We start from the raw sequence: 57,671 nt of genomic DNA on the forward strand, positions 1-57,671 counted from the left end.
GTGACGGATACCGCGTCGAAAGACGTGCAAGAGCTCGACCATGTGGTCATCCGGTTCGCCGGCGACTCCGGTGACGGGATGCAGCTCACCGGCGACCGGTTCACCAGCGCCTCGGCGCTGTTCGGCAACGACCTGTCGACCTTGCCCGACTTCCCAGCAGAGATCAGAGCGCCCGCCGGAACCCTGGCGGGCGTTTCTGCGTTCCAGGTCAACATTTCGGACCACGACATCCTCACCCCGGGCGACTTCCCGTCGGTGCTGATCGCCATGAACCCCGCGGCGCTCAAGGCCAACATCGCCGACGTGCCCCGCGGCGGCACGCTCATCGTCAACAGCGACGCCTTCGAAGAGCGCAACCTGAAAAAAGCGGGCTATCCCGCCAACCCGCTGACCGACGGCACTCTCGACGCCTTCACCGTGTTCGAAGTCCCGATGACGTCGCTCACGATTGAATCGGTCAAGGAACTCGGCGTGAAGCCGCGCGACGCCGAGCGATCGAAGAACTTCTTCGCCCTCGGCGTCGTCAGCTGGCTCTACACGCGGCCCATCGAGAGCACGACGAAGTGGATCGAGGAGCGCTTCGCCAAGAACGAGATGGTGAAGCAGTCGAACCTGGCCGCGTTCAAGGCGGGGTACAACTTCGGCGAGACCGCCGAGCTCTTCGCGTCGAGCTATGAGATCAAGCCAACGACGTTCGACCCCGGCGAGTACACCAACGTCAGCGGCAACACCGCGCTGGCGTGGGGCCTCGTCGCCGCGTCGCAGCTGGCCAAGTTGCCCTTGTTTCTCGGTTCGTATCCGATCACGCCCGCGTCCGACATCCTCCACGAGCTGTCGAAGCACAAGAACTTCGGCGTGCGCACCATGCAGGCCGAAGACGAGATCGCCGGCATCTCGGCCGCCATCGGTGCGGCGTTCGGCGGCCACCTCGGCATCACCACCACGTCGGGCCCCGGCGTCGACCTCAAATCCGAGGCGATGGGTCTGGCGGTGTCGCTCGAGTTGCCGCTGATCATCGTCGACATCCAGCGCGGCGGCCCGTCGACGGGTCTGCCGACCAAGACCGAACAGTCTGACCTCATGCTCGCCATGTACGGCCGCCACGGCGAGTCGCCGATGCCGATCATCGCCGCCAAGACGCCGTCGCACTGTTTCGAGACCGCCATCGAAGCGGCGCGCATCGCCCTCAAGTACCGCACGCCGGTGTTGCTGCTCTCCGACGGCTACATCGCCAACGGCGCCGAGCCGTGGAAGCTGCCCGACGTCTCGACCCTGCCCGACATCTCGGTCGCGTTCGCCACGGAGCCGAACCACGAGGACGCCGAGGGCAACCCCGAGTTCTGGCCCTACCTGCGCGACGACAACCTGGCGCGGCCGTGGGCCGTCCCCGGTACGCCCGGCCTCGAGCACCGCATCGGCGGTCTCGAGAAACAGGACGGCACGGGCAACGTCAACTACGACGGCGTCAACCACGAGCGCATGACGCGCTTGCGCGCCGCCAAGGTCGCCGGCATCGCCGAGGACATCCCCGACGTCGAAGTGGACGACGACGGCGGCAGCGACATCCTCGTCGTCGGGTGGGGGTCGACCTTCGGTGCCATCGGCGCGGCGGTACGCCGCGTGCGCGCGCGCGGGCTGAAGGCGAGCCACGCGCACCTCGTCCACCTCTTCCCGTTCCCGAAAAATCTGGGCGACGTGCTGCACCGCTACAAGAAGGTTCTCGTGCCCGAGATGAACATGGGCCAGCTGTCGCGGCTGCTGCGCGCCGAGTTCCTCGTTGACGCCCAGTCGCTCAACAAGATCCAGGGTCTGCCGTTCAAGGCCTCCGAAATCGAAGCCGCCATGCTCACGCTGTTGGAGGGTGCGAAGTGACCACCGTGGATGTCCCGATCACGTCACGCAAGGACTGGATGTCGGACCAGGAGGTCCGCTGGTGTCCGGGGTGCGGCGACTACTCGATCCTTGCTGCCGTCCAGCTGCTCATGCCCGACCTCGGCGTGCGCCGGGAGAACACAGTGTTCATCTCGGGCATCGGTTGTGCGGCGCGCTTCCCGTACTACATGAACACCTACGGCATGCACGGCATCCACGGCCGGGCGCCGGCGCTGGCGACGGGCCTCGCGGTGGCCCGCCCCGACCTCGACGTGTGGGTGATCTGTGGCGACGGCGACGCGCTGTCGATTGGGGGCAACCACCTCATCCACGCGCTGCGCCGCAACGTCAACGTGACGATCCTCATGTTCAACAACCAGATCTACGGCTTGACGAAGGGGCAGTACTCACCGACCTCGGAGGTCGGCAAGGTCACGAAGTCGACGCCGTTCGGCTCGGTCGACCAGCCGTTCAACCCGATCTCGCTGGCGCTCGGTGCCGAGGCCACCTTCGTGGCCCGCACCCACGACATGGACCGCGCCCACATGGTCGAGACGTTCAAGCGGGCCCACGACCACAAGGGGGCGTCGTTCGTCGAGGTGTACCAGAACTGCAACGTCTTCAACGACGGCGCCTTCGAAGGGATCACGTCGAAGGAGAACCGCAGCGACAATCTCATCCCGCTGGTGCACGGCGAGAAGATCATCTTCGGTTCCAACATGGACAAGTGCGTTGCGCCCGACGCTCAGGGCCACTTCCAGGTCGTGAACGTCGCCGACGTCGACGAGAGCCGCATCGTCGTGCACGACGAGACGCTCGAGCGTCCGGGTCACGCGTTCTCCCTCGGCCGGCTGGCACGGGGCCCGCACGAGCCGACGCCGATCGGCGTGTTCCGCGCCGTCGAGCGCCCGAACTACGGCCAGCTCGTCGGCGACCAGCTCGTGGCGGCCCAGGAACAGCGCGGCGCCGGTGATCTCGCGGCGTTGCTGCGCTCGGGCTCGACCTGGACGGTCGACTAACGCGCCGCCCGGAACCGGCGCACGCCCACTGACGCCGCGACGGCGACAGCAAGGAGTGCGAAGCCGATCATCACCGGCAACGCCATCGAACCTCGGCCGGCCGGTCGTCGGCTGACGACGATCGCGAACGACTCCACCTTGGGCTTGCCGGTGGCGTCGGTGCCGGTGAGCACGACGTGGTGCGTTCCGACTTCGGCGTCGACGGGCACCCAGGCTGCGGTCTTAACGCGGCCTCTCGCGTCGGCGGTCACGCTGCCGATCCGATGCGGCGTCGAGTGGAACTCGATGACCACCTCGGTGCCGGGAAGGAAACCGGAGGCGTCGATCGTGATCTCGCCGCCCGGCGACGCTGACGATTCACCGATGCCATCGCCAGGCGTGACTTCGGGCTCGGTCGTCGTTGTCGCAGGCGGCGGCGCGACCGTCGTCGGCTCGGGTTCCACGGTGGTCGACGTCGAGGTCGACGTCGTCGGGGCGGGCGTGCCGCAGTCGGGCGCAGTCGCGCACAGATCGAACACCGAGCCGGTGATCTCGCCGTAGGCGTGCCATGGCCCGTTGGTCACGGTTCCGGCGTCAACCCCGGCGATGTGCGTGGCGTAGCCGCAGGCGAACGACACCCGGTAGGCGCCCGGGTCCAACGCCCCCCAGCCACCGGTGGCGCCCACCGTGAGGTAGCCCTGCCATGGTTCCGTGCCGCTGACATCGAGGAATGAGCCGTCCTGCTCCTGGATGAACGGGAGCCAGCCGTCGCTGTCCAATGTCGGGGCGGGTTCGTCGGCCGAGGCCACTTGGTAGACGATGTTGGGTCCGACGTTGACCAGTGTCGGGTCCGCGTTCTCCGGGACGGCGGGACACGTGTCAGGACTCGAGGCTTGCAGTTCGGTCCCGTTCGCACCCGAGGTAGGGGAGATGGCGACGGACAGTGGCGTCGCCTGCGCTCCGACGACGAAGATCAAGCTCGCGACGAGAGCGCCGCTAAGTACGACGCTGAAGCGTTTGAACATTCCGTTGTTCCTTGACTCACGCCCCTAAGCCGCCTGGGCACGACACCCATCGTCAGGTCTGCACGAGAGTTGAGCAAATGTTGGGAAATACTTGGTCGCCCGTTGACACTCTGTGGCCACCAGTCCCGGTGCGCCGAACTCTGGCGACGGCGTTTACGCTGGCAGCATGGCTGATGACGCGCGGCGGACGGACTCCGGCATAGAGATCAAGCCCTTCTACGGGCCTGACGACCTGGCGAACTGGGACGCGGCGAGCAAGGTCGGTTCGCCGGGCAAATACCCCTACACCCGCGGCATCCGCGAGTCGTTGTACCGGGCGCGTACGTGGACGATCCGTCCGTACTCGGGCTTCGGCACGGCCGAGGCGACCAACGAGCGCTGGAAGCTGCTGCTGGCCAACGGCTCGATGGGCCTGTCGTGCGCCTTCGACCTGCCGACGCAGATGGGCTACGACTCCGACAACCCGCGCGCCGAAGGCGAAGTCGGCAAGGTCGGCGTCGCCATCGACTCGATCGACGACATGCGGGTGCTGCTCGACGGGATGCCGCTCGACAAGATCTCGACGTCGATGACCATCAACTCGACGGCGTCGATCCTCCTGCTGCTCTACCAACTCGTCGCCGAGGAGCAGGGCGTGCCGGGCGACAAGCTCAACGGCACCATCCAGAACGACATCTTGAAGGAGTACGTGGCCCGCGGCACCTACGTGTTCCCGCCGCGCCCGTCCATGCGGGTCATCACCGACATCTTCAGCTACTGCAAGGAGAACATCCCGCAGTGGAACACGATCTCGATCTCGGGCTACCACATCCGTGAAGCCGGCTCGACGGCCGTGCAGGAGATCGCGTTCACCATCGCCAACGGCATCGCGTATGTCGAAGCGGCGATCGCGTCGGGGATGGACGTCGACGACTTTGCCCCGAACCTGTCGTTCTTCTGGAACGCCCACAACAACTTCTTCGAAGAGGTCGCCAAGTTCCGCGCCGCGCGCCGCATGTGGGCGCGCATCATGACGGAGCGCTTCGGCGCCAAGAACGAGAAGTCCAAGCTGCTGCGGTTCCACACCCAGACCGGCGGCTCGACGCTGACCGCCCAGCAGCCGGAGAACAACATCATGCGCGTCACGCTCCAGGCGCTCGCGGCGGTGATGGGCGGCACGCAGTCGCTGCACACCAACGGCTTCGACGAAGCGCTCGGTCTGCCCACGGCGCGCGCCGCCACCCTGGCGCTGCGCACCCAGCAGATCATCGCCAACGAGGTCGGCGTGGTCGACGCCACCGACCCGCTCGGCGGTTCGTGGCTCGTCGAGAGCCTGACCGACGAGGTCGAAGCGGCGGCGATGGCCTACATCGACAAGATCGACGGCATGGGCGGCGCCGTCGCCGCCATCGAGGCCGGCTTCATGCAGGACGAGATCGAGCAGGCGGCCTACGCCTACACCAAGGCGATCGACGCCGGCGACAAGGTGATCGTGGGCGTCAACAAGTTCCAGACCGAAGAGGTCGAGCCACCCGAAGTGTTCCCGATCGACCCGGCGATGCAGCAGGCGCAGATCGATCGCGTCCGCAACACGCGCGCCACGCGCAATCAGGCCGAGGTCGACGCCGCGCTGGCCGACGTCGAGGCGGCGGCGCGGGGCACCCAGAACCTGCTGGTGCCGATGAAGGTGGCGCTCAAGGCGCGGGCGACGCTCGGCGAGGTCAGCGACACGCTGCGGGGTGTCTTCGGGGTACACCAACCGCGTTGACGACCAAGTTCGTCATCATCGGCGGCGGGCCGGCGGGGGTGCAGGCGGCCACGTGGGCGGCGCGCCTCGGCGCCGAGGTCACGCTCATCGAGCGCGACGTCGTCGGCGGCGCGGCGAACCTGTGGGACTGCATCCCGTCCAAGGCGATGATCGCCACCGGCGGCTTCATGACCGAAGCCGGGCGCGCCGACGGCATGGGACTCCAGCCGCTCGACGCCAAGCCCGACCTCGCCGCGCTCGAGGAGCGTGTGGGTCGCATCACTGCACACCTCAACCGCACGAACACCGTGCTGCTCGAGAGCCAGGGCATCCGCCTCATCAACGGCACGGCCAAGCTGACGGGCGCGCACTGCGTCGCCGTCGACAGCGACGCCGGCCACGAAGAACTCGAGGCCGATGCCATCCTGATCTCGACCGGGAGCCGGCCGCGCCTGCCCGAGTGGGCGCCGATCGACGGCGAGCGCGTGCTGACGACGCGCCAGGCATACCCGCCCAAGGAGTTGCCGTCGCACCTCATCGTCGTCGGCTCGGGCGTGACCGGCGTGGAGTTCGTGCACATGTTCCGGTCCTTCGGCTCCAAGGTGACGCTGCTGGTGTCGCGCCAGCAGGTGCTGCCGGGCAAGGACGCCGAAGTGGCGGCCGCCCTCGAAGACGACTTCCTCAAGACCGGCGTCGTGCTGCTCAAGGGCGCGCGCGCCAGCGCCATCAGCCGCGAGAGCGACGAGGTCACCGTCACGTGCGAGGACGGCCGCATCGTGAAGGGTTCACACGTCGTGCTCGCTATCGGCTCGCTCCCGAACTCCGAAGGCCTCGGCCTCGAGGAGGCCGGCGTGCACGTCGACGCCAACGGCTACGTCCCGGTCAACCAGCACTGCGTCACCAACCTCGGCCACGTCTACGCCGCCGGCGACGTGTCGGGCCGGCTGCCGCTGGCGTCGGTGGCGTCGATGCAGGGCCGCAAGGTGGCCGAGCACGTGATGGGCCTGCACACGCGCGAGCACCGCCACCTCGACTACGACAAGGCGGCGTCGGCCATCTTCACCGAACCCGAGATCGCCGACGTCGGCCTCGCCGAAGCCGAGGCGTTCGCCATCGGTCGCAAGCTGCGCGTCACCAAGGTGCCCTTCGCCGCCAACGCCCGGGCGTTGATCGACGGCGACCCGCGGGGCTTCGTCAAGATCCTGAGCGACCCGGCGACGGGCGTCGTACTCGGCGGCTCGATCGTCGGGCGGGGCGCAGCGGAGTTGATCTCGGTCATCGCGCTGGCGGTGACGGCCAACCTGAAGGTCACCGACATCGTTGAGTCGTTGCTCGTCCACCCCGCGCTCGCCGAAGCGCTCGCCGACGCTGCTGAGTAGGCGACTCCTCGTCGTCGTCGCCGTGGCGCTGACGGCGACGAGCGCGTGCAGCAAGTCCACGACCCGCCACACCACGACGCGGGTGGCGCCCACCACGTCGACGACCGTGCCCGTTTCGGCCGACGCGCCGCTGGTCGTGGCCGCCGGCGACATTGCGTGTCCGCCGAACCTCAAACCGAGCCTCGGCCAGTGCCAGCAGGAGGCGACGGCCGAGACGGTCGAGTCGCTGCATCCCGCCGCCGTGCTCGCCCTCGGCGACCTCCAGTACGAGTCGGGCGAAGCGCGCAACTTCATGGCGTCGTACGACGCGTCGTGGGGCCGGTTCAAGAGCATCACGCATCCGGCGCCGGGCAATCACGACTGGTCGACGCCCAACCTCGCCGGCTACCGCCAGTACTGGGGCCTGAAGGCGGCGTCGCCCTGGTATTCGTTCGACGTCGGCGCGTGGCACCTCATCGCTCTCGACTCCGACTGCCGCAGCGTCGGCGGGTGCCAGGCGGGGTCGGTGGAGGAGCAGTGGCTCAAGGCGGACCTCGCGGCCCATCCGGCGCGCTGCATCCTCGCCTACTGGCATCACCCGCGCTGGTCGTCGGGCATCCACGGCAGCGACGACGGTTACGACGACTTCTGGAAGGACCTGTCAGCGGCGGGTGCCGACGTCGTGCTCGTCGGCCACGACCACCACTACGAGCGCTTCGGGCCCGACCGCGGCGTGCGCGAGTTCGTCGTCGGGACCGGCGGGCGCAGCCTCTATCCCACGATCTCCGTCGAGCAGCGCAGCGAGGCGCGCAGTTCGAACACTTTCGGCGTGCTCGCCCTGCACCTGGGAGACGGGTCCTACTCGTGGCAGTTCGTGCCGTCGGCGGGCGGCGGCTTCACGGACTCGGGCTCGGCTCGCTGCTGAGTTACATGCGGGCGGCCACGGCGTCACGCACTGCCGGTAACGACGCGTAGAACACGCCGCCCGGACAGTCGGTGTCGCCGACGTCGCGGTGGCCGGCGATGTTGGGGAACGTGCGCTGGTGGCCGTCGATGGGGCTCGTGTAGACGGCGGCGCCGTGCGGGTCGATGCCGTGGGCGTCGGCTTCCCAGGCGAGCAGGTCCTCGAGCGCGTTCTTCTGCGCCGGCGTCGCGTCCTGGGTGTCGAGCGTGCCCAACAGCGACACGCCGACCGAGCCGGCGTTGTAGCCCTTGGCGTGGGCGCCGATGACGCCGTAACCGCGCGTGTCCTCACCGGTGATGGTGTCGTTGCCGTCGGCGCCGTGGGAGTTGCGGCCCTTGTAGATCCGGCCGCTGGCGTCGATGAGGAAGTTGTAACCGATGTCGCCCCAACCGCGGGTTATCGCGTGGAAGTAGTAGATCGCCCGCACGGTCGACGCCGGGTTCGGATCGTTGTTGGCGGTGTCGGTGTGATGGAGGATCAGCTTGTGCACCGGTTCGAACACCGGCGGCCACGACTCCTTGCCGTTGCTGTAGCGCAGCGACTCGTCGGCGCCCCACTGCGCGCGCGACAGGATTGGCGGCCGCGCGGCGTGACCAACCGTCGGCGCCGGCGCCGGTGCCTTGTGCAGCACGTGCTTGATTTTCACCTTCAGCGGATCGGCGATGGCGAGCACGTGGAGCTTGGCGATCGGCTGGTTGCTGACGATGCGCAGCCGCGTCGCGCGCGGTGCGACGATGATGGCGCCGAACGTGCGGCCGTGGTCATTGGCGCCGGGCTCGTCGCGGCCGGCGTCCACCAGACGGCCGTCGGCGAACGCAACGAGCACCCGCGCGTCGCGGTGCCCGACCCAGTACAGCGCCACGTGGTCAGCGGCGAAGGGAAGGCGCACGGTACGGGCCCGGGCGACGCGCATGACGCGGTCGACGACGCGCAGTCCGGTGTCAGCGCCGGCCGCGGCCGGAAGGAACGAAAGCGCCGTCGCCAGCGCGACGAACAGCGCGGCCCGCTTCACTTGAGCAGGCGGTCGCGCACCGAGTCGGTCGTCGCGAGGTCGACGACGGTCCACGCCATGCCGGTGGCGCCGTCCAGCAAAGCCTTGTCGGCCGTCGGCGTGGCGCAGAAGGCGGCGAACTCCGGCTGGTGGTTGCTGATCGGGAAGCAGCCGAGACCGAGCATCGGGTGGATCGTCGGGATGGCGAGGCTCACGTTGGCCATGTCGGTCGAGCCGACGATCTTGTCACCCAGCTCGCCGAGCTCGGGGAACTGGCGGCCGAGCTGCTGCGCGTTGGCCTTGTAGATGGCGCGCAGCTCGGCGTCGTCGCGCATCTCGGAGTACTTGGGGCTCATCTCCTGGACGTCGACGGTGCAACCCGTGGCCAGGGCGCCGGCTTCGAAGCAGCGGTGCACCTTCGGCTCGAGCTCGGCGAGCTCGCCGAGCGTGGCCGAACGGATGTACCACTTGCCCGTGGTCTCGGCGGGCACGACGTTGGGCGCTTCGCCGCCGTAGGTGACGATGCCGTGGATGCGATCGGTCTGGCGAATGTGCTGGCGCAGCAGCCCGATCGCCGTTTGGGCGACGGTCAGGGCGTCGGCGGCGTTGATGCCAAGCTCGGGGAACGCCGACGCGTGCGCCGCCTTGCCGTGGTAGTGCACGTCGACGTGCGACACCGCCAGGCACGGCATGCGGTCCATTTCCGTCGGCGCCGGGTGCACCATCATCGCCGCGTGCACGCCGGCGAACACGCCTTTGTCGAGCATGATGATCTTGCCGCCGCCGCCCTCTTCGGCGGGCGTGCCGAAGACCTTGATCGTGATCCCGAGGTCGTCGGCGAGGGGTGCGAGCGCGAGGCCGGCGCCCACCGCCGCTGACGCGATGACGTTGTGCCCGCAGGCGTGACCGATGCCGGGCAGGGCGTCGTACTCGGCGCAGATCCCGACGGTGAGCGGACCGCTTCCGGCCGTGGCCACGTAGGCCGTCGGCAGGTCGGCGACGCCCGTTTCGATCGAGAAGCCAGCGTCGTTGAGCTGCGCAGCGGTCCACTCGGCCGCGCTGAATTCTTCGAAACACGTCTCGGGATGGGCGTGGATGCGATGGCTCAGTTCGACGAGCCGTTCGCTCTGATCGCTGATGGTTCCCTGCGCGGCCTGCTTCGCATCCATGCGGTTGACCCTACGCTCCGCGCATGGACCAGCGCGTCAGCATTGTCACCCTCGGCGTCGTCGACCTGGCGCGCGCCCGGGCGTTCTACGAAGCCCTCGGGTGGAGCGGTCAGGAGGTCGAAGAAACGGTGTTCTTCCAAGCCGGCGGGATGGCCGTCGTGCTGTGGGGGCGCGAGAAATTAGCGGCCGACGCGCGCGTCGACGACGACGTATCGAGCCGCTACGGCGGAATCGTGCTGGCGCAGAACGTCGGCTCGCGCGCCGAAGTCGACGCCGTCTTGCGTGCCGCCGCGGGCGCGGGCGCCGTCGTGACCAAGCCGGCCGAGGAGACGTTCTACGGGGGCTACGCCGGCCACTTCCGCGACCTCGACGGCCACGTCTGGGAGATCGCGCACAACCCGGGCTTCACTCTGAACGCCGACGGGACGCTCACCCTGCCCGACTTCGGCGCTCTGGGCGGCTAAGCCGAGGCGGGTTCGACGACGACGACGACGTCGCCGGCGCCGACCGTTTGGCCGGCTTCGACCTTGACGGCCTTCACCTCGCCGGCGACCTCGCTCATGATGTTGTTCTCCATCTTCATGGCTTCGAGGACGCACACGGCCTGACCGGCGGTGACGGTATCGCCCACCGCGACCATCACCTTCACGATCGTGCCTTGCATCGGCACGGCGATGTCGCCGGCGTGCGCACCGCCGACGGCTCCCGCCCCCGCAGTGGGCGCCTGCGGGCGTCCGGGTGCGGCGCCGCCGGCGCGGGCCGGCCCGGCGGCGGCGACGGCCACGGGCGCGATGTCGGGCACCCACAGCTTCACGCTGTACTTGCGGCCGTCGACTTCGGCGTCGACCTCGCGCAGCACCTTCTTCTCGCCGTCCTCGCCCACGACGGGCGCGGCCGGCGCCGACGACACGCCGGTGAAGTCGAGGCGTTCCTCGACCCACTTCGTCGAGTGCTCGCCGGCGATGAAGTCGGGGTGGCTGAGGATGGCGATGTGCGCCGGGATCGTGGTGGCGATGCCCTGGATGTCGGTCTCGGCGAGGGCGCGCAGCATGCGGCGCCGGGCGCTGTCGCGGTCGGGACCCCACGTGATGAGCTTGGCGACGAGGTTGTCGTAGTACTGGCTCACGGTGTCGCCGGCGTCATAACCGGCGTCGACGCGCACGCCGAAGCCATCGGGCCGGTCGAACTTGGTGAGCGTGCCGGGCGCGGGCAGGAACTTGCCGCCCGCCGGGTCCTCGGCGTTGATGCGCACCTCGATGGCGTGGCCGCGCTTGCGCTGCGCGATCTGCTTCTGGTTGATCGGCAGCTTCTCGCCCGCGGCGATGCGCAGCTGCAACTCCACGAGGTCCATGCCGCACACCAACTCGGTGACCGGATGCTCGACCTGGAGGCGGGTGTTCATCTCGAGGAAGAAGAAGTCGCCCTCCTGGTAGAGGAACTCGACGGTGCCGGCGTTGACGTAGCCACAGGCCTTCGCGACGGCGACGGCCGCCGCGCCCATGCGCTCGCGGATCTCGTCGGGGAAGTTGACTGCCGGTGACTCCTCGACGAGCTTCTGGTGACGGCGCTGGCACGAGCAGTCACGCTCGCCGAGCCACACGCCGTTGCCCTTGGTGTCGCAGAACACCTGCATCTCGATGTGACGCGGCCACGTGAGGTACTTCTCCACGTAGCACTCGTCACGCCCGAAGCCCTTGAGCGCCTCGGACTGGGCGCTGGCCAGCGCGGCGTCGGCGTCATCCGCGGTGTGCACGACGCGCATGCCGCGGCCGCCGCCGCCGTAGGCCGCCTTGATGGCGACCGGCCAGCCGTGCTTGTCGCCGAAGGCCACGACCTGGGCACCGCTGGTCAGGATCGTGTTGTCGCCGGGCACGCCCGAGACGCCGGCCTTCTCCGCCGCGATACGCGACGAGATCTTGTCGCCCATGACCTCGATGGCCTCGGGCGGCGGGCCGATGAACGTGACGCCCTTGGCTGCAATAGCGCGGGCGAAGTCGGTGTTCTCGGAGAAGAAGCCGTAACCCGGGTGGACCGCGTCGGCGCCGCTGCGCTCGATGACGTCGAGGATGGCCTCGGTGTTGAGATAGCTCTCGGCCGCGGTGGTGCCGCCGAGCGCGTAGGCCTCGTCGGCCAGGCGCACGTGCATGGCGTCGCGATCGAGGTCCGAGTAGATGGCGACAGTGGCGATGCCGAGTTCACGGCAGGTGCGGATGACGCGGACAGCAATCTCTCCGCGATTGGCGATCAGAACCTTGGAGAACATAAGAGCCGTAGCCTTGCAGAATGACGTCGCGCTTTGAGATTCATCGCTTCGCGACCATCGATTCGACCAATACCTGGGCGATGGAGCAGGCCCGCCGCGGTGCCCCCGAAGGCCTCGTGGCCGTCGCCGAGGAGCAGACCGCCGGGCGTGGCCGGCTCGGGCGGACGTGGGTGGCGCCGCGTGGGGCGTCGCTGCTGATGAGCGTGCTGCTGCGCCCCACCGAACTGCCCGCCGACCGGCTGCACCTGGCGACCGCGGCGGTCGCCATGGCCGGCGCCGACGCCGTCACCCTGGTGGCCGGCGTCGCCCCGGCGCTCAAGTGGCCCAACGACTTGCTCATCGGCGACCGCAAGCTGGCCGGCGTCCTGACCGAAGTCGAGGGCGTCCCACCGGCGGCGGCCGTCGTCGTCGGCATCGGGATCAACTGCACCTGGCCCGACGAGTTGCCCCCCGAGGTCGCCGGCATTGCGATCGCGGCGTCGCACGCGGCCGGCCGGCCCGTCCACACCGAGGACGTGCTCGACGTCCTGCTCGACAACCTGGCGACGCGGCTCGACGACGGCTGGGACGCCGTCGCGGGGGAGTACCGGACCCGCTGCTCGACCATCGGCCTCGACGTCCGCGTCGAACTAGCCGACGGCACCGTCACCGGTACGGCCACCGGCGTCGACGACGACGGCGCCCTCGTCGTCTCGACCGATGCCGGCCCCCGCCGCGTCATCGCCGGCGACGTGATGCATCTTCGCCCCGCAACCTGAGGTTGCGGGGCGATCTGTTCGCCTACGTCTCGGAGCCTCCGGGCCGAGCAAGTCGGCCCTGCGGCCTCACGTCTCGCCGCGGCGCCGCTTTGTGTAGGCCGCTTGTGCGGCTTCGGTGACGGGGCCGGGGGCGGTGGCGCGGAGGTCGACGATGCCGATGACCTGGCAGACCGCTTGGACCTCGCGGGTGGTGGAGGTGACGAAGACTTCGGTGGCGCGGCGCAGGTCGTCGAGGGAGAACAGCTTCTCGGTGGCGCCGTAGGCGTCGATGACCACGTGGCGGGTGACGCCCGAGAGGCAGCCCGTCGTCAGCGGCGGGGTCACCAACTCGCCGTCGATGACGGCGAACACGTTGGTCCCGGTGCCTTCGCACACGTTGCCCCGCGTGTCGCAGAACAGCGCCTCGTCGGCGCCGGCTTCGTGGGCGGCGTGCAGGGCCACGACGTTCTCGGCGTAACTGGTCGTCTTGAGCCCGGCCAGCGCGCCCCGCTCGTTCCGCGGCCAGGGGACGGGCGCCAGCGTCGCCGTCGGCGGCCACGGCTTCTGGGCCGTGGCGGCGACGATCACCGTCGGGGACGCGCCGCCGCGGTCGGACCCGAGTGGGCCGGCGCCGCCGGTGACGGTCAGGCGAATGCGCACGCAGGCGTCGCCCCGCGGCTCGGACGCCACCACCTCGTCGATGGCGGCGAGCAAGGCGGCGTCGTCGAAAGGCACCTCGAGGTAGATGCCGGCGGCCGAGGACCGCAGCCGGCGCAGGTGCTCGGCCGCCCAGGCCACGCCGGTGTCGGGGTAGCACAGCATCGTCTCGAACACGCCGTCGCCGACGGTCGTGCCGTGGTCGAACACCGACAGCGTGGCCGCCGACTCGTCGAGCAGCGCGCCGTTCAACCAGACGTGACTCACGTCGACGAAGCTACCGACAGGAGGCGCCGAGCCTTCAACTCTGTCTCTGCCCACTCGCCCTCGGGCGTCGAGTCCCACGTGATGCCGCCGCCCGTGCCGAAGTGGATGCGGCCGTCGGCCAACCAGAACGTGCGGATACCGACGTTGAGGTCGCCCACGTTGCGCCCGGCGTCGACCCAGCCGATGGCGCCGCAGTACGGGCCGCGGGCGACGGGTTCGAGGGCGCGGATCATGTCGAGGGCCGCCAGCTTGGGTGCGCCGGTGACGGAGCCGGGCGGGAACGTGGCGGCGAGCACATCGGACCAGCCATACCCGGCGCGCAACCGCCCCCGCACCGTCGACACGAGATGGAAAAGACCCGGATGCGGTTCGACGGCGCACAACGCCGGCACCTCGACCGACCCGAACGCGCAGCACCGGCCGAGGTCGTTGCGCACGAGGTCGACGATCATGACGTTCTCGGCGTAGTCCTTGGCCAGGAAGCCGTCGATGGTGGCCGCCGTTCCCTTGATCGGTTGCGAGACGACGACGTCACCGTCGCGGCGCACGAACCGTTCGGGCGACGCGCTGGCCACGTGCACGTTCTGCTCCGGCAGGCGCACCACGGCGGCGAACGGCGCCGGGTTGCCCTCCGCGAGCGCGGCGCCGAGCGCGGCCACATCCGCGTCGGCAGCGACGCGCGCCGAGAGCACCCGACACAGGTTGACCTGGTACACGTCGCCGCAGCCGATGGCGTCGCGAATCGTCTGCACGCCCTTCTTGAACGCCGCCTCGTCCAGCGAGCTCGTCCACGCATCGCGCGCCGGGCCGCGCCAGGCGGCGCCGGGCCACGGGGTCGCCGGCCGGACGTCGTCGAAGCGGGCGCACACGACGTCGCCCTCGAAGTCGGCGACGACGGCCCAAACGCCCGCACCACCGTCGAGCGCCGCGGGGTCGCGCGTCACGTCGCGCAGACCGGTGAGGAGCATCCCTCCGACGACGGCGAGCGGGGTGGTGGTCAGACGCGCCAGCCTACGATTCGGTCCCTGATGGATCATTCGTTTACCGACGAGCAGGAACAGTTCCGCAAGGTGGTGCGCGACTTCGCCGCCGCCGAGATCGCACCGCACGCGGAGGTGTGGGACCGCGATCACTCCTTCCCCGTCGAGACGGTCCAGGCGATGGGCGAGCTCGGGCTCTTCGGTCTGCCCTTCCCCGAGGAGTACGGCGGGTCCAACGCAGATTTCACGACGCTGTGCCTCGCCATCGAGGAGCTCGGCCGCGTCGACCAGTCCCTCGCCATCACGCTCGAGGCCGGCGTCGGTCTCGGTGCCAACCCGATCTTCCAGTTCGGGACCGAGGAGCAGCGCCAGCAGTGGCTGCCCGATCTCGTCGCGGGACGGCGGCTCGCCGGCTTCGGCCTCACCGAGCCCGACGCCGGCAGCGACGCCGGAGGTACCCGCACGACGGCCACCCTCGAGGGCGACGAATGGGTGATCAACGGCGAGAAGGCGTTCATCACCAATTCGGGGTCGTCCATCACGTCGCTCGTGACGGTGACGGCGCGCACCGGTCCGGGCGAGATCTCCGCCCTGATCGTCCCCGCGGGGACGCCCGGCTTCACCGCGCAGCCGCCGTACCGCAAGATGGGCTGGCACGCGTCCGACACCCACGGCCTTACCTTCAGCGACGCGCGGGTCCCGGCGGCCAACCTGCTCGGCGCCCGCGGCCAGGGCTTCCGCCAGTTCCTGTCGATTCTCGACGAGGGCCGCATCGCCATCGCGGCGCTGGCGGTCGGCGTCATCCAGTGCTGCCTCGACGAGAGCGTCGAGTACGCCAAGAACCGCAACGCCTTCGGCAAGGCCATCGGGACCAACCAAGCCGTCGCGTTCGCTTGCTCCGACCTGGCGGTGATGGCCGACGCCGCGCGCGCCCTTGTGTACAAGGCGGCGTGGCTGAAGGACACCGGCCGGCCGTTCAAGCTCGAAGCGGCGGCAGCGAAGCTGTATTCGACCGAAGCGGCGGTCACCGCCACGCGTATGGCGACGCAGGTGTTCGGCGGCTACGGCTTCATGGACGAGACCCTCGTGGCCCGCCAGTACCGCGACGCCAAGATCCTCGAGATCGGCGAGGGCACCAGCGAGATCCAGCGCCTAGTGATTGCTCGCGGCTTGGGCTTGCCCGTCGAGTAAACCGAGCGCGGTGGCCGATAGGCCGCGGCGCGGTTGGATGATCTCGTCGATGATCCCGTAGTCCTTCGCCTCCTGCGCCGTCATGAAGTAGTCGCGGTCGATGTCGCGCTCGACTTCCTCGACGGTCCTGCCCGAGTGGTAGGCGATGATCTCGGCCATCCGCCTTGTCGTGGAGAGCACCTCGCGCAGCTGGATCTCCATGTCGCGCGGCGACACGCGGCCGGTGCCGGCCGAGCCCTGGTGGATCATGATCTTGGCGCTGGGTAGGGCGAAGCGCTTACCTGGGGCACCTGCCGTCAGCAACATCGCCGCGGCCGACATGCCCATGCCGACGCAGATCGTCGACACCTCACACTGCGTGTGCTGCATCACGTCGTAGATCGCCATGCCGCCGTAGGCGAGGCCCCCGGGGGAGTTGATGTACAGGTGGATGTCGCGCTCGGGGTCCTGCGCGTCGAGGTAGAGGATCTGGGCGATCAGCAGGTTGGCGATCTGGTCGTCGACTTCCTGGCCGAGGAACACGATGCGTTCCTTCAGCAACAACGAGAAGATGTCGTACGCGCGTTCACCGCGTGACGACTGATCGAGCACGGTGGGGATCAGGGTCATATCAAATACGATATCTCGCCCAAGAGATGACACGGGCGCGATCACGTTTTCGTGCTGGTCGCCAACTTCCACTCGGGGTGACCGCGTCGCGCCGTTATCGCGGCGGCGAATTTCACCGCCGCCAGGGTGGCGACGAAGGGCCACTCCTTGGGTGGGTACGCCACCAGCGTCTTGTAGATCGAAGCGGTTTCGGCCGCGGGCTCGGCCAACGGCAGGCCGAGGGCGCGTAGCTGCTGCTTGCCGGCCTCGGCCCGCACCCGCTGGCGCCACAGGTCGCGCCAGCGCGTCGGCAGCTGCACGGTGGCGGTGGCGAGGGGCACGGGCTCGATGCGGCCGTGGGCGCCGAGCTGCGCGAACAGCCAGGCGTCGTCGAGCAGCACGTTGGTCGGCATCTCGTCGGGCAAGGCGGCGCTGCGCACGGCGTAGAGCGTGCCCAGCAGGCCGCCCCATTCGAGGCGGTGGGGAACGAGGGCGACATGGGCCACGACCCCGTCGCCGAGGTGGTCCTGCTTGGCCGCGGCCGCCACGACGCCCTTGGCGGCGACGGCGTCGACCAGCGCCGGGATGGCCCAGGCGTTGACGACGACGTCGGCGTCGGCGAACACGTGCACGTCGGCGGGTTCGTGACGCAGGACGTTCCACGCCGCCGGCTTCGAGCCGACGTCGAGTAGGCGAAGCGTGACGCGACTCGACGCCGGGGCGGTGCGCACGGCGTCGGCGGCCGCGCTGCGCGCCGAGTCGGTGCCGTTGACGCACACCACGATGCGCCAGTCGTGCTCGAGGCGCGCCGCTGAGGCCGCCAGCGACTCGATCGTGCGCCCGATGCTCGGCTCGTCGCGATGGCAGCACACCCCGATGACCACCCGGCTCATCGCGTCAGCGCTTTCCACGCGGCGCGGGCCTGGCTGCGATGGCGCCCGAGTCCGTAGACGAGCGTGCCCACGGCACCGAAGGCGCGGCGAGCCAGCGCGCCGTCGTACTTGTCGAGGTAGGTGGCCAGCGCCCGCGTCCGCATACCGGCGAGGGCGTCGGCGTCGTGCGACGCGTCCATCGACGCGCCGCCCACGTGGGTGACGGTGACGTCGGGCGTGATCACGACGCGGCGGCCCAGGGCGCGCACGCGGCGGCAGAGGTCGGCGTCCTCGGCGAAGAGGAAGAACCGCTCGTCGAAACCGCCGAGGGCCCGCACGACGCCGATCGGCACGAGCGCCGCGGCAGTGTGGAGCCATTCGACGTCGCCCGCTCCGGTCTGAGGTCGCACCGGCGGCCCCAGCCGCGTCATGCCCCGCACGGCGGCGCCGAGCGAGAGGTCGCGCTCGACGATCGGCTGCGGCGCGCCGTCCTCACCGACGAGCGTAGGGCTGAGCAAGCCAATCGAGTCGTCGAGGCGGCGCACCAACTCGTCGATCGAACCCGACGGCCACACGGTGTCGGGGTTGGCGAACAGCACGTAGTTGGTGTGCTCGTCGAGGGCGGCCACGCCCGCGTTGTTGGCGGCGCCGTATCCCGTGTTGGTCGCCTGACTGATGACCACGGCGTCGGGCGCGGCGGCGCGTGCCGCGGCGACGGAATCGTCGGGCGACGCGTTGTCGACCACCACGATCTCGATCGGCGCCGCCGACGCACGGTGTAAGGAGGACAAACACTCCCGAATCGTCCCCGCCGAGCGGTACGTGACGACGACGACGCCCACGTTCGCCATGGGCAGGATCGTAGGGGGTGATCCTCCGAAAACGGGGATGTGGCACTACCGTGGACGCCGCACATGGGCATTCCTCCCGTTCCGGGCAAGAAACTGTCGCGCCAGCACAGCGCGTCGAAACGCGCTCCCGCACACAGTGCCGCCAAGCGACCGGTGGCCAAGAAGGTTGCGGTCCAGGAACCCACGCCGCAGCCGCAACCGGCGCAGGTGCGCGCCCCCAAAGAACATCACCCGCACCGCGGCCTGCACCGGCTGCTGATCGGGCTCAACATCTTCGTCGGCCTGTGCGTGCTGTCGGCCGGCATCGGCTATGGCTACCTGAAGTTTCGCCTCGGTCAGCTCGACAAGATTTCCTTCGGTTGCAACGTGCTGCGCAACTGCGGCTCAGACGACCCGGGCAAGCCGATGAACGTGTTGCTCGTGGGCTCCGACACGCGCTCGTTCGTCAAGGACAAGTCCGATCAGGCGCAGTTCGGCAACGAGAACACCGTCGGCGGCGAACGCACCGACACCATGATGGTGCTCCACGTCGACCCGACGGCGCAGAAGGCGTCCATCTTGTCGATCCCCCGCGACCTGTGGGTGCCGATCGCCGGCATGGGCTACCGCGAACGCATCAACACCGCGTTCGGCATCAAGACCACCGGAGCGCACGCCGCGACTACGGCGCGCCAGTCGACGGTCACCACGACGAACGCGCTCGGCGCCACCGTCACGACATCGTCCGCCGTGATTCACGACGGGCCGGAGCGGCTCATCGCCACGATCCGCCAGAGCCTCGACATCGAGATCGACCACTACATGGAGGTCAACTTCGCCGGGTTCCGTTCGATCGTGAACGCCATCGGGGGCGTCACGGTCCCGTTCCCGGCGCCGGCGCGCGACAAGTTCTCGGGCCTCGACGTGAAGACCGCGGGCTGCGTCAACCTCACGGGCGACCAGGCGCTCGGCTACGTGCGCAGCCGCCACTTCCAGTACTTCGAATCCGGCCGTTGGCGCTCCGACCCGACGGGTGACATCGGGCGGATTCAGCGCCAGCAGGACTTCATCCGCCGCGTGCTCCGCAAGGCCATCAGCAAGGGCGTGCGCAACCCGGTCAAGCTCAACGCCCTCATCGGCGCCGGCATCAAGAACCTCAAGCTCGACTCGGCGCTGTCGACCAAGGACCTGCTGCGGCTCGGCAAGCAGTTCCACTCGCTCGAGCCCGAAGCCGTCGACATGCTGACGCTGCCCACCGACGGTTTCCGCACCCCTGCGGGCGCGTCGGTGCTCAAGCTGCGCGAGGACGAAGCGCGCACGATCATCAACCGGTTCAACGGCGTCGGCCAGGCGCCGACCACGAGCAACGGCCCGGTGCCCAAGATCCCGCCCGCGACCGTGCGCGTCCTCGTCCTCAACGGCACCGGGGTCAACGGCCAGGCCGGTCAGGTGCAGCGGCAGCTGACCACGGCCGGCTTCGGCGTCGGCGGCGTGGGCGACGCCAAGTCGTATAACAACCCGGTCACCACTATCCGCTACGGCGCCGGACAGATTCAGAAGGCGCAACTGCTCCAGGCCTACATCGTCGGTGGCGCCAAGATCGTGCTCGACAACACGCTGACCGGCGGCGACATCCAGCTCATCGTCGGCGCTGGTTTCGGCGGGGTGCGCACGTCGCTCACCGGCACGTCGTCGTCGACGACGACGCCGTCGACCACCGTCACCACGGCGGCGGGCACGTCGTCGCGGGGTGCCGCGACGCTGGCCTGCTAATAGGTTTGCGGCGATGAAGGGCATCGTTCTCGCCGGCGGCAGCGGTACGCGGCTGCACCCGGTCACGCTCGGCGTGTCGAAGCAGCTGCTGCCGGTCTACGACAAGCCGATGATCTACTACCCGCTGTCGGTGCTGCTGCTGGCGGGCATTCGCGAGATCCTCGTGATTTCGACGCCCCACGACCTGCCTCGCTTCGAGAGCCTGCTCGGTGACGGCCGCGACATCGGTGTGTCGTTCTCGTACCGTGAGCAACCGACGCCGGGCGGCTTGGCCGAGGCGTTCACCATCGGCGCCGAGTTCATCGGCAACGACAACGTGTGCCTCGTGCTCGGCGACAACATCTTCCACGCCGAAGGCCTCGGCGGCATGCTGCGCACTGCGGTCGACACGCTGCAGGGCGCGACCGTCTTCGGCTACAAGGTCGACGACCCGGAGCGTTACGGCGTGGCCGAAGTCGACGCCAACGGCCGCGTGTTGTCGATCGAAGAGAAGCCGGCGGTGCCGAAGTCGAACGTGGCGGTTACCGGGCTGTACTTCTACGACAACCAGGTCGTCGACATCGCGGCGAACCTGCCGCGCTCGGCGCGGGGTGAACTCGAGATCACCGACGTCAACCGCGTGTACCTCGACCGCGGCCAGCTCAACATGGTCAAGCTCGGCCGCGGCACGGCGTGGCTCGACACGGGCACCCACGACTCGCTGCTCGAGGCGGGAACGTTCGTGCAGGCGCTCATCCACCGCCAGGGCCTCCAGATCGCGTGCCTCGAAGAGATCGCGTTCCGCGAGGGCTACATCGACCTCGACCAGCTCACCGTGCTGGGCGACAAGCTCGGAAAGTCCAGGTACGGGGACTATTTGCGGGCGGTGGCGGCCGACCCCGACCGCTTCGCTTGACCCCGGTAGCCTTTCTCGCCTTATGAAGCTCTTTGTGACCGGCGGGGCCGGGTTCATCGGCTCGAACTACGTGCGCTGGGTGTTCGCCAATACCGACGACGAAGTCACCGTGTACGACGCGCTGACCTACGCCGGGAACCTGTCGACGTTGAAGGACGTCGACGACAGCCCTCGCTACAACTTCGTCAAGGGCAACATCTGCGATCCGGGCACGCTCGAAGACGCCATGCGCGGCCATGACGCCGTCGTGCACTTCGCCGCCGAGAGCCACGTCGACCGCTCGATCGTCGGCTCCGACGACTTCGTGAACACCAACTGCTTCGGCACCAACGTCGTGATGGACACCGCGCGTCGCCTCGAGATCGGCCGCGTTATCCACATCGGCACCGACGAGGTGTACGGGTCGGTCGAGGTCGGCTCGTCCAAGGAGACCGACCCGCTCGAGCCCCGCTCGCCGTACTCGGCGTCGAAGGCCGGCTCCGACCTGATCGCGCTGTCGTACCACTCGACCCACGGGCTGCCGGTCACGGTCACCCGCTGCACGAACAACTTCGGGCCGTGGCAGTACCCGGAGAAGGTCATCCCGCTGTTCACCACCAACCTGCTCGACGGCAAGAAGCTGCCGCTGTACGGCGACGGGATGAACGAGCGCGACTGGCTCTTCGTCGACGACCACTGCTCGGGCGTGCACCTTGTGCTGCAGCAGGGCAACCCCGGCGAGATCTACAACATCGGCGCCGGCAACGAGACGCCCAACCGCGTGCTCGTCGACAAGCTGCTGGCGCTGCACGGCAAGGGCGAGGAGATGGTGGAGTACGTGGAGGACCGCAAGGGCCACGACCGCCGCTACTCCGTCGACATCGCCAAGATCACTGCGCTCGGCTGGCGCAAGCAGCGCACCCTCGACGAGGCGCTCGAGGAAACCGTCAAGTGGTACGCCGACAACCGTTGGTGGTGGGAACCGCTGAAGAACGCCAAGTGACGCAGCGCATCCTCGTCACCGGAGCCGGCGGGCAGCTGGGCCACGACCTCGTCGCCGCGTTCGACGACTCGGCGCGCTACGAGGTGCTCGGCACGACTCACGCGTCGATGAACCTGGCCGACCGCGATCGCGTCCTGGCGGTCGTCTGCGACTTCGAGCCCGACGTCGTCATCCACGCCGGGGCGTGGACGGCCGTCGACAAGGCCGAGTCCGAAGCCGACGCCGCGTACGCCGCCAACGCGTTCGGCACCCGCAACGTGGCCGAGGGGGCACGTCGGGTTGGCGCCCACGTCGTGTACGTGTCGACCGACTTCGTGTTCGACGGCACCAAGGAGGGGCCCTACCGCGAGTGGGACGCCACCGGCCCGACGTCGGTGTACGGCGCGTCGAAGTTGGCGGGCGAGCACGAGATCGATCCGGGCTCGGCCATCGTGCGGATCTCGTGGGTGTGCGGTGCCCACGGGAACAACTTCGTCAAGACGATGCTGCGCCTGGCGAACGAGCGCGACACGTGGGGCGTCGTCGACGACCAGCGCGGCTGCCCGACGTTCACCGCCGAGGTGGCGCCGGCGATCAAGGAATTGGCGATCGGCCGCGTCCCCGGCACGTTCCATCTCTCCAACAGCGGCCCGACCACGTGGTACGGCTTCGCTTGCGCCATCCTCGAAGCCGCCGGCCACGATCCGGCGCGCATCACGCCGATCACCACGGCCGACTACCCGACGCCCGCCACCCGTCCCGCGAACTCCGTGCTCGACAACGGCGCCTGGCGCCTGGCCGGCTTCGCCCCCCTCGACGACTGGCACGCGCCACTCGCCCGCATGATCAAGGAGATCAGCTAAGGCTCCCGTAACCTTGGCGGATGGCTGACATTGCAGTAATCGGCACCGGCTACGTCGGGCTGACGACGGGTGCGTATCTCGCGCACCTCGGGCACAACGTCGTGTGTGCCGACGTCGTGCCAGAGAAGGTCGAGGCGCTCAACCGCGGCGAAGTGCCGATTCACGAAGCCGGACTCGACGAGATGGTCGAGCAGGGGATTGAAGCCGGCCGCCTGAAGTTCGTGCTCGGTGCCGTCACCGCCGCGGCCGAGGCCGAGTTCATCTTCCTGTGCCTGCCCACCCCGCAGGGCGAAGACGGCTCCGCCGACCTGTCCTACGTGGAAGCCGTCGCGCGTGACATCGGCCCCCACATCCGACCGGAGAGCATCGTGGTCAACAAGTCGACGGTGCCGGTCGGGTCGAACCTGCGCGTGGCCGCGCTGCTCAACCGCGACGACGTGTTCGTCGTGTCGAATCCCGAGTTCCTGCGCGAGGGCCAGGCGCTGCAGGACTCGCTGAACCCCGACCGCATCGTCATCGGCGCCAATGACCAGGAAGCCGCACTGCGTCTCGCCGAGTTGTACGAGTCGCTGCACGCGCCGGTGCTCGTGACCGATCCGGCGTCGGCCGAGACGATCAAGTACGCCGCCAACGCGTTTCTCGCCACCAAGGTGTCCTTCATCAACGCCGTCGCCCACTTCTGCGAGCTCGTCGGCGCCGACATCAAAGACGTGGCGCTCGGCATGGGCCAGGACAAGCGCATCGGCTTCGAGTTCCTCCGCCCGGGCCCCGGATGGGGCGGTAGTTGTTTTCCGAAGGATTCGCGGGCGCTGATTCACATGGCGGAGGACCGTGGGTACGGGTTCGACCTGCTGCGCAGCGTCGTGGCGGTGAACGACGAGCAGTACGAGCGCGTGGCCGACAAGATCGCGTTCGCCGCCGGTGGTTCGCTCGAAGGCAAGACGATCGCCGTGTGGGGGCTGACGTTCAAGGCGCGCACCGACGACACGCGTGAGTCGCCGGCGCTGTTCATCATCGAGCGGCTGCTGGCGCGCGGCGCCAAGGTGCAGGCGTTCGACCCGATGGCGAGTCGGCAGTTCGACGAGTTCGCCGTGTGCGACGACGCCTACGCCGCAGTCGAAGGTGCGGCGGCGCTGGCCGTGCTGACGGAGTGGGAGGAGTTCCGCTTCGTCGACCTGACGAAGGTGCGCAGCCTGATGGTGGGCACCAACATCGTCGACGCCCGCAACCTGCTCGACCCGGCCGCGGTGCGCCGCCACGGGTTCACCTACGACGGCATCGGGCGGCTGTAGCGAACGATGCGGGTAGTCGTCACCGGCGGCGCCGGTTTCATCGGGTCGCACCTGTGTCGCGCGCTGCTGGCGCGCGGCGACGAGGTCGTGGCCATCGACAACCTGCTCACCGGCAACATCGCCAACATCGAGGAGTTGTTCGGCACGCCCGGCTTCACGTTCATGCGCCACGACGTGAGCAACTTCGTGCACGTGCCCGGCCGGGTGGACGCCGTACTGCACTTCGCCAGCCCGGCGAGCCCCGCCGACTTCGAGCGCATCCCGATCCAGATCCTCAAGGTCGGCAGCCTCGGGACCCACCACATGCTGGGTCTGGCCAAAGACAAGGGGGCGAAGTTCTTCCTGGCGTCGACGAGCGAGGTGTACGGCGACCCGCAGGTGCATCCGCAGCCCGAGACGTACTGGGGCCACGTCAACCCGATCGGTCCACGCGGCGTGTACGACGAGGCGAAGCGCTTCGCCGAGGCGATGACATTCGCCTACCACCGCGCCCACGGCGTCGATGTGCGCGTGGCGCGCATATTCAATACGTACGGTGACCTAATGCGACCCGACGACGGGCGTCTCGTCACCAACCTGCTCGTGCAGGGCCTGCGGGGGGAGTCGCTCACCGTCTACGGCGAGGGTAAGCAGACGCGCAGCTTCTGCTTCATCGACGACGAAGTGCGCGGCCTGCTGGCGCTGCTCGACAGTGACTATGTGGGTCCGGTCAACATCGGCAACCCCGCGGAGTACACGGTGGCCGAGTTCGCCGAGATCGCCCGTGAGGTGACGGGCAACCGTTCCGAGATCGTGCACCAGCCGCTGCCGATGGACGACCCGATGCAACGCCGCCCCGACATCACCCTGGCGCGCCAGATCCTCGGATGGGAGCCGACGATCGGTCTGCGCGAAGGCCTCGAGCGCACGGCGGAGTACTTCCGCCGGATTCTCGGGTGATGCGCGTCGCGGCGGTCGTCGTCAACTACAACGCCGGCGCGTACCTCCTCGACTGCGTGCGCTCGCTGCACGGTGCCGGCCTCGACACCGTCGTGGTCGCCGACAACGCCAGCACCGACTCGTCGCTGGCGGACCTAAAGCGCGCCGAGCCGTGGGTGACGATCGTGGAGACGGGCGCGAACTACGGCTACGGCGGTGGCGTGAACCGGGGCGCGGCCGCGCTCGCGCCTGACGCCGCCGACGTGTTGCTGGTGTGCAACGCCGACATCGTCGTGGAGCCCAGCGCAGTGAAGGCGCTCGTCGCGGCCCTCGAAGCGGACGTACAGCTCGGCATCGTGGGACCGCGCATCGACAACACCGACGGCACTCTCTACCCTTCAGCGCGCATCGTGCCGCGTCCCCTTGACGCCGCCGGGCACGCCTTTCTCGGTCTCGTGATGCCGAACAACCGCTTCACCCGCCGCTACCGCCTGCTCGACTGGGACCACGCCTCGCCGCGCCGTGTCGACTGGGTGTCGGGGGCGTGCTTCGCCATTCGGCGCGATCTGTTCGACCGGCTCGGCGGCTTCAACGAGGACTACTACATGTACCTCGAAGACATCGACCTGTGTCATCGCGCCGGCGTGCTCGGCGCCGGGGTCGGCTACGACCCGGCGGCCCGCGTGATCCACGAGGGTGGCGTGTCGACGCGGCAGTTGCCCTACCGCATGCTCGCCGAGCACCACCGGTCGGTGTTGCGCTTCTGGTGGTCGTCGCACACCTGGCCGACGCGCGCCGTGTTCCCCTTCGTCGCGCTCGGCATGGGTGTGCGCCTGGTGCTGTCGGTGCTCGCCCGATCCCTGCGTCGTTCGTGACTGAGGCACCGTTGCTCGGGCGCGAGGACGCCGTCCCGCGGCGGCGCTGGCGTTGGCTGCTGCCCCTGTGCGTAGTGGTGGCGCTGATGGCGCTGGTGCTCAGCCTCGTGGTCCGCGGTGGCAACGGCCACAGCGCCAAAGGCGTCCTCAGCTCGTATCTCACGGCGGTGCAGGACGGCGACACCGCGACGGCCTACGGCATGTTGTGCGCCGGCTCGTCGACGCCGAGCAAGGCCGACTTCGCGAGGCAGGTCGCCGAGGAGCGACAGAACTTCGGCGGCGTGAAGCGCCACCGCATGGGCACGACGAAGACCCTCGCCGGCGGAGACGAACTCGTGAGCTACACGATCCAGTACCACAACACCTACCGGTGGTACGAAGCACGCATGACGCACAAAACGGGTGCATGGTTGGTGTGCGGGTTCAAGGAGATCCCCCGGCCCGACATCCGGGTGCCGTTCGAGCCGCTGCCCACGCCCCCGGGCGCCGGTGACACCGGCGATACGACCACCACGTTGTAGCCTCACACCCCGCTATGGGTAAGGCGTCACAGGCAAAGAAGGTCAACCGCGCGGCAGCGACCGGCGGCGGGCGTACCGCGGGCAAGAAGACCCCCGTCGGCTGGTACAGCGCGCTGTTCGTGGTCGTGGTCCTCGGGGTGCTCGGCGTCTTCATGGCATCGAAGAACCTCGACGACACCAAGGCGAGCGCGTCCACGGTGCCGCCCGTCGTCAACAAGGACCACTGGCATACCGCCTATGGCTTCAACCTGTGCGGTAAGTGGGCCGCGCCGCTCAAGGACGGCCCCCAGGGCGACCAGACCGGCATCCACACCCATGAAGACGGCCTGGTGCACATCCACCCGTTCGTCGCCTCGGTGGCCGGCAAGAACGCTACTTTCGGCAAGTTGTTTGACGACACGGGTGTGACCGTCACCGCCACGTCGGTCAACCTCAAGCGCGCCGGTGAGAAGTTCAAGAACGGCGACAAGTGCGGCAAGAAGCCAGGCGAGCTCACGACGTACGTGTTCAAGAACCTGAAGGACACGAAGGGCACGAAGTTCTCGGGGAACCCGTCAGACATCCGCCTGAAGGACGGGATGCTGATCACGGTCAGCTTCAATCCCAAGGGCTTCAAGGTCACGCAGCCGCCGTCGGCCGCGACGCTGCCCAACCCGGCGGACCTGCAGCAGACGACGAATCCGACGGACACCGTCCCGCAGGACACGTCGACTTCTGCTCCGTGAAAGCGATCGTCCTCGTCGGAGGCGAGGGCACGCGGCTCAGGCCGCTGACGTACACGACACCGAAGCAACTGCTGCCCGTCGCCGGCGTGCCGATGCTCGAGCGTGCCGTCGCCCACCTCGCCCGCCACGGCGTCGACGAAGTGATCCTGTCGATGGGCTACAAGGCCGACGCGTTCCTTGCCGCCTATCCCGACGGTCACTGCGCCGGCGTACCCGTGCGCTACGTCGTGGAGGCCGAGCCGCTGGACACGGGTGGCGCCATCGCCTACGCCGCCGACGAAACCGCGGTTGACGATCGCTTCCTCGTCGTCAACTCCGACGTGCTCACCGACATGGACTACAGCGCGCTGATCATGACCCACGCGGCGACGGGCGCGCTCACGACGATCGGGCTCACCCCCGTCGAAGACCCGTCACGCTTCGGCGTGGTCGTGACCGACAGCGACGGGCGGGTTACGGCGTTCATCGAGAAGCCAGCACCGGGCACGGCGCCGACGAACCTCATCAACGCCGGCATCTACGTCATGGAGCCCGCGGCGCTCGAGGTCATCGAGCGCGGGCGTCGGGTCTCAGTCGAGCGTGAAGTGTTCCCGGCGATGGTCGAACGCGGCGTGCTGTACGCCGCCGCCGTCGAGGGCTACTGGATCGACATCGGCAACCCGGCGGCCTACGTCCAGGCGAACCTCGACATCGCGGGCCGCTCCGTCATCGACGCCACGGCGAAGGTCGAACCCTCGGCGGTCGTCATCGACTCCGTCGTGCAGGCCAACGCGTTCGTCGGCGCCAACGCCGTCGTCGACCGCTCCGTCATCGGGGTCGGTGCCACGGTGGGTGTGAGCGCATCAGTGCGCGAGTTCGCCGTCGTGGGTCCCGGCGCAACCGTGCCCGACTTCGCCGAGGTCGTCGGCGGGACAGTGGAGTAGCGATGCGGTACTTGGTCACCGGCGGCGCCGGTTTCATCGGTTCGAACCTCGTCGACCGGTTGCTCGCCGAAGGTCACGAGGTCGACGTCATCGATGACCTCTCGGGCGGCAAACTCTCCAACCTCGCCGACGCCCGCGCCAACGCCGACGGCGCGCTCAAGATCCACACGCTCGACATCCGCTCGCGCGACACCGTCGCGCTCATCCAGCGCCGGGAGCCGGAGGCCATCGTGCACCTGGCGGCGCAGCTCAGCGTGCGCGACTCGGTCGCCGATCCCGTCAACGACGCGTCGATCAACATCATCGGGCTGCTCAACGTGCTCGAGGGCGCCCGCGCCGCCCACGCCGCGAAGGTCATCTTCAGCTCGAGTGGCGGCACCATCTACGGGACCGTCCCCGAGGACGCGTTGCCGGTGCGCGAAAGCCAGCCGCAGCGGCCACTGTCGCCTTACGGCATCAGCAAGAAGGCGAGTACCGACTACCTCAACGCGTACCGCGAGCTGTACGAGCTCGATTTCACGTCGTTGGCCCTGTCGAATGTGTACGGCCCGCGGCAGAACCCGCACGGCGAGGCGGGCGTCGTCGCCATCTTCGCCGGGCTGTTGCTCGACGGGCGCCAGTGCACCATCTTCGGCGACGGCGGCAAGACGCGCGACTACATCTACGTCGACGACGTCGTCGACGCCGTCGTACGGGCGACGCATCGCGGCGGCGGGCTGCTGTGCAACATCGGCACCGGCGTCGAAACGTCAGACCGGCAGGTGCACGACTCTGTCGCACGCGCCGTCGGTGTCGACGCCCAGCCCATCTTCGCCGCCGATCGTCCCGGTGACCTTCAGCGCAGCTGCCTCGATCCCGGACGCGCCGCCATGCAGCTGGGTTGGCAACCCTTCACCGCCTTCGACGACGGCGTGGCGCAAACCGTCGAATGGTTCCGCGCGAATCGCGCCGCGAGCTAGCGGAAAAGGTCTTCGGCCGGGGGGCGGACGATCTCACTCGCCACCGACGACTCGCGCAACCAATCGGCGTCGATGCCGCGCACGACGGCGACCGGGATGCCCGACGCCTTGCCCATGACCAACTCGGCCGCCGACGCGATCTCGTCCGCGATGGCGACCTCGGTCACCTGCAGTTCGCGTCCCAACGCGTCGGTCGTCCCGCGCAGGTCGACCACCGCCGCGATCCCGGCGACGCCGATCGCCACGTCGGTGAGTCCGCGCCGCCACGGGCGACCGAACGTGTCGGAGACGATCACGCCGACGTCGATGCCGAGGTCGGCGCGCAGGCCGTCGCGAATGCGTCGCGCCGAGCGATCGGAGTCGACAGGTAGCAACGCGGCGTAGCCCGACGGCACGTTGGACAGGTCGATGCCGGCGTTGGCGCAGACGAAGCCGTGTTTGGTCTCGCTGATGATGAGGTCGCCGCGGCGGCGCACGATGCGCACCGACTCTTCCTCGACGAGGGCCTTGGCCGACAGCGGGTCTTCGGGGTTCACCGGTACGAGCCGGCCCTCCGCCTTCGACACGATCTTCTGCGTGACGACCAGTACGTCGCCCGCCTGCAACGCGCCGGCCGCGGCGTCGGCGATGAGCGTGGCCAGACGATCGCCGTCGTGGACCTCGCCGATGCCCTCGAGGGGGAAGATCGTGATCACGCCGGTGATGATGCCGCGTCGAGGCAGACGCGAGCCAACGCCGCCGCGGCGTCCGCGTCGTGCATGATCGTGGGAGCGACAACGCAGCGCATGCCCGCGTCTTCGACCGCCGGTGCGAGGTCACGATCGGCTTCGTCGATCACGAGGGTCGCCGCGAGGTCGCGGTACAAGCGGGCGACGCCCACGACCGATGCGTCGTGGCCGAGTTCGCGCAGCATGCGATCCGCCGGGCCCTTGAGAGCGGTGCCGGCGACGATGGGCGACACCGCCACCGCGTCAGCGCGGCGCGCCTCGACCGCGGCGCGCACGCCGGGCACGGCAAGCACCGGCCCGATCGAGACGATCGGATTCGAGGGGCAGATGAGCACGACGTCAGCGTCGGCGAGCGCGGCGAGCACGCCGGGCGTGGGGTGGGCCTCCTCGGCGCCGGCGAAGCGCACGTCGGTCACCGTCACGTTGTGCTGCCGGCCGACGAAGTACTCCTGGAACCCGATCTCGCCTTCGCCGTCGACCGTCACCCGCGTCTCGAGGCGGTCCTCGGTGACCGGGATGACGCGCACGTCGATATCCCACGCCTGGGTGATCTCGGCCGTCACGTCCGCGAGGCTCGCACCGTCGCGCAGACGCTGCGTGCGGTACAGGTGCGTGGCGAGGTCCTTGTCGCCGAGGCGAAACCACGTGAGGCCGCGGTAGCGGTCCAAGGCGGTCATCGCCTGCCACGACTCACCGGCGAGGCCCCAGCCCGTCTCCGGGTTGATGGCCTCGGCCAGCGTGTAGGTGATGGTGTCGAGGTCCGGGCTGATGTGCAGGCCGTGCAGCACGACGTCGTCGCCGGTGTTGACGACGGCGGTGACGTCCGTCGGGCGGACGGCGCGCATCACCCCCCGCAGCATCTTGGCCGCGCCGACGCCGCCGGCGAGGGCGCAGACCCGCGTCACTGGAGCGCGATCACACGCAGCAGGGAGGGGCCGCCGGTTCCGGAGCCGGCGACGACGGCGCCGCCGGGCACGTGGGCCGCGGCAACGCGGGCGCCGTGGTCGCTCGAGGTGGCGAAGGCCATGAACTCGGTGACCACGCCGCCCGCCTGGTCGAACACGCGCACGTGCGGACCGCCGGCCTCACCGGCGCCCGTGATGACCTCGGGCGCCGCGTCGCCCGTGACGTTGCCGCCGGCGACGTAGACGCCGCCGGTGAACGCCGGGTCATACGCCATCCACCCGACGGTCGACGCGCCGAGCAGGTCGAACAGGCGCACGTGGGGCCCGCCGCCGGGCCCGGGCCCGGTGACGATGTTGGCGCCCGCCGCCGCCACCCTGACGCCGCCGGTGAAGTGCGGGTCATAAGCCATGAACTCGCCCCGCAGGTTGCCGTCGCGATCGAACACGCGCACGTGCGGGCCGCCGCCGGCGCCGGCGCCGGTGATGATCTCGTCGCCCGGGTTCGTCGGGTCGACGTCGCCACAGCCCACGTAGACGCCGCCGGTGAAGCCCGGGTCGTAGGCCATGAAGCCGCCGTTGTGGGGCGAGCCGTCGGCGTTCCACACGCGCACGTGCGGGCCGCCGCCCGCCCCGGGCGACGTGACGATCGAATCGAGAGCGTCGTCACCGAAATGGCACACCGCCACGCGCACGCCGCCGGTGAAGTGCGGGTCGTACGCCATGAACTCGACGCCGGTGGCGTCGCCGTCGGGCGTGAGTACGCGCACGTGCGGGCCGCCGCCCTTGTCGGCGCCGGTGACGATGCGGTTGGTGTCGCCGTTGGTGAGGTGCCCGGCGGCCACGAAGACCCCGCCGGTGAAGCCGCCGTAGGGACTCGAGCCGCCGATGCGCATCAGCGTGCTCGGGAGTCGGCCACCCGAGGGCGGGGTCGGCCCGGGAGCGGCATTGACGATCGACTGGAACGTCGGCCCGCTCACGTGCTTGGTGCCGCTGGAACCCACGATGCGCACGCCGCCGCTGCCGTCGCTGTTGGCCTTCGTCACGCGGCCCGAGACGCCGAGGGGGTTGAGGAAGTCGATCGACTGGAGGGTGCCCACCGCCGTGGCGGAGTTCGAGTTGACGAAGCTCTGCATGTCGGCGAGCGACCAGTCGCGCTTCCACGTGTGCAGACTGTTCTGGCCGTTGGCCGAGTCGTAGGGGTCGGGTACGCCGCGCAGGTAGGGCACGGTCGCCGAGAAGACGTTCTCGCTGTTCTCGGTGTAGCCGCCCGACGACGACGAATAGAACGTCTCGGCGACGCCGCCGTTGTAGGTGACCATCTCGTTGCCGGTGCCGTCGACGGCGGAGACCCAGTTCGAACCGCCGCTGTTGGTTTCCTTGTCGTAGCCGACGTAGTTCTGGTCGCGCACGTCGCCGTAGAGGAAGGTCGCGCCGTGCTCGAGCTTGTACTCGGCGTACGAGCGCGCCGCCAGCACCTGGGCCTTGAGCGCGTTGACCGGCCACGACGACGGCACCTCGCCGAGGCCGCGTAGGTACTCGTTCATCCCCATGCTGGCGATGGTCGAGCGCAACTCGGTGGCCGAGGGCGCGTTCAGTTCGATCTGGCCGTACTTGTAGTCGTGGCCGGTGTCGTTCACGTGAACGGGGGAGTTGTTGTACTCGACGTAGATGTTGTCGCCGCCGCCGCCGACTTGCGTGAGAACTTGGGTGCCGTTGACGGTCACGTCGAACTTGCCGTTGTTCACCGTCGCCACGATCGGCTGGTTCGCTTCGGCGGCGGCGACGATCTGACCCTTCAGCACGAGGTTGACGTGCGCGGTCGGCACGACGGTGAGGTCGGCGGGAGCGGTGGTGTCGTCGCCGATCTGGATGCGCACCTCGGGCTTGGGTGCGACGGACGTGACCGCGGTGCCGGTGAAGTAGTGCGTGAGGATGTCGGCGTAGCCGTAGCCCTGCTGGGCGTAACCGAGGGCGCCGTACTGGCTCATGCCGACGCCGTGGCCGAAGCCGCCTCCCTCGATGTGGAAGGTGGACGGCGTGGCGCTCGCAGGCGGAGCAACGGCGAAGACGACGCCCACGACCGACGCGATGACGGCGGCCGCGGCGAGCAGGCGGGGGAGTGGGCGGAGCACGCTCCTATCTTTGTCGACGCGCCAGGCGCGAAGGGACGCGCTTGACGATGCCCACCGGCCCGTGGCGGCGGAAGGTCCGGTACGAGCGCCACAGAAAGGCCCGGAAACGGCGGTACTGCATGCGTACGGGCGGGGGCAGCATGACGCTCCAGCGGCGCGGCAATTCGTAGCGCTCGAGGGGCCGGTCGACGAACGGTTCGCTCGGCGCCACCACGTCGGTCCAGTTCGACTGGCGGGTCGTGGGCGTCGCCGAACGGAGAATGTCGGCGTACACGTGGGCCTGGAGGTGGGGCGACCACCGCAGGAGCGCGTCGCGCCGGGCGCGGGCGCCGATGCGGGCGCGCAACGCCGGTTCGGTCACGAGCGCTTCGAGCGCTGCGGTCCACTCGTCGAGCGTCTCTGCGAGCAGGCCGTTGCGGCCGTGCTGCACGGCTTCGCGAAACGGTTCCGTGGGCGAGGCCACCGTCGGCGTCGCCACCAGCGCCGCTTCGAGCCACTTGATGGCGCTCTTGGCTTCGTTGAAGCGGCTGCCGGCGGTGAGCGGCGCCAGGTTGACGTCGAGGTCGCGCAACACCTTGGGCAACGCCGTCCACTCGGTGAAGCCGATGCGCTTCACGCGCGCGGCGTACGCGTCGAGCGCCGGAGAGGGCGTCACCAGACCGACGAGCCATAACTCGACGTCGGGGTGGCGCGCCAGCACCGCGGCGACGGCGGGCTCGACCATCGCCCAGTCGTGGTCGTGGGTGTTGGTCCCCGACAGGTACCCCATACGCACCGGACCGGCGGTGCGCGGCTTGCGCAGCGCGGCGTCGCTTTGCTGGCCCACCAGCAGGCCGACACCGTTGGGGAAGCGGTAGGTCGGCATTCCCGTCACGGCGGCGGCGTGGGCGCACAACCCCGCGGTGCTGCCGACGAAGCCGTCGCACGCTTCCATCGCGGTGCGGTAGCGGCGCACGCCTTCGAGCCACAGCGCGGCTTCGTCCGGCGGCAGGATCGACAACGCGGGAATCTCGGCGGCCAGCTCCGGGTCGAAGATCAGGTCGTCGACGTCGTAGAGCACCACGACGCCGCGGGCGCGCGCCGCGGCGATGACGTCGAGTACCTCGGCGGTCGCCGGCACGCGGTACACGACGATGGCGTCAGCCTGGCGCGCCAGCTCGGGCACCGACGCGTCGGAGTAGTAGCGCACGTCGGCGTGCACGCCCAACAGCCCGAGCGCCTCCGCCGGCAGGAACGCGCGATAGCGCAGCGGCGCCCCGTCGATCCCGACGAGAAACAGCACCCGCCGCCCAACCCCCGAACTGGTCTCGCCGGACGCCTGTTTCCGGCCCTCGGGCGAGACCAGTTCGGCGTAGAGGGCAAGAAGGCCGTCGACTTGGTCTTGGATCGGGCGAACGGGGATGTCATGGCAGGCGGCGCGCATGCTGTCGACGAGCGCGGGCTCGTCGATGAAGCGGCGCATGGCGTCGGCGAGCGCGGACGCGTCGGCCGCCGGGACGACGAGGCCGTTGACGCCGTCCTCGACGACTTCTTCGGGCCCAAGCGTGTCGGTGCAGATGACGGGCACGCCGGCGGTGAGCGCCTCGCGCGTTACCAGCGAGTGCGACTCCCGCATGATGCTCGGCACCAGCAGGACGTCGGTGTTCGCCCACACGGCCGCGGCCTCGGAGGGCGCGAAGCTGGGCACCGTTTCGACGGGCAAACCCGCGAGCGACACGTTGTTGGCGACGACGAAGTCGTCGATGTTATGGGTGACGATCCGCCAGTCGCCGGGCGGAAGCAGGCGCACCGCGTCGAGTACGACGCGCACCCCCTTCATCTCGTTCCACCCGCCGGTGTAGCGAAACGTGATCACAGTTCGAGGCCGTTCTCGTCGACGCGCAGCTTCGCTGGGTCGACCCCGTTGGCCGCCATCACCGCCGCGGCCGACGCCGAGGGGCACAGCACCACGTCGACGTGCTCGAGCGCGGCCCGCAGCCGGTCGTTGCGCAGACCGAGCCATCGGTGGTCGACCTCGCACTGGCACACCCCGCAGTCGACGACGAGGCTGCACGGCGTGAAGGTGCGGTCGACGAGGAACTGCCGGGCGCAGTTCCACCAGAAGTCGTGCATCGTCAGCACGACCGGCACACCCGCCGCCTTCGCCGCCTCGATCACGCCCACGCCGAGGCCCTGACACGAGTGGACGTGCACGACGTCGGGCTGCGTCGTCACCAGCCAGTCGACGAAGTCCGAGCTGACATTCGGATTGTCGAAGTTGTGGTCGTCGGCCCAGCCGATCCAGGGGTTGATCTCGATCCAGTGGACGTTGACGCCGGCCTCGTCGGTCTCGTCCCAGCTCGAACCGGCGCGCCGGTTCCTGTCGAGGTGGCCGGCGTAGACGAATACGTCGTGGCCGGCGGCGGCGAAGGCGCGCGCCAGCCGCTGGGGTGCGAGCGTGCCGCCCGAAGTGAAGTTCGGCGGGAAGTGAGAGGAGACGACCCCGATCCGCATTGCGGTTTCACACTAAAGGGGTAACTACGCTGGTCCCGTCATGGCGACGGTCTCGGAGCTAGCCGAAGCCCGCGAACTCTTCCGCAACCTCACTCTGCGTGAGCTACGCGGCAAGTACAAGCGGTCGGCCTTGGGGTGGGCGTGGTCGATGATCAACCCGCTCGCGACCATGGCGATCTTCTGGTTGGTCTTCCACTTCGTCATCCGGGTCGACCCCGACACCGGCAATCCGTCCGGTTTGCACAACTTCGGCTTCTTCCTGTTGTGCGGCCTGCTGCCGTGGAACTTCCTGCTCAACAGCCTCATGGGCGGCATGGGAGCGCCGCTGGCGAACGCCGGCCTGATCAAGAAGGTGTACTTCCCGCGCGAAGTGCTGGCGGCGTCGGTGATCGCGTCCTGGGCGGTGCAGTTTCTGATCGAACTCGGGGTGCTCATCGCCGCGTTGTTGTTCGTGGGCAACGTGGCCATTCAATACATCCCCGGCGTGGTCCTCGTCGTCGCCCTCGAGATGTTCTTCGCCTACGGCATCGCCCTCGCGCTCGGTGCCATGAACGTGTATTTCCGCGACGTGCAGCACTTCCTCGCGCTGTTGCTCCAGCTCTGGTTCTACGCCACCCCCATCGTGTATCCGAAGAGCCTCGTGCCACGCACGGCAAAGCTGTTCGGGCACACGCTGCCGGTCGAGCGCCTGTACGGGCTCAACCCGATGGTTCGCTTCGTCGACATGTACCGCAACCTGATGTACGACCTGCGCTGGCCCCCGCTGTACGACTTTGCCTACGTGGCGGGCGCCGCGATCCTGAGCGTGCTCATCGGTCGCTGGATCTTCATGAAGCTCGAACCGCGCTTCGCCGAGGAGCTGTAATGAGCGAACCGGCAGTCCTGGCCGAGCACGTCTCGAAACGTTTTCGCTTGTACCACGAGCGCAACGACTCGCTGAAGGTGGCGCTGATGCGCGGCGGGCGCGCGAAGTACGAAGAGTTCTGGGCGCTCAAGGACGTGTCACTCGAAGTGCCGAAGGGCTCCACCTTCGGCCTCATCGGAGAGAACGGCTCGGGCAAGTCGACCCTGCTCAAGTGCATGGCGCGCATCCTGCGCCCCGACAAGGGCCGCACCGCCATCGTCGGCAAGACGAGCGCGCTGCTCGAAGTGGGCGCCGGCTTCCACCCCGAGCTGTCCGGGCGCGACAACGTCTACCTGAACGGTTCGATCCTCGGCCTCTCGAAGAAGGAGCTCGACGCCAAGTTCGACGGCATCGTCGAGTTCGCCGGTCTCGAACGCTTCATCGACACGCCGGTCAAGAACTACTCCTCGGGCATGTACGTGCGCCTCGGCTTCTCCGTGGCCATCAACGTCGATCCCGACGTGCTGCTGGTCGACGAGATCCTGGCGGTGGGCGACGAGAACTTCCAGCGCAAGTGCGCCGAGAAGTTCGCCGACCTCCACAACGAAGGCAAGACGATCGTCGTCGTCAGCCACGCGTTGGGGACGGTCCGCAATCTGTGCGACCACGTCGCCCTGCTCGAACACGGCGTGCTCAAGCAGGTCGGCACCGCGGCGGACGTCATCGACAATTACATGGCCGACGCCCACGTCGCCCGCCACGACGAGGGCATCGGCGGGTCGCGCTGGGGCTCAGGCGAGGGCCGCATCGACAAGGTCGAGATCATCGGGCGCGACGGGGTGCCGACCCAGCAGGTGCGCACCGGTGAACGCGTCACGTTCCGCCTGCACTACACGACGAGCGAACCGATCGCGCGGCCGGTGTTCGGCATCGGCATAACCACGCTCAACGGCATCGACCTGTCCGGGCCGAACACGCGCGACGTCGGCGTGATCCCCGAGAAGGTCAACGGCTCGGGTGTTGTCGACATGACCGTCGAGGGTCTGCCCTTGCTGGCGGGAACCTACGACTTGGCGGTCGGCTTCTACGACTACAGCGCGACGCATCCCTACGACCACCGTCTGCACGCGCTGCGCTTCGACGTCGAACCCGGCACGCCCCGCCAGCAGCACGGTTTCGTCGCCCTCGACGCGACGTGGACCGTGGACGGCGCGTCGCCGCGCCTGCCGTGAAGATCCTCGTCATCACGAATGACGCCCTGGGCGCCCGCATGGCCGGCCCGGCGATCCGCGCGTGGAAGATGGCTACGGCGCTGTCGCAGCGCGGTCACGACGTCACGCTGTTCACCACCGGCAACTGTGATCCGCTGCCGTCGTCGTTCGCGGTGCGTCGCGGCTGGACCGACGAACTGAAGGCGCTCGAAGCATGGTGCGACGTCATCGTGTTCCAGGGCTTCGTCATCGACGGCCAGCCGTGGCTGGCGCACACCGACAAGGTCATGGTTGTCGACCTCTACGACCCGTTCCACCTCGAGCAACTCGAACTGTCGCGCGAGGCCAGTGAGCACGACGTGCGCGTCGAAGTCGTGGCGTCGACCGTCGCCGTGCTCAACGAGCAGATCGCGCGCGGTGACTACTTCCTGTGCGCCAGCGAGAAGCAGCGCGACTTCTGGCTCGGCGCCCTCGGCGCTCTCGGGCGCATCAACCCCTTGACCTACGACGCCGATCCGTCGTTGCGGTCGCTGATCGACGTCGTCCCCTTCGGTGTGGACGACGAACCCGCGTCGCAGCAGCGCCATGCAATCCGCGGCGCGGTCGCCGGCATCGCCGCGGACGACGAGGTCCTGCTGTGGGGTGGCGGCGTCTACAACTGGTTCGACCCGCTGACCCTCATCCGCGCCGTCGACGCGCTCAAGGCGCGCCGGCCGAAGCTGCGCTTGTACTTCCTCGGCATGAAGCACCCGAATCCCGAGGTGCCGCAGATGCGCATGGCGACCGAAGCCCTGGCGTTGTCCGAACAGCTCGGCCTTACCGGCAAGCACGTCTTCTTCAACCACGACTGGGTGCCCTACGAACAACGCGCCGACTGGCTGCTCGACGCCGACATCGGGGTGAGTACGCACCTCGACCACGTCGAGACGGCGTTTTCGTTCCGCACCCGCGTGCTCGACTACCTGTGGGCCGGCCTGCCGATCGTGTGCACCGCCGGCGACGCCATGGGCGAACTCGTCGAAGCCCACCACCTCGGTACGGCGGTGCCCGCCGACGACGTGTCGGCGCTCGCCAACGCCATCGACGCGCTGCTCTCCGACGACGCGGCGCGCGCCGAAGCGTCCGCCGCCGTGCGCAAGGTGGCGCCCGACTTCGCTTGGAGCAAGGCGCTCGCCGCGCTCGTTGCCTTCTGTGACGCGCCGCGGCGCGCGCCGGATCTCGTCGACCGCGAGACCGCCGGGCGGTTGGCGGCGGTCGGTCGCGGGGCGGCCCGGCAACGGCGCGGCCCCTTCCACGTGGCCGCGTCGCTGCGCCGCCACGTCCGCAACGGGCGCGGGCCGGAACTGCTGCGCATGGCGCTGCGCCGCCTACGCTGAGCCGGTGCGGTGGCTTCGTTCGCAGAGTTTCGACCTCTACAGCCGGTACTCACACGTCTTCCAGATCCGGCGCACGAGCCTGCCGCCGGAACGCATTCGCATTCTCGACGTCGGTGATCCCTTCGGCACGATCGCGTCGATCTTCCCCGAAGACGAAACGGTCAGCCTCGACGTCTACCAGGACAACCCCAACACCGACGGCCATGCCCACATCCTCGGTTCGGGCTTCGAGCTGCCTTTCGCCGACAACTCGTTCGACCTCGTCTGTTCGCACGACGTGCTCGAGCACTTGCCGCCCCAGCGTCGCACCGAGTTCCTCGCCGAGCTGCTGCGCGTCAGCCGCGGCCCCGTCGTCGCGGTGGCACCGTGGTTCGACCCGCGCTCGGTGCGCGTCGAGCACCTCGTCAACTCGTACTTCGTCGCCAAGCTCGGCCACACGCTGGCGCCCCTCGACGAACACACCGAGTTCTCGCTGCCCGACGGCGACGCCATCACCGCTTGGCTCGCCGACCGCGGGATCGACTACCGCCTCTTCGGCGACGGCTGGCTGTTCCACTGGGTGGCGCTCTACTACCTGAAGGCGCACCTGCTGATCCGCGGCGCCGAAGACGTGCTGCACCGCATCGACGCGCTGTGCAACGACCTGCTGCTCGAGACTGATCACCGCCCGCCGCACTACCGCACCACGCTCGTGCTGCGGCCGCCGGCCACACTGCCCGACCTGCCGGCGCACGTGCCGCTGCCGGCGAAGGATCAGCTGCGCGACGACGTCGACGAACTGACCGAAGTGGCGATGTCGCTCGCCGAGGCGTTGCGCCCCGAAGAGGACCCGCTCAGCCCGCGTTCGCGGCTGGCGGCGTGGATCGAAGCGCGCCAGCACGCTGACAGCGACGCCCAGCGCACGCTGGCCGCGTCGCTCGCCACTGTGTTCGAGCGGCTGCGCCACCGCCCGTCACCCGACGAAGCCGAACTGTTGCCGCCCGCCTCGCCGGCGGGACGGCGCGTCGCCGTGGTCCTCGTCAACTTCAACGGCATCGAGCACCTCCCGCCGTGCCTCGAGTCGCTGGCGGCGCAGGACTACCCGCGCGAGCTCGTCGAGGTGATCGTGGTCGACAACGGGTCGACCGACGGATCGCTCGAACTGCTGGCGAACGACTACCCGTGGGTCAAGGTGCTGCCGCAGGGCTACAACACCGGGTTCGCGCCGGCGGTGACGACGGGTGTCGAGGCGAGCGGGTCGGAGTGTGTCGCCTTCATCAACAACGACATGCGTGCCGATCCGCGCTGGCTGTCCGAACTGGTCGCCGCCTACGCACCGGCCAACGGCGTGGTGTGCGTGGCCGGCCAGATCCGCGGGTGGGACGGCGACAAGGTCGACTTCGTCGACGCCGTCGTCAACTTCTACGGCATGGGCGACCAGGTTGGCTACGGCAAGCCGCTCGAAGACGTCGACGCCCGCGACGGTGCGCCGTTGCTGTTCGCCTGCGGCGGCTCGATGCTCGTGAGCCGTGAGGTGTACCTCAACACCGGGGGCTTCGACCCGAAGTTCTTCGCGTATTTCGAAGACGTCGACTTCGGCTGGCGCCTGTGGCTGCTCGGCTACGAGGTGCGCTTCGCCGAGAACGCCATCACGTTCCACCGCATGCACGGTACGTCGTCGCGCTTCGCACAGCACCAGCGCATGCTGCTGTACGAACGCAACGCGCTGCGCGCCGTCATCAAGAACTACGGCGACGACACGCTGGCGCGCGTGCTGGCCCCCGCGCTGCTCGTCATGATCGACCGCGCCGTCCAGCGCGGCGACCTGCCCGCAAATCGCGACGCCTACGACCCCGGTGGTGACACCGCGCCGACCGAAGAGGTCTCGCGCATCACGCTGTCGCATCTCCACGCCATTCACGACCTGCTCACCGACATCGACGGCCTGATCGCCGAGCGGAGCAAGATTCAGCGCGCCCGGCGCCGCGAGGACGACGACATCCTCGCCCTGTTCGGGTCGCCGTTCTCGCCCGTCCTGACCGACCGCGAGCACGTCGACGTGCAGCGCAAGGTCGTCGACGGCTTCGGACTCGCCAAGGTGTTCGAGCGCCACCGCGCCAAGCGGGTGCTGTTCATCTCGGCGAACGAGGTCGGCGAGAAGATGCGCGGCCCCGCGATCCGCGCCTTCGAGATGGCCAAGGCGCTGTCGTCGACGACGAACGTCGCGGTGGCCGCTCCGGGTGAGACCAACACCGAAGTCGACGGCGTGCCCATCTACGGCTATCCCGACGAGACGACCCTGGTACGCCTGGCCAGCGCGGCTGAAGTCGTCGTGCTGCAGGGCTACCAGCTGCGCGAGTACCCGAAGCTGGCGAACGTCGAGACCGTGCTCGTGGCCGACATGTACGACCCGTTCCTATTCGAGAACGCCGAATTGCACGGCGAAGGGGCGGCCGCCGATCTGGCGCTGCGCCAGGACGCGTCGGTCCTCAACGAACTGCTTGACGCCTGCGACTACTTCATCTGCGCGTCGGAGCGCCAGCGCGACTACTGGCTCGGCATGCTGAGCTCGCGCGGCCGACTCGACTCGGTGACCTACGCCACCGACCCGACGCTGCGCCAGCTCATCGACGTGGTGCCCTTCGGCTTGCCGCGGCACCGGCCGCGCCATCCCGAGCCCGTGCTGAAGGGCGTGCATCCCAAGATCGGCGTCGACGACCTCGTCGTGCTGTGGGGCGGCGGCGTGTGGGACTGGTTCGACCCGATCTCGGTAGTCGAGGCGTTCCGCCTCGTGCTGCATCGGGTGCCGAACGCCAAGCTCTACTTCCTCGGCCTGCAGCTGTCGAGTCCTGACGTACCGCCGATGCGCATGGCCGAAGCCGTCGTGCACCACGTCGCGGCTCTCGGTCTCGACGACGCCGTCGTCTTCGGCGACTGGACGGGCTATGACGAGCGCGAAGCGTTCCTCGTCGAGTCCGACATCGCCATCTCTGCTGCCCGCGACCTTGCCGAGACGCGGCTGGCATTCCGTAGCCGCATCCTCGACTACCTGTGGGCGGGACTCCCGGTCGTCACGACGGGAGGCGACGTGTTCGCCGACATCGTCGAGCGCGAAGACCTCGGCATCGTCGTCGCACCGGGTGACGTGAACGGCCTGGCGCGCGCCATCGTCGACTTGTTGCGCGATCCGGAACGACGCCGCGAGGCCTCGGCGCGCGCGATCCAGGTTGCCGACTCCATGACGTGGGCCGACAACGTGGCGCCGCTGCGCCGCGTCGCCCTGGAGCCGTGGCGGTGGCGTCAGACGCGGGCCGCACGCCAGCGCGGTCGCATCGTCACCCAGGACGTGCAGATGCTGCTCGACGACCGCGACGCAGAGGTGGCGCGCCATCGCGCCTTCACCGACGAGCTGTTCTTCCTGCGCAAGCACGTCGAAGAACTCGAGGCGATCGTCGAGCACAAGGACCGCCCCTACGCCATCGCCCGCAAGGCGCCGGGCGTACAGAAGATCGTCGGCGTGGCGCGCCGGGCCCGCGGGCAGTCGCGCCAGTAACCGGGCGCGCCGCGCTTAGCGCGGCTCGCCGACGTTGTCGCCGGGCGACGGCGACTCTGCTTTTTCGGCGGTGACGAGGGCGATGTACTCGGCCAGCGTTCGCACGCGCTCTTCGAGGCGCGACAACTCCCAGGAGAAGTGCACGACGACGAGTAGCAGGACGAGGATCGCCAGCATGAACAGCAGCGCCGGCGCATAGTCGACCCCGACCGCCGACGCCGTCCGATCCAGCAGGCCGGGCACCACGGCGAGCACGAGCGCTCCCAGACCGAGGCCCAGCCAGATGAAGCTGTACTTGGCGCGCATCTGCCGGCGCCGCACGAGGCGGAGCACGAAGCCGACGAGCCCGATGGCGAGCAGCAGCACGAAGATGTGGGCCCGTCCGCTCATCCGCGCGTTCCCGTGGGTTGGCGGCGGCTGCGTGACGCGGACACCACGAGGACGATCATGAGTCGCACGTAGTGGTAAATCAAGCGGAAGCGCCGGTTCGACGGCGCGCCGCCCGTTCGTTGATGCATCGCCGTCGGCACCTCGCCGACGCGGAAGTTGGCGTAGCACGCCAGGAGTAGCGATTCGACCGACTCCATGTAGTCGAGTGGGTAGCTGCGGGCGAAGAATTCGATGACGGGTCGCGAGAACGCCCGGAAGCCGGACGACGTGTCGCTGAAGCGCTGACCGGCGAGGATGTAGAGCAGCAACCGCAGCATCCCCATGGCGCCCCGGCGCGTACGCCCGGCGTCGTATTCACCCGCACCGGCGAAGCGGCTGCCGATCACCATGTCGAAGCCGGAGTCCAGTGCGTCGAGCAGGTGGCCGATCTCGCGCGCATCGTGCTGGCCGTCGCCGTCGAACTGGATGCAGCGTTCGTAGCCGTGTGCCCGGGCGTAGGCGAACCCGGTGCGCAGCGCGCCGCCGATGCCCAAGTTGAACGGCAGCGTCGCGACGGTCGCGCCGTGGGCGTAGGCAACCTCGGCGGTGGCGTCGGTGGCGCCGTCCACTACGACCAGCACGTCGAGGGTGGGCGCGAACTGCTTGAGGTCGGCGATGACACCCGGCAGTGACTCCTCCTCGTTGTACGCGGGGATGATCACGAGCGTGTTCGAACGCGGCGCCAAGTTGGCGCGCCGGATGCTGGGCGTCGCCGTCACGGCCCCGAAGTCGTCGTCGTCGTTGCCGGCGGAGCCGTCGTCGGCGGCGTCGTCGTGGTGACGTGCGTGGTCGTCGTCGCCGGTGCCGCGGTCGTCGTCGTGTGGCGGATGGTGGTCGTGGTGCGCCCCGTCTTCGACGTCGTCGTCGTCTCGTTGACGAAGTCGACGGTCGTGGAGGTGGTCGTCGTCGATCCCTGTTTCGTCCGGTCGCACAGGCAGTTGGCGCCCACGAAGATGTCGATCTGTTTGCCGGTATGGATGTCGACCACGGTGAAGCTGTCGACGGTGCGCCCGCTGGTGACGGCGACGAGCTTCTTGGGGTCGAAGCCGTCCCACTTCGTGCCGCGGTACTTCGGCGACGACGCCGGCACCGGGGGCGTCAGCGGGCTGAAGGCGGCGCAGCGCACGCGCGGGATGCCCTGCGCGTCGACCATCACCGCGGTGCCGTGCTGGAGGACGGCCTGGAACGCCGGCGATCGGTTGCCCGAGAACGCATGGTCGGTGACCCGCGTGTCGTTACGCAGGATGACCGAGGTCAACTCGCCGACGTAGGTGGTGATGTCCTCGGCCGCAAGTTTCGAGCCGCCGCTCCACGTGAGGTCGCTGTCGGTGTTGAGGGCGTCGACCCACGCCTGGGCGGTGGCGTCGTGGTCGAGCAGTGACGCCACGGCGGCGTTCGGGTCGCACGCCTGCTGGGATCCCGAACCGCCGTACAGGCCGGCCGTCGTCCCCGCGATCGAGCGCAGCCCCTGCGTCGACGATCCGCCGGTGGTCCCGGCGACGCCGATCGCCGGCACGGGCGCCAGGGCGACGCTGTGCGTGAACGTGTTCGGCCCGGACTCCGTCAGGGCTTCGAGGAAGACGTCGCCGCCTTTGGGATGGAGGCGATCGCCTTGGCTCGCGCCGCCCGACCCGCCGCTACAGGCGGCGGCCGACAGCAGTACGAGAACCGGCACGAGCAGGCGCAGTCGGGGGCAACGCACGACTGCACAAACTAGATGGCGGGGTGGTCCGATCCCGTGATCGGGCGCCGTTCCGGCACCACTACGAGGCCGAACGCGACCAGCACGGCGAGGGCCCCGACGGCGCGGCCCTGCGCCGTCGCCGGGTTGCGGTAACGCCAGTTGACGGTGTGGGTGCCGGATGGGACGACGACGGCCCGGAAGACGCCGTCGGCGCGCAGCACGCGGGTGCGGTGGCCGTCGACGCTCGCCGTCCACCCGCGGTCGTAACGGCCGGACACGCGCAACACGCTCGTGCCGTCGGCGCGGACGGTGTAGCGCTGCGTGTCGGCCGTGGCGTGCACGAGGTGCACCCGGCCCCTCCCGCCCGCAGGCTGTGAGAGGCCCTGAACGTAGGCCACGCTCGCGATGTCCTGCGGCGCCTGCTTGAGATGACGCCACACTTCGGCGTCGCTGGCGGGCACGCCGCGCACGAGCGTCGCCGGTCCGAGCGCGTTCGGCCGGTGCAGGATGCGAACTGGGCCTTCGGTGCCGACGACGGGGTAGGGCAACGGCGTCGTGATCCCGGGGTCGACGAGCACGGTCGTCACGTCGAGGGCGTCGAGCAGCGGTGAGGTCAGCGCCGGCGCCGTCGTCAGCGGCGGCTCGACGTTGGTCGCCTCGGCGAAGTCGCCGTGTTGCTCGACGACGTTCATGTAGCGGTCAATGTCCTTGGGAAAGAACACGGCCCAGCCCGACGCGTCGGACAGACGATAGGCGAGCGGCACGTCGGCGAGCACCGGCGGCAACTGGGTCAACGCCGGCGTGTACCGGATGAGGCGGCCGTGCGCCGCCGCGGCGCGCAGCTGCGCCAGCGGCAAGAGAGCGTCGGACTCGCGGTGGGCGCCGTACCAGGTGGTGGTGTGGGCCACGCCTTCGGCGAGGACGACGACGGTGGCGAGGCCGAGAGCGGCGCGCGCCGCGTTGCGGCCGCGCAGATTGGCGGCGACGAACACCAGCGCCGCCAGCACCACGACGAAGGCACAGTCGCTGGCGAAGCGGCGCGCCGGCACGCTCGTCTTCACGATGCCCACGACGACGGGCAGGGTGGCGAGTCCGGCGATCGCAATCGCCGCGACGGAAACGGCGCGGCGGGCGTCACGCGCCCGGTCGTAGAGCGCGCTCAGCCCGACGGCAGCCAGCGGCAGCACGAACCAGCCGAACAGCGAGATCCACCGCCCGGAGTTGCGGAAGTGGTTGTAGCCGGGCACGACGGCGTAGAGCACGCGGTGGATGGGGCCGACGAAGCTGAGCACGGCCACGGCCGCCGCCGCACCGACCGTCACCGCCACGTCGCGCCGCCGCCGCGCCACGACGATCGCCCCGGCGGCCAGCATCAGCGCACCGACGCCGATGAAGGGCGAGTCGACCTCGTATTCGACGTTCTCGACGTGGCCCCAGTTGAAGCCGTCGGGGTGGCGCCACGTCGGCAGGACGAGGCGGAACACGTCGCCGCTCGGCAGGTGCGTCTGCGTCGTCGACGTCACGGGCTCCTGGGTCCGCAGGATCAGGTTCGACGCCGCCAGCGTCGGAATCAGGGCTGGCGCCGCGAGCGCGGCCGCCAGGGCCGCCCCGGCACCGATGCGTGCCCCCGCGCGGGCGATAGGGCGCCACCCGCCTCCGGCGGCGAGCGCCAGCACAACGCCGTAGCCGGCGCAGGCCAGGCTCAGGTAGTAGGCGAACTGGGTGCCCCCGCCGAGCCAGGACATCGCCAGCGGCACACCCATGGCGGCGACACCGCGCCATCGGCGCTGCGTCACGGCGTAGTGCGTGCCCGCCAGGGCCAGGCCGCTCCAGCTGATCGACACGAGGTGGCTGAGATGCGTCGACAGGTGCACGAGCATGCTGACGACGAAGCCGCCGAGCCCCCCGATGAGCGCGGCGAGAAAACGCGCCCCGAGCCGCCGCGCCAACGCGTACACGCCGATCGCCGCGATGACGAGGTGGGCCCACACGAACGCGTTGTAGCCGTCGAACGGTGCGAGGTAGCGATCGAACCACGTCAGCGGATACGTCGTGGAGACATTGCCGTTGGGCTCGACGCGCACGCCGCCGAGGATGTCGGGGTTCCACTCCGGCACGTGACCCGTCCGCAACTCGCGCCCCGTCCAGGCCCACCACCCGAGGAACTGGAAGGGCGCGTCGCTCGGAGACGCCACGTGCACGTGAGGCGCCGGCGGCAGGCTGCGCCACGGCTCGACGGCTTCGAGGATGTCGACTTCGAGCAGCGTGCGGCCCGGCCGGATCGACGGCGCCAACAGCGCAGCGCCCACGACCATGTACACCACCAGCGCCGCCGCCCAGCGCGGCCGCGTGCGCGTCATGCGCCGGATCAGATCGTCCCGTCGTGCACGGCCTGCACGATCCACGGCACCACTTCGTCGAGCATCTCGTCGAGCGTGGTGGTGGCTTCGAAGCCGAGGACGCGCTTGGCCTTCTCGACCGACGGCACGCGCCTGGCGACGTCGTGTTCGAAGCCCGGATCGCTGACGAAGCTGAAGGGCTTGGCGCCGCCGTGCACCTTGTTCCAGATCACTTCGGCGAGTTGGAGCACCGTCGTCGACTCGGCCGTCGACAGGTTGAAGTCGTCGTTGCGGGCGTCGGGATGCGACATCGCCGTCACGATCCCGCGCGCCAGGTCGCCGCCATAGGTGTAGTGCCGAACCTGGCTGCCGTCGCCCAGGATGTGCAGCGGGTCCTGTCCCTTGACCGTCTTCTGCACGAGGTCGGGCACGACGTGGCTCATGGCCAGCTTCACGTTCCCCGACATCACGTCGACGTCACCGAGGGCGCGGCGCTCGCCGATACCGACGCAGTTGAACGGCCGCACGATCGTGTACGGCAGCTGGTACTGGTCCCACGCGGCGCGGGCGTAGTACTCGACGGCCAGCTTCTGGAAGCCGTAAGACGACAGCGGCGGCGGGATCTTGCGCTCGTCGCCCTCGGTCGAGGGCCAGTGGTCCGTCGACTCGAACACCATCGACGAGCTCATATACGTCACCTTTTGAAGCCGACCAGCCTTGTGCGCTTCGATGGCGGCGTCACACGTCGTCGCCATGATCCGCTCGTTGGCGGCCAACAGGTCGTAGGCGTAGGTGTGGAAGTACGAGATGCCGCCGATGAGGGCGGCACCGGCGATGAGGTGGTCGACGTCCATCAGCGTCTCGGTCATGAGGTCGATGTCGCGGCAGTCGCCCTCGATGAAGGTGTAGTTGGCGTCGCTGTCGTAGCTCTTGGTGACGCGGCCGTACTTGCTGAGGTTGTCGATGCCCACGACGCGGTAGCCGCGGCTCAACAACTCCTCGACGATGTAGCCGCCGATGAACCCGGCTGAACCGGTGACGAGAACGGACTCCTGCTCGGTCACGAAACTGCTTCCTTTCGCGCGGCCTTGGCCCGCACTTGGTCGAGGGTGAGCTGGGGTCCGAAGGCGAAGCGGTACCAGCGCAAATAGCGCGGCAGCCACGCCGCCATCTTGAAGTTGCTGACGCCGAAGGTGCGGTCGAGCCAGATCGTGGGTAGCTCGGCGATCGGCAGGCGCAGCCGGCGCGCCTTGGCCACGAGTTCGAGGCCGACCTCGAAGCCGTCGTCGGAGTCGATGCCGACGTCCTGCACGAACCGGCGGTTGTACGCCTTGAACGAGTTGGTGGCGTCGTGCGTTCCCGCGCGGGCGAGCGTGTACAGCGAGCGGCCCGCGGCGCGCGACAAGAAGCTCTTGAACGCCGGCCCACCCACCTGCTGGCCGCCGCGCATGTAGCGCGACGCCGCCGCAATTACGACGCCGCGCTCGACCAGACGGGTCAACTGGTCGATCTGCTGCGGGTCGTCACACCCGTCGGCCATCGTCACGACGACGACCTCGGCGCGCGCCGCGTCGATGCCAAAACGAATGGCGCGGGCGGGACCGCGCCCGTACGTGTTCACCGTCGGCAGCAGCCGCGCCTCGCTGCGGGCGTACTTCTCGAGATAGGGCATGGTCGAGTCGTCGGCGCTGTCGACGACGACGAGCACCTCGCAGGGCAGCGTCACGGCTTCGAAGATGCGGTCGAGGTGCGGCAGGATCGCCTCGCCCTCTTCGTAGGCGGTGACGACGACTGAAACCCGCGGCTCGGCCGATGTCATATACGCGTGCCGTTGCCCGTGAAGCCCCACACGTCGACGAGCGGTGTTGGCGTGCGGAGGTCGCGGTACTCGGGGTGGGGTGCAGCGAGTACGAGGACGTCGGCGACGCGCAGTACGTCCTCGAGCGGGACGAGCGACGCGTCGGTCGTGACGTAGGGGTCGGTGCACACGACTTGGCGCGCCTTGAAGCGCAGGATCCGGCGCAGCTTGTAGGCAAGCGAGTCGCGCACGTCGTCGCTGCCGCCCTTGAACGCCATGCCGAGGATGCCGACCGTGGCACCGGCGAGGTCGAAGGACTCCTCCATCTTCGAAACGATGTAAAGCGGCAGCCCCTCGTTCACCATCATCGACGCGTGGCCGAGAACGAAGTTGTTGTTGTTGAAGGCCGCGAGCTGCATCGTGTCTTTGAGCAGGCACGGGCCGGCCGCGAACCCGGGACCGGGCAGGTCGTTGGCGCGCGGATAGTCGAACATCATGGCGGCGCGAATCCGGCCGAAGTCGAGGCCGAAGTCGTTGGCGATCATGAACAACTGGTTGGCAGTGGCGAACTTGATGTAGCGCCACGTGTTGGTGAACAGCTTCGCCAACTCGGCTTCTTCGGGTGACAGCGGCACCGTCGAGGCCGTCAACGCGCCGAATAGCTTCTCGGCGCGCTCCTGGCCCCGCTCGCTGCGACTGGCGACGATCTGGGGCAGGTCGAACAGCTCCTTGAGCGCCGCGCCCTCCGCGATGCGCTCGGGGCAGAACGCCACTGCGACGTCGACGCCGAGACGCTCGATGAGCTTCTCCACCATGGCGGTGACGCCGGGATACAGCGTCGAGCGCAGCACGAGGAGCTGGCCGTCGCGCAGGTGGGGCGCCAACGCTTCGACGGCATCGGGCACCGCCGTCGGCCGCGGGTCGAGGTGCTCATCGACAGGCGTGCCGATGACGACGATGACGTTCTCGGCGCGCGCCACGTCGGCCGGGTCCATGGTGGCCACGAGGTTGCTGCCGACGCGAGCCAATACGTCCTCGGCGCCATCTTCCTGGAACGGCATCTCGCCGCGCGTCACCTGGTCGACGGCCGCGGCGTTCACGTCGTAGAGCGCCACCGAGAGCCCACGATCGGCGAACGCCAGCCCCAGTGGCAGGCCGACCCGCCCGCAGCCACCGACGATGACCAGGTCCAGGTCGAACGGCATCGCCGGATTCTACGAGATGGTCCGATGCGACCTCATGATCGGTCCGCCAGCAAATATGGCGCTCGTGGCGAGGCCGACGAAGACGTGGACGTGGCTGCACGCCGCCTCGTTGGTGCTCGTCCTCATCGTGCTCGTCGTGGCGAACCGCGGGCAGTGGTTCTTCGGCGACGAGTGGGATTTCATCTTGCGTCGGGGCCTGCACCACGCGCAGTACGGCCTGCTGCGACCCCACAACGAGCACTGGAGCACGCTGCCGATCCTGTGGTGGCGCGCCACCTACAGCGTGTACCACCTCCACACGTACTGGCCGTACCTCTTCGGGCTCTTCGCCACCCACCTCGTCGTCGTGCACGCGGCGTGGCGGCTGATGCGCCGATCGCAGGTGGGAGCGCCGCTGGCCACGGGCGTCGCGCTGGTGCTGGGCCTCTTCGGTGCCGGATCGGAGAACTTGAGCTGGGCGTTCCAGGTCGGCTTCGTCGGCTCGCTCGCCGCTGGGCTGCTGCTTCTGTTGCTCGTCGACGACACCGGCGAGCGCCGGCGCGTGGCGCTGGTGGCGACCGGGGCCGTCGCGTCGCTGATGCTGTCGGGCATCTCCGTCGTGATGGTCGTCGCCGTCGGCTTGGCCGCCCTGGCGCGTTGGGGCTGGCGCAAGGCCGCGGCCATGACCGCGCCGGCGGCCGCGGTGTACCTCGTGTGGCTGAAGTTCTGCGGACGCGTCGGACTCGAGGGCGGGACCTCGGCGCTGCACGGCGGCCCGGGCGACATCCCGCGCTACGTGTGGGGCGGCATGGCGGCGACGCTGGGAGCGCCGTTCAAGAGCCAGCACATCGGTGACGCGTTGCTCGTCGCCCTGCTCGTCGTGGTCGTCGTGCGCGGCGCCGACTGGTGGCGGCGCGCGCCGCTGGTCCTGGCGCTGGCCGCCGCGAGCCCGATCATGCTGGCGGTGATCTCGCAGGGCCGTGGCGCCGTCCAGAGCCCGGCCGCACCCCGCTACTTGTATCTCTGCGCAGCGATGCTGCTCCCGCTGATTGCCTTCGCCGCCCAGCAAGTGGTGCGCGACGACACGCCGCGCGTGGCCCTGGCGCTGGTCGCCTGCGCGCTGCTGACCGGCCTCGGCACCAACGAGTTGTTCGACAGCCTGCACTTCGACCGCAACGTCGAACTCACGCTGCGGGGCCAGATGCTGGCCGCGCTGTCGCTGGGCGGCGAGCACCTCGTGAGCCAGTTCCCCGAATTCAGCTACGCCCGCGACGTGAGCATCGCCGACCTGCGTCGGCTCCAGCGCCGCGGTGACCTCCCGGCGTTCACGCCCAACGTCGCCAACCTCGCGTGGGCCCGTCTCGGCACCGAGGTCGCGCCCGGTGCGCCGACCGACGCTGTGGGGAGCGCCGCCGCCGCACTGACGACGCCCCGCCGCGCCAAGGTGCAGCCCCGCGGCGACTGCTTTGTCGTCGACCCGCACGGTTTTCCCGTCATGATCACGCGTGTGCCGAGCATCGCCGACGCCGTGATCTCGGTGACGACGCGCGCGGCCACCGGAGTCGACGCTTTCGTTCCCTACGCCGGAGGCGGCCGCGCCGGGCCGCGCTCGTTCGCCGGCAGCGGCGCCGCGCCCGTCGTGGTGCACGACAGCGTCGCCGGCCCTTTGCTGCTGCAGTGGAACGGGACCGCAACGGTGTGCGGGGTGACGTGGCAGAAGTAGACGTCGTCATCGTCACCTACGGCGGCGGCGCCGACCTGCCGGCCTGCGTCGCCGCCGTGCGGGCGCAGGGTCCGGTCGTCGCACGCATCGTCGTGATCGACAACGCGTCGCCCGACGACACCGCGGCGCGTGCCGAGGCGATCGGCGGCGTCGAAGTCGTGCACAACCCCCGCAATGTCGGATACGCGGCCGCGATGAACCAGGGCTACGCCCTGACCCACGCGCCGTATCTGCTGTCCCTCAACGCCGACTGCGAATTGGGTGACGGCTACGTCGCAGCGTGCGTCGCGGCGCTCACGGCGAACGATCGCGTCGCGGCGGTCACCGGCGTGCTGCGCCTGCCCGACGGTCGCGTGGACTCGACGGGCATCGAGTTCGACGGCGCGTACCGCGCCCGCGATCGCGACCGGCACGCCCCGGTGCCCTCGACCGACGCGCCCTTCGGCGTATCCGGCGCGGCGGCGCTGTGGCGGCGCGCCGCCCTCGACGCCATCGGCCCCAAGCCGTGGTGGGAGTGGCTCTTCGTCTACTGGGACGACGTCGAGATCGCCTGGCGGCTGCGCGACCACGGCTGGAGCTTCGCCTGCGTCCCGGGCGCTAGCGCCGTCCACCGCCGCGGCAGCGACACCGCCGATCCCGATTTCGTCGAGTCGCAGTCGCTGCGCAACCGCCTGGCCACGATCGCCCGCCACACCGGCCGCGCCGGTCTCGTGCACCCGCGCAGCGCCGCGGTCAGCGTGTTCACGATCGCCCGACTGGCGCTGCGTCACCCGCAGGCGCTGCGCCGCGCCCGGCCACTCACCGCGGTGAGGGTCGGGCTGGCCGAGCGCATCCAATAGGGTCCACGCCCATGCGGGTGTTCGTGACCGGCGGCCACGGGTTTGTCGGGACGTATCTGGTCGAGCATCTGCGCGCTCTGGGAGACGACGTGACCGCGCCGCACCAGAACGACGTCGACCTCGGCGATCAGTCGACCCTGACCGCGGCGGTGCTCGCCGCCTCCCCCGACGCCGTCATTCACCTCGCCGCGCTGGCACACGTGGGGGAGAGCTGGAAGGACCCGGCGCGCACCTTTGACGTGAACGCCGTCGGCACCCTGCATCTCCTCGAGGCAACCCGGCGGGTCGAGCCAGCGCCGCGGGTGCTGTTGATCGGATCAGCCGAGGTGTACGGACCGGTCCGGCCCGAGGACCTGCCGCTCACCGAAGACCACAAGCTCAACCCCGTCACCCCCTATGCGGTCAGCAAGGTTGCCGCGGAATACCTGGGCGTGCAGTACCACCTCGGCTTCGGCGTGCCGGTCGTGCGCGCCCGGTCGTTCAACCACATCGGCCCCGGCCAGGCGGGGCGCTTCGTGGTGGCCGACATCGCCGGGCGGATCGCCGAGGCGATCAAGAGCGGCGACACGTCGCCGATCAAGGTCGGCAATCTCAGCGCCCGGCGTGATTACACCGACGTGCGCGACGTCGTGCGCGCCTATCGCCTGCTCGTCACCGAGGGGACAGCGGGGGAGGCGTACAACGTCTGCTCCGGTGTCGACGTCTCGGTCGAGACGCTGGCGCAGAAGCTGTTGGCGCTCGCCGACGTCGACCTGCGGGTAGAAGTCGACCCGGCGCTGGTGCGGCCGGTCGACGTGCCGGTGCTCGTCGGGAGCAACGCCCGCCTGCGCGCCGCGACAGGCTGGCAGCCGGAGATCTCCCTCGACGACACGCTGCGCGACGTCCTCGCCGCGCTCCTTTAACAACGAACCGGTACGCGGTTTGTGCCCTTGCAGGGCACAAACCGCGTACCGGTTCGGCTGGGTGGGGGACGCTGACCGCTACGCGGTAGCGACGCGGGAGCGCAGCTGCTGGCGGGCGTCCTTGCTCGCCTGGCGCGCCGGCTCGACGAGCGTGCGGGCCTGGGCCGGCAGCGCGTTGACGACGTTGTCGACCTGGGCTTCGAGGGCGTCGACGACGGGCGAGATGGCGGCGTCGGCCTGCTTGAGCGCCTCGCTCACCAGGTTCACGACTTCGGCGCCGCGGGACTCGAAGGCGGCGCGCTGGTCGGCGAACTGCTTGCGCAGGTCCTGACGGCGGGTCTGGGCGCGCTGGAAACCGATGACGCCCATACCGATGGCGATGTACGCGGCGTCGCGAAGATTGTCATTGATGGTCACGGGTACTCCTCAGCCTCGTGGTGCGGTGCTAACCACATTACACGGTTTGCATAACAGTTGCAAGCAGATGGCCTTGGGGGACGGCAAGTAGGTTGAGACCCCCCATGCCCCCCGAAACGGCCCCGCAGCCGGTACTGGACCCGGACGACTCGGAGGTCGACGGCGAGCTCACGTCGTTGCCGCCGGTGGTCGCGGTCGTGGTGACGCGTGATCCGGGGCCGTGGTTCGACTCGGCCGTGGCGGCCCTCGCCGCCCAGGACTACGGCGATCTGTCGATCCTCGTGCTCGACGCCGGCAGCGCCGAGGACCCGACGGCGCGCGTCGCCGCCGTCGCCCCCGACGCCTTCGTGCGCCGACTCGGCAACGACCCGGGCTGGCCGGCGGCGACGAACGAGGCCCTCGGCATGGTGCAGGGCGCCGCCTACCTGTTGTTCTGCCACGACGACTGCGCCCCGGCGCCCGACGCCGTGCGCCTGCTCGTCGAGGAGGCCTACCGGTCGAATGCCGGCGTCATCGGCCCGAAGATCGTCGACTGGGACGAGCACAACCGCATTGTCTCGGTCGGCGTCACCATCGACAAGACCGGTGTGGTCGCCCCGCTGGCCGAGCCGGGCGAACTCGACCAGGAGCAGCACGACGCCGTGCGCGACGTGTTCGCCGTCGACGGCGCCTGCATGCTCGTACGCGCCGACCTGGCGGCGTCACTCGGCGGCTTCGACCCGAAGCTGTGGCCCCACGGCGAGGACATCGACTTCTGCTGGCGCGCCCAGATCATGGGTGCCCGCGTGATGGTCGCGCCCGCGGCGCGGGCGTCGCATCGCGGCGCGACGCGCAACGGCTTCCGCGCCGGGCTCGGCAACGCCGCCCGACCCGTCGACAAGCGCGACCGGTCACGACATCGCGACGAGGTGCGCGCCGCCGAGGTGCGTCACCGCGTGCGCATGGTGCTCACCAACTACTCGGCGCCACACCTTCTACGGGTGCTGCCCCAGTTGGTGATCGTGCAGATCGCCGAGTTGCTCTACGCCCTCCTCGCCGGCCGGCGACGTGTCGCCGCCGCCATCGTCGGGGGATGGACCGAGGTGCTGGGCGACCTCAAGTCCGTGCGCGCCGCCCGCATACGCGTCAACAAAGCGCGGCTGTTCCCCGATAGCGAAGTGCGCCGCCTCCAGGCGCGCGGCTTCGCCCGGCTCAACCAGTTCGTGCGCGGGCAGCTGCACGGCGAGGACCGCGCCCGCGCCTTCGCCGAGTCGAGCGCCGACCTCGTGCGCGAGCTTGCCGGTTCGCGGGGCGCGCTCATCACCTGGGGCGGTCTCCTGCTCGTGTTGCTCGTCGGTCTGCGCGGCCTGATCTTCGGTCACTTACCCGCCGTGGGGCAGTTCGCCTCCGTGCCCGGCGTGGGCACGCTGCTGCACCAGTTCGCGTCGGGCTGGCGCCTCACCGGCCTCGGTGGCGAGACACCGGCGCCTCCGGCTTTCGCCTTCCTGGCGGCCGCCGGCACCGTGTTGCTCGGTGCCGCGAGCCAGGCACAGAAGCTGCTCGTGCTCGGGATGATCCCGCTCGGGCTCTTCGGCGCCTACCGCCTCTCGCGCACCCTCGACGTGCCCCGCGCCGGTCTCGTCGGACTGCTGGCGTACGCCGTGGTGCCACTGCCCTACGCGGCGTTGGCGCGCGGTCGCTGGGACGGGCTGGTGGCCTACGCCGTCGTGCCGTTCGTGTTCGCCCGCATGCGCCGCGGCGCGGAGGGTATGGGTGTGCGGGCGACGGAGCCCGCCGACGGCCGCCACCGCGCCCCGTACCTGTTCGAGTGGCGCTCGGCGCTTGGCATCGGTATCGGCCTCGCGATTGCGTCGGCCTTCGCTCCACAGTTGCTGGCGATGACCCTGCTGCTGGCCGTCGGCATCGCCGTGGGTTCGCTGCTCGTCGGCGAGTTCGGCGACGCTCGGCGCGCCGTCGAAACCGGCGTGGTTGCCACCGGGGTGGCCCTGCTGCTGCTGGCGCCGTGGTCGTTCACGTTGCTGAGCCCCCAGGGACTGGTGCACGCGCTGTTCGGGCCCGGGCTCGCCACCCGCGACGGCTTGTCGCTCGGCGCCGCGCTGCGGCTCGAAACCGGCCGCATCGGGGGTCCGCCCTTCGGTTGGGCGCTGCTGCTCGCCGCCGCGCTGCCCCTCGCCATCGGCCGGGGCTGGCGCTTCAGCTGGGCCGTGCGCTGCTGGTCGGTCGTCGTCGTCGACGCGATCTTCGTGGTCGCGGTTGGGCGCGGCTGGATCGGCCTGCCCGTGCCGAGTCCCGAAGTGTTCCTGGCGCCTGCTGCGATCGCGCTGGCGTGGCTCGTCGCCCTCGGGTTCATCTCGTTCCGCGTCGACCTGTCGGAGTTCCGCTTCGGCGTGCCGCAGGCGGCCGCCATCGCAGCCAGCGTCGCGTTCGGCTTCGCCGCGTTGCCCATCGTGGGCGCGGCGGTGTCGGGCCGTTTCGACCTGGCCACGTCGAATTACGGCACGACGCTCGGCGGCTATCTCGACACCGCCAAGCACGGCGACTTCCGGGTGCTGTGGGTCGGCGACCCCGAAGTGCTGCCGGTGGCGAGCTGGCCCATCGCCGCCGGCATCGCCTACGGCACGTCACGCAACGGCGTGGGTGACGTCACCGATCAGTGGGCCCCGACGCGGCCGGGCCCGTCGCGGGTCCTGGGCGACGCCGTCAAGGTGGCGCTCACCGGGCGCACGACCCGCCTCGGTCATCTGCTCGGGCCGATGGCGGTGCGCTACGTCGTCGTGCCGCGCCGTGTCGGCCCCGCGGCGCACGGCCGGCCCGTCCTCGAGCCGTCGCGCGACGTTGCCGGTGCACTGTCGGAACAGGTCGACTTCCGTCAGCTCGACGCGACCGCCGACTTCGCCATCTTCGAGAACGCCGCCTGGGTGCCGCTGCGGGCCACGCTCACGCCGGCGCAGGCGACCAACGTCGTGAGCGCCGGCAAGGGTTTCCGCGCCGCCGGCGACAACGAGCTCAGCGACATCGACCCGGCGCTGACGAAGAAGGAGTCGGACTTCCACTACTCCGGGACCACCGCGGCCGACACCGCCGTGCTCTTTGCCGAGACGCCCTCGCCGCGCTGGCACCTTCGCGTCGGTGGCCACAGCGCCAAGCGCTCATCGGCGTACGGGATCGGATCGGTCTACGCGACGGGCAACGGCGGCAAGACGTCGCTGCGGTACTCGACGTCCATCCTGCGCTACCTCTCGCTGGTGCTCGAGTTGGGCGTGTGGGTGGTGGCGATCCGCGCCGCCTGGAACTGGCGCAAGTCGACGCGCGGGGTGGTCGTGTGACGAGACGTACTGCCATCCGGCGGGGTTGGGGTCCCCGCCGGGTTGCGACGGGAGGCCGTAAGCCGCACGGAGCCGAAGAGGCGGTGGTGGTGTGAAGTCGGATCGGCGCTTTGTCGCCATCGCCATCCTCGCCGCGGTGCTCGTCCTCGTCGGCCTGCTCGACCGCGCCGACCGGCCGCCGCTCACGCCCGCCGGCGCGCGGTTGGCAACGGCGTACGCCCCGGCGGCGTCGCCCCCCGACGCCTTCGCGTCGACGTGGTACTGCCCGGCGGGCACGGCCACCGGCGGTAGCGCCGACAGCACGGTTGTCGTCTTCAACCCGACGGGGCGGCGGTTGCGCGGCTCGGTCGACGTGTTCGGTTCCGACGGCAATCGCGGTTCGCACAGCCTGAGCGTCGGCCCACGCGAGCGTGTCGCCGTGCGGGAGGCCGACGTGCTGAAGGCCGCCTACGTCGCCGCCATGGTGCGACTCGACGGCGGCGGCGCCACGGTCGAGCACGCCACCACCGGTCCACTCGGCGAGGCGGTCGGGACGTGCGCGTCGTCGGCGTCGACCAACTGGTACGTGCCCGAAGGTGCCACCACGCGCAGCGCCCAGCTGATCTACGCGCTGTTC

General features: G+C 69.5%; 50 protein-coding genes and 1 pseudogene (1 of these 51 running past the window's edge). 29 read left to right on the forward strand and 22 right to left on the reverse strand.

Features of this window, described 5'->3' with window-relative positions; translation table 11 throughout:
• Together VHC63_15705 and VHC63_15710 are read left to right on the forward strand one after the other, a co-directional pair.
• Positions 1 to 1,872, forward strand: a 1,872-nt coding sequence (locus tag VHC63_15705) for a 2-oxoacid:acceptor oxidoreductase subunit alpha (protein HVV38052.1), incomplete at its 5' end; no start/stop codon positions are given.
• Entirely contained in the window at positions 1,869 to 2,891 is a 1,023-nt protein-coding gene (locus VHC63_15710; GenBank protein HVV38053.1) for a 2-oxoacid:ferredoxin oxidoreductase subunit beta, read from the forward strand. The genes VHC63_15705 and VHC63_15710, both read left to right, overlap by 4 nt.
• Here VHC63_15710 and VHC63_15715 read toward each other — a convergent pair.
• Positions 2,888 to 3,847: a hypothetical protein gene (locus VHC63_15715; protein HVV38054.1), complete on the reverse strand. Its 960-nt coding sequence runs from the start codon at positions 3,845 to 3,847 to the stop codon at positions 2,888 to 2,890. The genes VHC63_15710 and VHC63_15715 overlap by 4 nt on opposite strands.
• 214 nt (positions 3,848 to 4,061) lie before the next feature.
• Here VHC63_15715 and VHC63_15720 point away from each other — a divergent pair, with 214 nt between their 5' ends.
• The 4 genes and pseudogenes from VHC63_15720 (at position 4,062) to VHC63_15735 (ending at position 7,904) form a co-directional block, all read left to right on the forward strand.
• On the forward strand, positions 4,062 to 5,642 hold the full coding sequence (locus tag VHC63_15720) for a methylmalonyl-CoA mutase family protein (protein HVV38055.1): 1,581 nt from the start codon (positions 4,062 to 4,064) through the stop codon (positions 5,640 to 5,642).
• Positions 5,627 to 6,586, forward strand: a pseudogene (locus tag VHC63_15725) (FAD-dependent oxidoreductase). The gene VHC63_15720 and the pseudogene VHC63_15725 overlap by 16 nt, the downstream one beginning before the upstream one ends.
• Before the next feature lie 33 nt (positions 6,587 to 6,619).
• Complete coding sequence (locus VHC63_15730) at positions 6,620 to 7,000, forward strand: hypothetical protein (protein ID HVV38056.1); 381 nt, start codon at positions 6,620 to 6,622, stop codon at positions 6,998 to 7,000.
• A 22-nt stretch (positions 7,001 to 7,022) separates the two neighbouring features.
• On the forward strand, positions 7,023 to 7,904 hold the full coding sequence (locus VHC63_15735) for a metallophosphoesterase (GenBank protein ID HVV38057.1): 882 nt from the start codon (positions 7,023 to 7,025) through the stop codon (positions 7,902 to 7,904).
• Position 7,905: 1 nt separating this feature from the next.
• Here the strand turns inward: VHC63_15735 and VHC63_15740 are convergent, their stop codons facing one another.
• Positions 7,906 to 8,955 (reverse strand): N-acetylmuramoyl-L-alanine amidase, encoded by a 1,050-nt coding sequence (locus VHC63_15740; protein ID HVV38058.1) that lies wholly within the window; start codon positions 8,953 to 8,955, stop codon positions 7,906 to 7,908.
• A complete protein-coding gene (locus VHC63_15745) occupies positions 8,952 to 10,103 on the reverse strand; it encodes a M20 family metallopeptidase (protein ID HVV38059.1) in 1,152 nt (383 codons plus the stop codon). Before VHC63_15745 ends, VHC63_15740 begins: the two co-directional genes overlap by 4 nt.
• 23 nt (positions 10,104 to 10,126) lie before the next feature.
• On the opposite strand from VHC63_15745, the gene VHC63_15750 reads away from it, so the two are divergent.
• Positions 10,127 to 10,567: a VOC family protein gene (locus VHC63_15750; protein ID HVV38060.1), complete on the forward strand. Its 441-nt coding sequence runs from the start codon at positions 10,127 to 10,129 to the stop codon at positions 10,565 to 10,567.
• Here VHC63_15750 and VHC63_15755 read toward each other — a convergent pair.
• Positions 10,564 to 12,366, reverse strand: a complete 1,803-nt coding sequence (locus VHC63_15755) for an acetyl-CoA carboxylase biotin carboxylase subunit (GenBank protein HVV38061.1) — start codon at positions 12,364 to 12,366, stop codon at positions 10,564 to 10,566. The genes VHC63_15750 and VHC63_15755 overlap by 4 nt on opposite strands.
• A gap of 20 nt (positions 12,367 to 12,386) precedes the next feature.
• Between VHC63_15755 and VHC63_15760 the strand changes: the two genes are divergently transcribed.
• Positions 12,387 to 13,124 (forward strand): biotin--[acetyl-CoA-carboxylase] ligase, encoded by a 738-nt coding sequence (locus VHC63_15760; GenBank protein HVV38062.1) that lies wholly within the window; start codon positions 12,387 to 12,389, stop codon positions 13,122 to 13,124.
• A gap of 66 nt (positions 13,125 to 13,190) precedes the next feature.
• On the opposite strand, the gene VHC63_15765 is transcribed toward VHC63_15760, so the two are convergent.
• Together VHC63_15765 and VHC63_15770 are read right to left on the reverse strand one after the other, a co-directional pair.
• Complete coding sequence (locus tag VHC63_15765; protein HVV38063.1) at positions 13,191 to 14,027, reverse strand: aminotransferase class IV; 837 nt, start codon at positions 14,025 to 14,027, stop codon at positions 13,191 to 13,193.
• Positions 14,024 to 15,064, reverse strand: a complete 1,041-nt coding sequence (locus VHC63_15770; protein HVV38064.1) for a chorismate-binding protein — start codon at positions 15,062 to 15,064, stop codon at positions 14,024 to 14,026. Before VHC63_15770 ends, VHC63_15765 begins: the two co-directional genes overlap by 4 nt.
• On the opposite strand from VHC63_15770, the gene VHC63_15775 reads away from it, so the two are divergent.
• Positions 15,056 to 16,198 carry an acyl-CoA dehydrogenase family protein gene (locus VHC63_15775; GenBank protein HVV38065.1) on the forward strand — a complete coding sequence of 381 codons (1,143 nt, stop codon included), beginning with the start codon at positions 15,056 to 15,058 and terminating at the stop codon, positions 16,196 to 16,198. The two genes, VHC63_15770 and VHC63_15775, sit on opposite strands and share 9 nt — an antisense overlap.
• On the opposite strand, the gene VHC63_15780 is transcribed toward VHC63_15775, so the two are convergent.
• From VHC63_15780 to VHC63_15790, 3 genes are read right to left on the reverse strand one after another with little or no spacing between them, the layout of a single operon-like run.
• Entirely contained in the window at positions 16,160 to 16,807 is a 648-nt protein-coding gene (locus VHC63_15780; GenBank protein HVV38066.1) for an ATP-dependent Clp protease proteolytic subunit, read from the reverse strand. The genes VHC63_15775 and VHC63_15780 overlap by 39 nt on opposite strands.
• A gap of 41 nt (positions 16,808 to 16,848) precedes the next feature.
• The gene (locus VHC63_15785) at positions 16,849 to 17,679 is read right to left on the reverse strand and encodes a glycosyltransferase (protein HVV38067.1); all 831 of its coding nucleotides are present in this window, start codon (positions 17,677 to 17,679) and stop codon (positions 16,849 to 16,851) included.
• Positions 17,676 to 18,509, reverse strand: a complete 834-nt coding sequence (locus VHC63_15790) for a glycosyltransferase family 2 protein (protein ID HVV38068.1) — start codon at positions 18,507 to 18,509, stop codon at positions 17,676 to 17,678. Before VHC63_15790 ends, VHC63_15785 begins: the two co-directional genes overlap by 4 nt.
• 63 nt (positions 18,510 to 18,572) lie before the next feature.
• On the opposite strand from VHC63_15790, the gene VHC63_15795 reads away from it, so the two are divergent.
• The 11 genes from VHC63_15795 to VHC63_15845 are packed head-to-tail and all read left to right on the forward strand — an operon-like array spanning position 18,573 to position 29,193.
• Positions 18,573 to 20,261, forward strand: a complete 1,689-nt coding sequence (locus VHC63_15795; GenBank protein ID HVV38069.1) for an LCP family protein — start codon at positions 18,573 to 18,575, stop codon at positions 20,259 to 20,261.
• Positions 20,262 to 20,274: 13 nt separating this feature from the next.
• Positions 20,275 to 21,156, forward strand: coding sequence for a glucose-1-phosphate thymidylyltransferase RfbA (gene rfbA, locus VHC63_15800; GenBank protein HVV38070.1), 882 nt, complete (start codon positions 20,275 to 20,277; stop codon positions 21,154 to 21,156).
• A 22-nt stretch (positions 21,157 to 21,178) separates the two neighbouring features.
• Positions 21,179 to 22,138 carry a dTDP-glucose 4,6-dehydratase gene (gene rfbB / locus VHC63_15805; protein HVV38071.1) on the forward strand — a complete coding sequence of 320 codons (960 nt, stop codon included), beginning with the start codon at positions 21,179 to 21,181 and terminating at the stop codon, positions 22,136 to 22,138.
• Entirely contained in the window at positions 22,135 to 22,980 is an 846-nt protein-coding gene (gene rfbD, locus VHC63_15810; GenBank protein ID HVV38072.1) for a dTDP-4-dehydrorhamnose reductase, read from the forward strand. Before rfbB ends, rfbD begins: the two co-directional genes overlap by 4 nt.
• A gap of 20 nt (positions 22,981 to 23,000) precedes the next feature.
• The gene (locus tag VHC63_15815) at positions 23,001 to 24,272 is read left to right on the forward strand and encodes a UDP-glucose/GDP-mannose dehydrogenase family protein (GenBank protein HVV38073.1); all 1,272 of its coding nucleotides are present in this window, start codon (positions 23,001 to 23,003) and stop codon (positions 24,270 to 24,272) included.
• 6 nt (positions 24,273 to 24,278) lie between these two features.
• Positions 24,279 to 25,211, forward strand: coding sequence for a UDP-glucuronic acid decarboxylase family protein (locus VHC63_15820; GenBank protein ID HVV38074.1), 933 nt, complete (start codon positions 24,279 to 24,281; stop codon positions 25,209 to 25,211).
• Positions 25,211 to 26,065: a glycosyltransferase family 2 protein gene (locus VHC63_15825; protein ID HVV38075.1), complete on the forward strand. Its 855-nt coding sequence runs from the start codon at positions 25,211 to 25,213 to the stop codon at positions 26,063 to 26,065. Before VHC63_15820 ends, VHC63_15825 begins: the two co-directional genes overlap by 1 nt.
• Complete coding sequence (locus VHC63_15830; GenBank protein ID HVV38076.1) at positions 26,062 to 26,586, forward strand: hypothetical protein; 525 nt, start codon at positions 26,062 to 26,064, stop codon at positions 26,584 to 26,586. Before VHC63_15825 ends, VHC63_15830 begins: the two co-directional genes overlap by 4 nt.
• Positions 26,587 to 26,600: 14 nt before the next feature.
• A complete protein-coding gene (locus VHC63_15835; protein ID HVV38077.1) occupies positions 26,601 to 27,311 on the forward strand; it encodes a hypothetical protein in 711 nt (236 codons plus the stop codon).
• A complete protein-coding gene (locus tag VHC63_15840) occupies positions 27,308 to 28,234 on the forward strand; it encodes an NDP-sugar synthase (GenBank protein HVV38078.1) in 927 nt (308 codons plus the stop codon). The genes VHC63_15835 and VHC63_15840 overlap by 4 nt, the downstream gene beginning before the upstream one ends.
• A gap of 2 nt (positions 28,235 to 28,236) precedes the next feature.
• On the forward strand, positions 28,237 to 29,193 hold the full coding sequence (locus VHC63_15845; GenBank protein HVV38079.1) for a GDP-mannose 4,6-dehydratase: 957 nt from the start codon (positions 28,237 to 28,239) through the stop codon (positions 29,191 to 29,193).
• On the opposite strand, the gene cofE is transcribed toward VHC63_15845, so the two are convergent.
• The 5 genes from cofE to VHC63_15870 are packed head-to-tail and all read right to left on the reverse strand — an operon-like array spanning position 29,190 to position 35,451.
• Complete coding sequence (gene cofE, locus VHC63_15850; protein ID HVV38080.1) at positions 29,190 to 29,888, reverse strand: coenzyme F420-0:L-glutamate ligase; 699 nt, start codon at positions 29,886 to 29,888, stop codon at positions 29,190 to 29,192. The two genes, VHC63_15845 and cofE, sit on opposite strands and share 4 nt — an antisense overlap.
• Positions 29,885 to 30,826 (reverse strand): 2-phospho-L-lactate transferase, encoded by a 942-nt coding sequence (gene cofD / locus VHC63_15855; GenBank protein ID HVV38081.1) that lies wholly within the window; start codon positions 30,824 to 30,826, stop codon positions 29,885 to 29,887. The genes cofE and cofD overlap by 4 nt, the downstream gene beginning before the upstream one ends.
• Positions 30,823 to 32,958, reverse strand: coding sequence for a SpoIID/LytB domain-containing protein (locus VHC63_15860; protein ID HVV38082.1), 2,136 nt, complete (start codon positions 32,956 to 32,958; stop codon positions 30,823 to 30,825). The genes cofD and VHC63_15860 overlap by 4 nt, the downstream gene beginning before the upstream one ends.
• Before the next feature lie 4 nt (positions 32,959 to 32,962).
• Entirely contained in the window at positions 32,963 to 34,813 is a 1,851-nt protein-coding gene (locus tag VHC63_15865) for a glycosyltransferase (protein ID HVV38083.1), read from the reverse strand.
• Positions 34,810 to 35,451: a glycosyltransferase gene (locus tag VHC63_15870; protein HVV38084.1), complete on the reverse strand. Its 642-nt coding sequence runs from the start codon at positions 35,449 to 35,451 to the stop codon at positions 34,810 to 34,812. Before VHC63_15870 ends, VHC63_15865 begins: the two co-directional genes overlap by 4 nt.
• A gap of 40 nt (positions 35,452 to 35,491) precedes the next feature.
• Between VHC63_15870 and VHC63_15875 the strand changes: the two genes are divergently transcribed.
• The 4 genes from VHC63_15875 to VHC63_15890 are packed head-to-tail and all read left to right on the forward strand — an operon-like array spanning position 35,492 to position 42,414.
• Positions 35,492 to 36,316: an ABC transporter permease gene (locus tag VHC63_15875; protein ID HVV38085.1), complete on the forward strand. Its 825-nt coding sequence runs from the start codon at positions 35,492 to 35,494 to the stop codon at positions 36,314 to 36,316.
• Positions 36,316 to 37,527, forward strand: coding sequence for an ABC transporter ATP-binding protein (locus VHC63_15880; protein ID HVV38086.1), 1,212 nt, complete (start codon positions 36,316 to 36,318; stop codon positions 37,525 to 37,527). The genes VHC63_15875 and VHC63_15880 overlap by 1 nt, the downstream gene beginning before the upstream one ends.
• Positions 37,491 to 38,882: a glycosyltransferase gene (locus tag VHC63_15885; GenBank protein ID HVV38087.1), complete on the forward strand. Its 1,392-nt coding sequence runs from the start codon at positions 37,491 to 37,493 to the stop codon at positions 38,880 to 38,882. The genes VHC63_15880 and VHC63_15885 overlap by 37 nt, the downstream gene beginning before the upstream one ends.
• A gap of 4 nt (positions 38,883 to 38,886) precedes the next feature.
• Positions 38,887 to 42,414: a glycosyltransferase gene (locus VHC63_15890; protein HVV38088.1), complete on the forward strand. Its 3,528-nt coding sequence runs from the start codon at positions 38,887 to 38,889 to the stop codon at positions 42,412 to 42,414.
• A gap of 15 nt (positions 42,415 to 42,429) precedes the next feature.
• On the opposite strand, the gene VHC63_15895 is transcribed toward VHC63_15890, so the two are convergent.
• The 7 genes from VHC63_15895 to VHC63_15925 are packed head-to-tail and all read right to left on the reverse strand — an operon-like array spanning position 42,430 to position 49,869.
• Entirely contained in the window at positions 42,430 to 42,804 is a 375-nt protein-coding gene (locus VHC63_15895) for a DUF2304 domain-containing protein (protein HVV38089.1), read from the reverse strand.
• Complete coding sequence (locus VHC63_15900) at positions 42,801 to 43,562, reverse strand: glycosyltransferase family 2 protein (GenBank protein HVV38090.1); 762 nt, start codon at positions 43,560 to 43,562, stop codon at positions 42,801 to 42,803. The genes VHC63_15895 and VHC63_15900 overlap by 4 nt, the downstream gene beginning before the upstream one ends.
• A complete protein-coding gene (locus VHC63_15905; protein ID HVV38091.1) occupies positions 43,559 to 44,518 on the reverse strand; it encodes a DUF6777 domain-containing protein in 960 nt (319 codons plus the stop codon). Before VHC63_15905 ends, VHC63_15900 begins: the two co-directional genes overlap by 4 nt.
• A 38-nt stretch (positions 44,519 to 44,556) precedes the next feature.
• On the reverse strand, positions 44,557 to 46,887 hold the full coding sequence (locus tag VHC63_15910; protein ID HVV38092.1) for a YfhO family protein: 2,331 nt from the start codon (positions 46,885 to 46,887) through the stop codon (positions 44,557 to 44,559).
• 8 nt (positions 46,888 to 46,895) lie between these two features.
• A complete protein-coding gene (locus VHC63_15915; protein ID HVV38093.1) occupies positions 46,896 to 47,930 on the reverse strand; it encodes an NAD(P)-dependent oxidoreductase in 1,035 nt (344 codons plus the stop codon).
• On the reverse strand, positions 47,927 to 48,685 hold the full coding sequence (locus VHC63_15920) for a glycosyltransferase family 2 protein (protein ID HVV38094.1): 759 nt from the start codon (positions 48,683 to 48,685) through the stop codon (positions 47,927 to 47,929). The genes VHC63_15915 and VHC63_15920 overlap by 4 nt, the downstream gene beginning before the upstream one ends.
• Positions 48,682 to 49,869: a nucleotide sugar dehydrogenase gene (locus VHC63_15925; GenBank protein ID HVV38095.1), complete on the reverse strand. Its 1,188-nt coding sequence runs from the start codon at positions 49,867 to 49,869 to the stop codon at positions 48,682 to 48,684. Before VHC63_15925 ends, VHC63_15920 begins: the two co-directional genes overlap by 4 nt.
• Positions 49,870 to 49,903: 34 nt before the next feature.
• Between VHC63_15925 and VHC63_15930 the strand changes: the two genes are divergently transcribed.
• From VHC63_15930 to VHC63_15940, 3 genes are read left to right on the forward strand one after another with little or no spacing between them, the layout of a single operon-like run.
• Positions 49,904 to 51,571 carry a hypothetical protein gene (locus tag VHC63_15930; GenBank protein HVV38096.1) on the forward strand — a complete coding sequence of 556 codons (1,668 nt, stop codon included), beginning with the start codon at positions 49,904 to 49,906 and terminating at the stop codon, positions 51,569 to 51,571.
• A complete protein-coding gene (locus VHC63_15935; GenBank protein ID HVV38097.1) occupies positions 51,559 to 52,410 on the forward strand; it encodes a glycosyltransferase family 2 protein in 852 nt (283 codons plus the stop codon). Before VHC63_15930 ends, VHC63_15935 begins: the two co-directional genes overlap by 13 nt.
• Before the next feature lie 11 nt (positions 52,411 to 52,421).
• The gene (locus tag VHC63_15940) at positions 52,422 to 53,312 is read left to right on the forward strand and encodes a GDP-mannose 4,6-dehydratase (GenBank protein ID HVV38098.1); all 891 of its coding nucleotides are present in this window, start codon (positions 52,422 to 52,424) and stop codon (positions 53,310 to 53,312) included.
• A 78-nt stretch (positions 53,313 to 53,390) separates the two neighbouring features.
• On the opposite strand, the gene VHC63_15945 is transcribed toward VHC63_15940, so the two are convergent.
• On the reverse strand, positions 53,391 to 53,729 hold the full coding sequence (locus tag VHC63_15945) for a hypothetical protein (GenBank protein ID HVV38099.1): 339 nt from the start codon (positions 53,727 to 53,729) through the stop codon (positions 53,391 to 53,393).
• 104 nt (positions 53,730 to 53,833) lie between these two features.
• Here VHC63_15945 and VHC63_15950 point away from each other — a divergent pair, with 104 nt between their 5' ends.
• A complete protein-coding gene (locus VHC63_15950; GenBank protein ID HVV38100.1) occupies positions 53,834 to 57,055 on the forward strand; it encodes a glycosyltransferase in 3,222 nt (1,073 codons plus the stop codon).
• 91 nt (positions 57,056 to 57,146) lie between these two features.
• Positions 57,147 to 57,671: the beginning of a DUF5719 family protein gene (locus VHC63_15955; protein ID HVV38101.1), read on the forward strand. Its footprint extends 912 nt past the window's final position; the window shows 525 of its 1,437 coding nt (coding positions 1-525); the start codon lies at positions 57,147 to 57,149; its stop codon lies beyond the right edge, outside the window.

This window comes from Acidimicrobiales bacterium (genome assembly GCA_035546775.1).
In the GTDB taxonomy this organism is placed as follows: Bacteria; Actinomycetota; Acidimicrobiia; order Acidimicrobiales; family JACCXE01; genus JACCXE01.

Excerpts from the sequence above, each read along its gene's own strand:
- VHC63_15760 (HVV38062.1), top strand. The coding sequence starts at position 12,387 with ATGACGTCGCGCTTTGAGATTCATCGCTTCGCGACCATCGATTCGACC.
- VHC63_15930 (HVV38096.1), top strand. The coding sequence starts at position 49,904 with ATGATCGGTCCGCCAGCAAATATGGCGCTCGTGGCGAGGCCGACGAAG.
- VHC63_15775 (HVV38065.1), top strand. The coding sequence starts at position 15,056 with ATGGATCATTCGTTTACCGACGAGCAGGAACAGTTCCGCAAGGTGGTG.
- VHC63_15950 (HVV38100.1), top strand. The coding sequence starts at position 53,834 with ATGCCCCCCGAAACGGCCCCGCAGCCGGTACTGGACCCGGACGACTCG.
- VHC63_15870 (HVV38084.1), bottom strand. The coding sequence starts at position 35,451 with ATGCGGATCGGGGTCGTCTCCTCTCACTTCCCGCCGAACTTCACTTCG.
- VHC63_15925 (HVV38095.1), bottom strand. The coding sequence starts at position 49,869 with ATGCCGTTCGACCTGGACCTGGTCATCGTCGGTGGCTGCGGGCGGGTC.
- VHC63_15720 (HVV38055.1), top strand. The coding sequence starts at position 4,062 with ATGGCTGATGACGCGCGGCGGACGGACTCCGGCATAGAGATCAAGCCC.
- VHC63_15880 (HVV38086.1), top strand. The coding sequence starts at position 36,316 with ATGAGCGAACCGGCAGTCCTGGCCGAGCACGTCTCGAAACGTTTTCGC.
- VHC63_15750 (HVV38060.1), top strand. The coding sequence starts at position 10,127 with ATGGACCAGCGCGTCAGCATTGTCACCCTCGGCGTCGTCGACCTGGCG.
- VHC63_15815 (HVV38073.1), top strand. The coding sequence starts at position 23,001 with ATGGCTGACATTGCAGTAATCGGCACCGGCTACGTCGGGCTGACGACG.
- VHC63_15845 (HVV38079.1), top strand. The coding sequence starts at position 28,237 with ATGCGGTACTTGGTCACCGGCGGCGCCGGTTTCATCGGTTCGAACCTC.
- VHC63_15825 (HVV38075.1), top strand. The coding sequence starts at position 25,211 with ATGCGCGTCGCGGCGGTCGTCGTCAACTACAACGCCGGCGCGTACCTC.
- VHC63_15790 (HVV38068.1), bottom strand. The coding sequence starts at position 18,509 with ATGGCGAACGTGGGCGTCGTCGTCGTCACGTACCGCTCGGCGGGGACG.
- VHC63_15795 (HVV38069.1), top strand. The coding sequence starts at position 18,573 with ATGGGCATTCCTCCCGTTCCGGGCAAGAAACTGTCGCGCCAGCACAGC.
- VHC63_15780 (HVV38066.1), bottom strand. The coding sequence starts at position 16,807 with ATGACCCTGATCCCCACCGTGCTCGATCAGTCGTCACGCGGTGAACGC.
- rfbB (HVV38071.1), top strand. The coding sequence starts at position 21,179 with ATGAAGCTCTTTGTGACCGGCGGGGCCGGGTTCATCGGCTCGAACTAC.
- VHC63_15755 (HVV38061.1), bottom strand. The coding sequence starts at position 12,366 with ATGTTCTCCAAGGTTCTGATCGCCAATCGCGGAGAGATTGCTGTCCGC.
- VHC63_15785 (HVV38067.1), bottom strand. The coding sequence starts at position 17,679 with ATGAGCCGGGTGGTCATCGGGGTGTGCTGCCATCGCGACGAGCCGAGC.
- VHC63_15895 (HVV38089.1), bottom strand. The coding sequence starts at position 42,804 with ATGAGCGGACGGGCCCACATCTTCGTGCTGCTGCTCGCCATCGGGCTC.
- rfbA (HVV38070.1), top strand. The coding sequence starts at position 20,275 with ATGAAGGGCATCGTTCTCGCCGGCGGCAGCGGTACGCGGCTGCACCCG.
- VHC63_15940 (HVV38098.1), top strand. The coding sequence starts at position 52,422 with ATGCGGGTGTTCGTGACCGGCGGCCACGGGTTTGTCGGGACGTATCTG.
- VHC63_15820 (HVV38074.1), top strand. The coding sequence starts at position 24,279 with ATGCGGGTAGTCGTCACCGGCGGCGCCGGTTTCATCGGGTCGCACCTG.
- VHC63_15875 (HVV38085.1), top strand. The coding sequence starts at position 35,492 with ATGGCGACGGTCTCGGAGCTAGCCGAAGCCCGCGAACTCTTCCGCAAC.
- VHC63_15730 (HVV38056.1), top strand. The coding sequence starts at position 6,620 with ATGGGCCTGCACACGCGCGAGCACCGCCACCTCGACTACGACAAGGCG.
- VHC63_15910 (HVV38092.1), bottom strand. The coding sequence starts at position 46,887 with ATGACGCGCACGCGGCCGCGCTGGGCGGCGGCGCTGGTGGTGTACATG.
- VHC63_15770 (HVV38064.1), bottom strand. The coding sequence starts at position 15,064 with ATGATCCATCAGGGACCGAATCGTAGGCTGGCGCGTCTGACCACCACC.
- VHC63_15745 (HVV38059.1), bottom strand. The coding sequence starts at position 10,103 with ATGGATGCGAAGCAGGCCGCGCAGGGAACCATCAGCGATCAGAGCGAA.
- VHC63_15920 (HVV38094.1), bottom strand. The coding sequence starts at position 48,685 with ATGACATCGGCCGAGCCGCGGGTTTCAGTCGTCGTCACCGCCTACGAA.
- VHC63_15835 (HVV38077.1), top strand. The coding sequence starts at position 26,601 with ATGGGTAAGGCGTCACAGGCAAAGAAGGTCAACCGCGCGGCAGCGACC.